The 55,742-nt window shown below is 63.5% G+C and carries 56 protein-coding genes (1 of these 56 running past the window's edge); 19 read left to right on the top strand and 37 right to left on the bottom strand.

Translation table 11 applies throughout. From position 1 onward, the window contains the following. Positions 1–181, top strand: the 3' portion of a protein-coding gene (locus FJ527_RS10960; RefSeq protein ID WP_015315816.1) for an MFS transporter. It extends 1,037 nt beyond the left edge of the window; only the last 181 of its 1,218 coding nucleotides appear in the window; its start codon lies beyond the left edge, outside the window; its stop codon occupies positions 179–181. 4 nt (positions 182–185) lie between these two features. On the opposite strand, the gene FJ527_RS10955 is transcribed toward FJ527_RS10960, so the two are convergent. The 14 genes from FJ527_RS10955 to FJ527_RS10890 all read right to left on the bottom strand — a co-directional run bounded on the left by FJ527_RS10955 (position 186) and on the right by FJ527_RS10890 (position 15,357). Next, positions 186–1,031 (bottom strand): EamA family transporter, encoded by an 846-nt coding sequence (locus tag FJ527_RS10955; protein WP_140823104.1) that lies wholly within the window; start codon positions 1,029–1,031, stop codon positions 186–188. Positions 1,032–1,038: 7 nt separating this feature from the next. Next, positions 1,039–1,947, bottom strand: coding sequence for an endonuclease/exonuclease/phosphatase family protein (locus tag FJ527_RS10950; RefSeq protein WP_140823103.1), 909 nt, complete (start codon positions 1,945–1,947; stop codon positions 1,039–1,041). A gap of 116 nt (positions 1,948–2,063) precedes the next feature. Further along, positions 2,064–3,617 carry a sodium:proton antiporter gene (locus FJ527_RS10945; RefSeq protein WP_140823102.1) on the bottom strand — a complete coding sequence of 518 codons (1,554 nt, stop codon included), beginning with the start codon at positions 3,615–3,617 and terminating at the stop codon, positions 2,064–2,066. 160 nt (positions 3,618–3,777) lie between these two features. Then, positions 3,778–4,842, bottom strand: coding sequence for an ABC transporter ATP-binding protein (locus FJ527_RS10940; protein ID WP_015315812.1), 1,065 nt, complete (start codon positions 4,840–4,842; stop codon positions 3,778–3,780). Between the two features lie 30 nt (positions 4,843–4,872). Beyond that, positions 4,873–5,664 (bottom strand): ABC transporter permease, encoded by a 792-nt coding sequence (locus FJ527_RS10935; protein ID WP_015315811.1) that lies wholly within the window; start codon positions 5,662–5,664, stop codon positions 4,873–4,875. Continuing rightward, positions 5,661–6,497 carry an ABC transporter permease subunit gene (locus tag FJ527_RS10930; RefSeq protein ID WP_181165828.1) on the bottom strand — a complete coding sequence of 279 codons (837 nt, stop codon included), beginning with the start codon at positions 6,495–6,497 and terminating at the stop codon, positions 5,661–5,663. The genes FJ527_RS10935 and FJ527_RS10930 overlap by 4 nt, the downstream gene beginning before the upstream one ends. Positions 6,498–6,642: 145 nt before the next feature. After that, positions 6,643–7,749: an ABC transporter substrate-binding protein gene (locus tag FJ527_RS10925; protein WP_015315809.1), complete on the bottom strand. Its 1,107-nt coding sequence runs from the start codon at positions 7,747–7,749 to the stop codon at positions 6,643–6,645. Between the two features lie 243 nt (positions 7,750–7,992). After that, positions 7,993–9,165 carry an iron-containing alcohol dehydrogenase gene (locus FJ527_RS10920; protein WP_023770536.1) on the bottom strand — a complete coding sequence of 391 codons (1,173 nt, stop codon included), beginning with the start codon at positions 9,163–9,165 and terminating at the stop codon, positions 7,993–7,995. Between the two features lie 14 nt (positions 9,166–9,179). Beyond that, positions 9,180–10,577 carry an aldehyde dehydrogenase family protein gene (locus FJ527_RS10915; RefSeq protein WP_140618740.1) on the bottom strand — a complete coding sequence of 466 codons (1,398 nt, stop codon included), beginning with the start codon at positions 10,575–10,577 and terminating at the stop codon, positions 9,180–9,182. Further along, complete coding sequence (locus FJ527_RS10910) at positions 10,578–10,997, bottom strand: type II toxin-antitoxin system VapC family toxin (protein ID WP_140793300.1); 420 nt, start codon at positions 10,995–10,997, stop codon at positions 10,578–10,580. Continuing rightward, entirely contained in the window at positions 10,994–11,425 is a 432-nt protein-coding gene (locus FJ527_RS10905; RefSeq protein WP_140793298.1) for a hypothetical protein, read from the bottom strand. Before FJ527_RS10905 ends, FJ527_RS10910 begins: the two co-directional genes overlap by 4 nt. Positions 11,426–11,508: 83 nt before the next feature. Beyond that, positions 11,509–12,879 (bottom strand): glutamine synthetase family protein, encoded by a 1,371-nt coding sequence (locus FJ527_RS10900; RefSeq protein ID WP_140823101.1) that lies wholly within the window; start codon positions 12,877–12,879, stop codon positions 11,509–11,511. 95 nt (positions 12,880–12,974) lie between these two features. Then, positions 12,975–14,516, bottom strand: a complete 1,542-nt coding sequence (locus FJ527_RS10895) for an amino acid permease (protein ID WP_140618746.1) — start codon at positions 14,514–14,516, stop codon at positions 12,975–12,977. A 22-nt stretch (positions 14,517–14,538) separates the two neighbouring features. After that, positions 14,539–15,357 (bottom strand): N-formylglutamate amidohydrolase, encoded by an 819-nt coding sequence (locus FJ527_RS10890; RefSeq protein WP_140823100.1) that lies wholly within the window; start codon positions 15,355–15,357, stop codon positions 14,539–14,541. Positions 15,358–15,502: 145 nt separating this feature from the next. On the opposite strand from FJ527_RS10890, the gene FJ527_RS10885 reads away from it, so the two are divergent. The 3 genes from FJ527_RS10885 to FJ527_RS10875 all read left to right on the top strand — a co-directional run bounded on the left by FJ527_RS10885 (position 15,503) and on the right by FJ527_RS10875 (position 20,819). Beyond that, on the top strand, positions 15,503–16,330 hold the full coding sequence (locus FJ527_RS10885) for a MurR/RpiR family transcriptional regulator (RefSeq protein WP_140823099.1): 828 nt from the start codon (positions 15,503–15,505) through the stop codon (positions 16,328–16,330). Between the two features lie 200 nt (positions 16,331–16,530). Beyond that, positions 16,531–17,691: an efflux RND transporter periplasmic adaptor subunit gene (locus FJ527_RS10880; RefSeq protein WP_140823098.1), complete on the top strand. Its 1,161-nt coding sequence runs from the start codon at positions 16,531–16,533 to the stop codon at positions 17,689–17,691. Further along, positions 17,688–20,819, top strand: a complete 3,132-nt coding sequence (locus FJ527_RS10875; protein WP_140823097.1) for an efflux RND transporter permease subunit — start codon at positions 17,688–17,690, stop codon at positions 20,817–20,819. The genes FJ527_RS10880 and FJ527_RS10875 overlap by 4 nt, the downstream gene beginning before the upstream one ends. Before the next feature lie 6 nt (positions 20,820–20,825). On the opposite strand, the gene FJ527_RS10870 is transcribed toward FJ527_RS10875, so the two are convergent. The 6 genes from FJ527_RS10870 to FJ527_RS10845 all read right to left on the bottom strand — a co-directional run bounded on the left by FJ527_RS10870 (position 20,826) and on the right by FJ527_RS10845 (position 26,724). Then, a complete protein-coding gene (locus FJ527_RS10870; protein ID WP_140823096.1) occupies positions 20,826–21,233 on the bottom strand; it encodes a GtrA family protein in 408 nt (135 codons plus the stop codon). After that, complete coding sequence (locus FJ527_RS10865) at positions 21,230–22,048, bottom strand: ChbG/HpnK family deacetylase (RefSeq protein WP_140823095.1); 819 nt, start codon at positions 22,046–22,048, stop codon at positions 21,230–21,232. The genes FJ527_RS10870 and FJ527_RS10865 overlap by 4 nt, the downstream gene beginning before the upstream one ends. Next, the gene (locus FJ527_RS10860; protein ID WP_140823094.1) at positions 22,045–23,031 is read right to left on the bottom strand and encodes a glycosyltransferase family 2 protein; all 987 of its coding nucleotides are present in this window, start codon (positions 23,029–23,031) and stop codon (positions 22,045–22,047) included. The genes FJ527_RS10865 and FJ527_RS10860 overlap by 4 nt, the downstream gene beginning before the upstream one ends. Beyond that, positions 23,024–24,190, bottom strand: a complete 1,167-nt coding sequence (locus tag FJ527_RS10855) for a glycosyltransferase family 87 protein (RefSeq protein WP_015315795.1) — start codon at positions 24,188–24,190, stop codon at positions 23,024–23,026. The genes FJ527_RS10860 and FJ527_RS10855 overlap by 8 nt, the downstream gene beginning before the upstream one ends. A gap of 209 nt (positions 24,191–24,399) precedes the next feature. Beyond that, positions 24,400–25,437, bottom strand: a complete 1,038-nt coding sequence (locus FJ527_RS10850; protein ID WP_140823093.1) for a zinc-binding dehydrogenase — start codon at positions 25,435–25,437, stop codon at positions 24,400–24,402. Positions 25,438–25,482: 45 nt separating this feature from the next. Beyond that, positions 25,483–26,724 (bottom strand): acyl-CoA dehydrogenase family protein, encoded by a 1,242-nt coding sequence (locus tag FJ527_RS10845; RefSeq protein WP_140823092.1) that lies wholly within the window; start codon positions 26,722–26,724, stop codon positions 25,483–25,485. A gap of 113 nt (positions 26,725–26,837) precedes the next feature. Here FJ527_RS10845 and FJ527_RS10840 point away from each other — a divergent pair, with 113 nt between their 5' ends. From FJ527_RS10840 to FJ527_RS10815, 6 genes are all read left to right on the top strand, one after another. Next, positions 26,838–27,653 carry an SDR family oxidoreductase gene (locus FJ527_RS10840; protein WP_140823091.1) on the top strand — a complete coding sequence of 272 codons (816 nt, stop codon included), beginning with the start codon at positions 26,838–26,840 and terminating at the stop codon, positions 27,651–27,653. Between the two features lie 39 nt (positions 27,654–27,692). Next, positions 27,693–28,178, top strand: a complete 486-nt coding sequence (locus FJ527_RS10835; protein WP_023770549.1) for a MaoC family dehydratase — start codon at positions 27,693–27,695, stop codon at positions 28,176–28,178. Continuing rightward, a complete protein-coding gene (locus FJ527_RS10830; protein WP_140823090.1) occupies positions 28,175–29,209 on the top strand; it encodes a phosphotransferase in 1,035 nt (344 codons plus the stop codon). Before FJ527_RS10835 ends, FJ527_RS10830 begins: the two co-directional genes overlap by 4 nt. A 3-nt stretch (positions 29,210–29,212) precedes the next feature. Then, on the top strand, positions 29,213–29,989 hold the full coding sequence (locus FJ527_RS10825) for an SDR family oxidoreductase (RefSeq protein WP_015315789.1): 777 nt from the start codon (positions 29,213–29,215) through the stop codon (positions 29,987–29,989). Positions 29,990–30,080: 91 nt separating this feature from the next. Continuing rightward, on the top strand, positions 30,081–30,725 hold the full coding sequence (locus tag FJ527_RS10820; RefSeq protein ID WP_015315788.1) for a TetR/AcrR family transcriptional regulator: 645 nt from the start codon (positions 30,081–30,083) through the stop codon (positions 30,723–30,725). Between the two features lie 187 nt (positions 30,726–30,912). Then, positions 30,913–31,161, top strand: coding sequence for a DUF680 domain-containing protein (locus FJ527_RS10815; RefSeq protein WP_140823089.1), 249 nt, complete (start codon positions 30,913–30,915; stop codon positions 31,159–31,161). A 49-nt stretch (positions 31,162–31,210) separates the two neighbouring features. On the opposite strand, the gene FJ527_RS10810 is transcribed toward FJ527_RS10815, so the two are convergent. The 8 genes from FJ527_RS10810 to FJ527_RS10775 all read right to left on the bottom strand — a co-directional run bounded on the left by FJ527_RS10810 (position 31,211) and on the right by FJ527_RS10775 (position 38,957). Next, a complete protein-coding gene (locus tag FJ527_RS10810) occupies positions 31,211–32,260 on the bottom strand; it encodes a Gfo/Idh/MocA family oxidoreductase (RefSeq protein WP_140661747.1) in 1,050 nt (349 codons plus the stop codon). Then, the gene (locus FJ527_RS10805) at positions 32,260–33,045 is read right to left on the bottom strand and encodes a ThuA domain-containing protein (protein ID WP_140661746.1); all 786 of its coding nucleotides are present in this window, start codon (positions 33,043–33,045) and stop codon (positions 32,260–32,262) included. The genes FJ527_RS10810 and FJ527_RS10805 overlap by 1 nt, the downstream gene beginning before the upstream one ends. 77 nt (positions 33,046–33,122) lie before the next feature. Beyond that, positions 33,123–33,347, bottom strand: coding sequence for a hypothetical protein (locus tag FJ527_RS10800; RefSeq protein WP_041163323.1), 225 nt, complete (start codon positions 33,345–33,347; stop codon positions 33,123–33,125). Between the two features lie 59 nt (positions 33,348–33,406). Next, positions 33,407–33,988, bottom strand: coding sequence for a sarcosine oxidase subunit gamma (locus tag FJ527_RS10795; RefSeq protein ID WP_015315783.1), 582 nt, complete (start codon positions 33,986–33,988; stop codon positions 33,407–33,409). After that, on the bottom strand, positions 33,981–36,974 hold the full coding sequence (locus FJ527_RS10790) for a sarcosine oxidase subunit alpha (RefSeq protein ID WP_140823088.1): 2,994 nt from the start codon (positions 36,972–36,974) through the stop codon (positions 33,981–33,983). Before FJ527_RS10790 ends, FJ527_RS10795 begins: the two co-directional genes overlap by 8 nt. Further along, positions 36,971–37,267, bottom strand: a complete 297-nt coding sequence (locus tag FJ527_RS10785; RefSeq protein WP_015315781.1) for a sarcosine oxidase subunit delta — start codon at positions 37,265–37,267, stop codon at positions 36,971–36,973. The genes FJ527_RS10790 and FJ527_RS10785 overlap by 4 nt, the downstream gene beginning before the upstream one ends. An 11-nt stretch (positions 37,268–37,278) precedes the next feature. Further along, entirely contained in the window at positions 37,279–37,701 is a 423-nt protein-coding gene (locus tag FJ527_RS10780) for a hypothetical protein (protein WP_140619005.1), read from the bottom strand. A 2-nt stretch (positions 37,702–37,703) separates the two neighbouring features. Next, a complete protein-coding gene (locus FJ527_RS10775) occupies positions 37,704–38,957 on the bottom strand; it encodes a sarcosine oxidase subunit beta (RefSeq protein WP_140661744.1) in 1,254 nt (417 codons plus the stop codon). Positions 38,958–39,159: 202 nt separating this feature from the next. Here FJ527_RS10775 and FJ527_RS10770 point away from each other — a divergent pair, with 202 nt between their 5' ends. The 8 genes from FJ527_RS10770 to FJ527_RS10735 all read left to right on the top strand — a co-directional run bounded on the left by FJ527_RS10770 (position 39,160) and on the right by FJ527_RS10735 (position 45,240). Further along, complete coding sequence (locus tag FJ527_RS10770) at positions 39,160–39,528, top strand: DUF2568 domain-containing protein (protein ID WP_140618782.1); 369 nt, start codon at positions 39,160–39,162, stop codon at positions 39,526–39,528. Between the two features lie 102 nt (positions 39,529–39,630). Continuing rightward, the gene (locus tag FJ527_RS10765; RefSeq protein ID WP_140618784.1) at positions 39,631–40,389 is read left to right on the top strand and encodes an SDR family oxidoreductase; all 759 of its coding nucleotides are present in this window, start codon (positions 39,631–39,633) and stop codon (positions 40,387–40,389) included. Between the two features lie 128 nt (positions 40,390–40,517). Continuing rightward, on the top strand, positions 40,518–40,904 hold the full coding sequence (locus tag FJ527_RS10760) for an SET domain-containing protein-lysine N-methyltransferase (RefSeq protein ID WP_140713328.1): 387 nt from the start codon (positions 40,518–40,520) through the stop codon (positions 40,902–40,904). Positions 40,905–41,079: 175 nt separating this feature from the next. Next, positions 41,080–41,346, top strand: a complete 267-nt coding sequence (gene rpsU, locus FJ527_RS10755; protein WP_010911429.1) for a 30S ribosomal protein S21 — start codon at positions 41,080–41,082, stop codon at positions 41,344–41,346. A 139-nt stretch (positions 41,347–41,485) separates the two neighbouring features. Next, positions 41,486–42,328 (top strand): tetratricopeptide repeat protein, encoded by an 843-nt coding sequence (locus FJ527_RS10750; protein WP_127275461.1) that lies wholly within the window; start codon positions 41,486–41,488, stop codon positions 42,326–42,328. A 207-nt stretch (positions 42,329–42,535) separates the two neighbouring features. Then, on the top strand, positions 42,536–43,012 hold the full coding sequence (locus FJ527_RS10745) for a DUF992 domain-containing protein (protein WP_023770564.1): 477 nt from the start codon (positions 42,536–42,538) through the stop codon (positions 43,010–43,012). 91 nt (positions 43,013–43,103) lie between these two features. Beyond that, positions 43,104–43,586: a DUF992 domain-containing protein gene (locus FJ527_RS10740; RefSeq protein ID WP_140618787.1), complete on the top strand. Its 483-nt coding sequence runs from the start codon at positions 43,104–43,106 to the stop codon at positions 43,584–43,586. A gap of 217 nt (positions 43,587–43,803) precedes the next feature. Further along, complete coding sequence (locus FJ527_RS10735) at positions 43,804–45,240, top strand: MFS transporter (protein ID WP_140713326.1); 1,437 nt, start codon at positions 43,804–43,806, stop codon at positions 45,238–45,240. A 24-nt stretch (positions 45,241–45,264) separates the two neighbouring features. On the opposite strand, the gene FJ527_RS10730 is transcribed toward FJ527_RS10735, so the two are convergent. The 8 genes from FJ527_RS10730 to FJ527_RS10695 all read right to left on the bottom strand — a co-directional run bounded on the left by FJ527_RS10730 (position 45,265) and on the right by FJ527_RS10695 (position 54,534). After that, positions 45,265–45,954: a response regulator transcription factor gene (locus tag FJ527_RS10730; protein WP_140713324.1), complete on the bottom strand. Its 690-nt coding sequence runs from the start codon at positions 45,952–45,954 to the stop codon at positions 45,265–45,267. Then, on the bottom strand, positions 45,951–48,686 hold the full coding sequence (locus tag FJ527_RS10725; protein WP_140713322.1) for a sensor histidine kinase KdpD: 2,736 nt from the start codon (positions 48,684–48,686) through the stop codon (positions 45,951–45,953). The genes FJ527_RS10730 and FJ527_RS10725 overlap by 4 nt, the downstream gene beginning before the upstream one ends. A gap of 57 nt (positions 48,687–48,743) precedes the next feature. Beyond that, positions 48,744–49,307 carry a potassium-transporting ATPase subunit KdpC gene (gene kdpC / locus FJ527_RS10720; RefSeq protein ID WP_140713320.1) on the bottom strand — a complete coding sequence of 188 codons (564 nt, stop codon included), beginning with the start codon at positions 49,305–49,307 and terminating at the stop codon, positions 48,744–48,746. Between the two features lie 11 nt (positions 49,308–49,318). Continuing rightward, positions 49,319–51,412 (bottom strand): potassium-transporting ATPase subunit KdpB, encoded by a 2,094-nt coding sequence (kdpB, locus tag FJ527_RS10715; RefSeq protein WP_140713318.1) that lies wholly within the window; start codon positions 51,410–51,412, stop codon positions 49,319–49,321. Continuing rightward, entirely contained in the window at positions 51,409–51,624 is a 216-nt protein-coding gene (locus FJ527_RS10710; protein WP_140713316.1) for a hypothetical protein, read from the bottom strand. Before FJ527_RS10710 ends, kdpB begins: the two co-directional genes overlap by 4 nt. Before the next feature lie 7 nt (positions 51,625–51,631). Continuing rightward, on the bottom strand, positions 51,632–53,335 hold the full coding sequence (kdpA, locus tag FJ527_RS10705; protein WP_140713314.1) for a potassium-transporting ATPase subunit KdpA: 1,704 nt from the start codon (positions 53,333–53,335) through the stop codon (positions 51,632–51,634). A gap of 20 nt (positions 53,336–53,355) precedes the next feature. After that, on the bottom strand, positions 53,356–53,445 hold the full coding sequence (kdpF, locus tag FJ527_RS10700; RefSeq protein ID WP_015315765.1) for a K(+)-transporting ATPase subunit F: 90 nt from the start codon (positions 53,443–53,445) through the stop codon (positions 53,356–53,358). A 369-nt stretch (positions 53,446–53,814) separates the two neighbouring features. After that, positions 53,815–54,534, bottom strand: a complete 720-nt coding sequence (locus tag FJ527_RS10695) for a Crp/Fnr family transcriptional regulator (protein ID WP_140713312.1) — start codon at positions 54,532–54,534, stop codon at positions 53,815–53,817. 219 nt (positions 54,535–54,753) lie between these two features. Here FJ527_RS10695 and FJ527_RS10690 point away from each other — a divergent pair, with 219 nt between their 5' ends. Continuing rightward, on the top strand, positions 54,754–54,990 hold the full coding sequence (locus tag FJ527_RS10690) for a hypothetical protein (protein ID WP_140713310.1): 237 nt from the start codon (positions 54,754–54,756) through the stop codon (positions 54,988–54,990). A 107-nt stretch (positions 54,991–55,097) separates the two neighbouring features. On the opposite strand, the gene FJ527_RS10685 is transcribed toward FJ527_RS10690, so the two are convergent. Further along, positions 55,098–55,400, bottom strand: coding sequence for a DUF982 domain-containing protein (locus FJ527_RS10685; RefSeq protein ID WP_140713308.1), 303 nt, complete (start codon positions 55,398–55,400; stop codon positions 55,098–55,100). Between the last annotated feature and the right edge of the window lie 342 nt (positions 55,401–55,742).

Genomic DNA, 55,742 nt, shown 5'->3' with positions numbered 1-55,742 from the left:
CCAGGCCGGCAATCTCGCCGCTTCCTATGGCGGTCCATATCAGGCCGGGATCGCGGAAGCCCCCGGCGGCAGCTATGGCTATGCGCTGGCGCTTTTTGCGGGCGTGGTTGCCGTCTGCATCATCGTCGTCATCCGCTTCAGTCCGGAGCGGCGCGGCCAGGTAATGACGGTGCTCGGCTGAGAGGTCAACCCATCCTCAACGCGATGACGCCTGCAACAATGCTGAGCGCGGCGGCGCCGCGCCAGCCTGTCATCTTCTCGCCGAGGGCGTAGACCGAGATCATCATGGCAAACAGGATCGAGGTCTCGCGCAGCGACGCCACCGAGGCGATCGGCGCCTTGGTCATCGCCCACATGACGATCCAGTAGGCGGCGCCGGAAAGCACCCCGGTGAACAGTCCCGCCTTCCAGTCGCGCGCCAGAACGGGAAGCGCCTTGGGCCCTCGGAAAATGAGGCACAGCAGCAGCGCGCCAAATGCATCGCAGATGAACAGCCAGGCGGCATAGCTCTGCGCCGTTGTCGCCAGCCGCGCGCCGCTGCCGTCGGACAGCGTGTAGCTGGCGATGAAGATCGACGTGCCCAGCGCATAGCCGACCGCGCGCAGGTTCAGCTTCTCCAGATGCGCGCCACCGCGAAACGACATCACCAGCGTGCCTGTCGACAACAGCAGGATGCCAAGGATGGCAAGCGGCGCCGGCACTTCGGCGACGACGAACATGCCACCAATCGCGGCCAGCAGGGGTGCCGTGCCACGCGCCAGCGGATAGGTCTGGGCGAAATCGCCGGCCTGGTAGGCGCCGATCAGGAAGGTGCGATAACCAATGTGGAAGATCACCGATGCGATGATGTAGGGCCAGACCTCCGCCTTCGGCACCTCGACGAAGGGCAGCACGACGAGGGCAGCAGTGCCCATGCCGAGCGTCATCAGCGTGATCGACAGGAAGCGGTCGAGATGCACCTTGACCAGTGCGTTCCAGATCGCGTGCATGGCGGCCGCGGCAAGCACCGCGAAGAAGACGAAAAGCGTCATGGGGAGCTCATCGACCTCCCAAGCCGAAGGGCGTCTCGAGATCGATGTCGACCCGGACCGGGAAGTGGTCGGAAGCCACCTCGCCCATGTCTGATCCAACCGAACGCACACGCCCGGCCAACATGCCGCCGACGAAGCAATGGTCAAGCCGGCGCTTTGCCAGCCTGCCGTCGATGATCTTCTCATGCGTATGGAAATCCGCCACCGGCTCGCTGGCGACAGAAGCGGCATCGACGAAGCCGTCGAGATAGGCAGCACCCCGATGATAGGGCGTGCTGCCGACAATGCGGCGATATTCGGCGCTGCCGGGTTCCATGTTGAAATCGCCCATCCAGATCGTCGCCAGCGGATTTTCCGGCTCGACTTCCCCATGTGTCCAGTTACGCGAAGGTTCGTCGTCCGCGCCGCTCCACGGTCCGCCTTCCGATGGTGCCCGGCGGTGCTCGGCCGTGAGATAGTCAATCTGCTCCAGCCGCTCTTCCGCCGCGATGTGCGCGAGATGCAGCGACAGCACCCTGACCGGCCCGGCCGGCGTGCGGATCATGCATTCGAGGGCGGCGTTGCGGGTGTTGAGCGGCCGCAGCGTGCGGCGCATCGGCAGCGCGTGCAGTCGCGACCAGACGATCGGCAGCTTCGACAAAACCATGGTGCCGAACTGTCGGCGGCGATTGACCAGGCGGCCGTCACGCAGCTCGCTGCCATCCATGTCGAAGGCTGGGCCGTAGACCCAGTGGTACCCAGGCAGCAATTGGGAAAGCCGCTCCGGCTGGTCGTCGAAATCGCTGCGCTGCCAGTGCCGCTCGACCTCCTGCAAGGCGATGATGTCGGCGCCGGCGACAAGGCGTGCCGCACGCGAAAGATCGTAGCGCCCGTCGCTGCCGAATCCGTACTGGATGTTGTAGCTGACCAGCTTCATTGCTTATCCGGCTCACTTTTCGGTGTTGGCAGTAACGGTTCGGCCGATCGCTTGCAATGTGCAGGAGGACGGACGGGGCTTGGGCCAGCAGGGCAGCGGCCGAGAGGCGGTATCTGCTAGTCGGTGGTCAGCGGCTGGAACCGGCCTGCCGGCGATGCCGCAAGTTCCGTCCAGTCGATCTCTTCCTCCAGACGGTGATAGGCTTCGTCGCCGATGGTGCCGTTGCGGCGTAGCTCCTCCAGGGCATCGCGCTGGCTTTTGATGGCATAGAGACGCAGCCTGTCATATTCGGTCGCGGCCTGGGCGTCCTCGGGATTTTTGGCGATCTTGCGCTGCGCGGCATATTGCTCACGCACCGCGGCTGCGGCGCTCGAGGTCTTGCCGCTCAATACATCGAGGGCAGCCTGCATGACCACGACGCGCGCCTTCGCGACCTCCCGGTCGACCGTTTCGTCGGGATCCAGTTTCAGGATGCGCAGCAGCGGCTTCAGGCTCATTCCTTGCAGCACCAGGGTGCCGAGCACGACCGTGAAGGCGGCGAGCACGATCGGGTCGCGAGCAGGAAATTCGACCGGCAAGGCGAATGCCGCGGCAAGCGTTACCAGTCCGCGCATGCCGCACCAGCCGATGAGCACGCCGCCGCGAAAGGACGGCGTATCCGGCTGATGCTCGGCGCCGCCAAAGCGGGCAAACCACCTGATGATTGCACCGCAGCCCAGCACCCAGATCAGGCGCGAGACGATGACGACCGCCAGCACTGCCGCGGCAAAGATGAACGCGTCGAGCTCTCCCGTACCGGCGAGCCGTCCGACGATCGACCGAGCCTGCAGACCCATCAGCACGAAGGCCAGCACGTTGAGCACGAACACCGCCGTCTCCCAGACCGAATAGGAACTGACACGCTTTCTCGCCGACATTCGGCGTGGCGCGGTCCGCGCGATGGTCATGGCGTAGACGACGATGGTGATGATCGCCGACAGACCCAACCTGTCCGCCAGGATCCAGACACCGAACGTACCGGCGAACTGCACCACGGTACCGCTGGCGGCGTCCTCGATGCGGCTCAGCGTGGCAAGCGACAGCCGGCCGAGTACATAGCCGGCCACCAGGCTTCCAACGGTCGACAAGGCGACCATGGGCGCGGCGCTACTCAACAGGAACGGACCGAGGGCGGCGGCGACAGCGATACGGTAGATCAGCAGCGCGGTTGCATCGTTGAGCAGGCTCTCGCCTTGCAGGATGGTGGTGATGCGGTGCGGCACCTTGAATTGTCCGAGCACGGCCGACGCCGCGACGGCATCGGGCGGCGCTACGATGGCGCCAAGGGCGACGGCCGCGGCGATCGGCAGGCCTGCCATCTTCCAGCCGAGCAGCGCAACCGCTGCGGTGGTGAAAACGACCGCCCCCAAGGCCAACAGGGCGAGCGGCAGCCGGTTGCGATTGAGGTCGCGCAACGAGGTGTCATAGGCGGCGTCGAGCAGCACCGGCGCGATGAACAAGGCCAGCGCCAGTTCGGGGTCGATGTCGATGGTCGGCATGCCGGGCAGGAAGGCGATGCCCGCGCCCGCCAGCGCCAGCAGCGACGGATAGGGAACTTGCAGCCGCCGCGACAGCGCCGTCAGCGCGACTGCAATCAACAGGAGGATAAGCGTCAGTTCGAAAAGAGCCATGCTCTATCGTAGCCGCCGAACGACGCGATTGGCAGTGCCAAAGTCATGGCCGTGAAACAACAGGGACACCTCTGGCACGGACTGTGTCGTCCGCCGACAGCATGAGAAATCCCGACGGCTGGAGCGCCCGGTTGGGAGCGCCTTCCGACAGCGGGACTACCTAATGCAGCACCAGCATATCGCTCGACGAGAACGAAATCTCGGCCTTCTCCCCGACTGCGGGCGGCGGGGTGGCGGAGTTGTTGAACGTGTCGAGCGACACCGTGTTGCCGCCGATGCCGACACGGACCCGGATAACCGAGCCGAGGAAGTGCACTTCGGAAATCTCTCCGGTCAGGCTGGAGTCGCGGCCGGGCTGGCGGCCGAGCGAAATCGCCTCGGGCCGCAGCGCCAGAGACAGCGTGTCGCCGGACTTCGAGCCGTTGAGCTTGCCCTTGAGCGAGACTTCCTGCGTATTGACCTGCACCTTGCCGGAGGCGGCGTCGGTGACCTTGCCTTCGAGCACGTTCAGCGTGCCGACGAAATTGGCGACGAACTTGGTCGCCGGCCGGTTGTAGATCTCGAACGGCGTCGCGACCTGCTCGGCCTTGCCGCCATACATGACGGCGATGCGGTCGGAGATCGACAGCGCCTCTTCCTGGTCATGGGTCACGAAGATGGTGGTGATGCCGAGCTTCTTCTGGATCGAGCGGATTTCTTCGCGCAGCGACACGCGCACCTTGGCGTCCAGCGCCGACAGCGGCTCGTCGAGCAGCAGGAGCTTTGGTTTCGGCGCGATAGCACGCGCCAGCGCGATGCGCTGCTGCTGGCCTCCGGAGAGTTGATAGGGATAGCGGTCCGCCATCTGCGGCAGCCTGATCATGTCGAGCATCTCGGCGACGCGCTTGTCGGCGTCGGCCTTCGGCATACCGGCAACCTTCAACCCGAAAGCGATGTTCTGCGCCACCGTCAGGTTCGGGAACAGCGCATAGGCCTGGAACACCATGCCGACATTGCGCTGGTTGGGCTTCAGCCGCGTGATGTCCTTGCCGGCGACGACGATCTTGCCGGCCGACGGCTCCTCGAAGCCGGCGACCATGCGCAGCACCGTCGTCTTGCCGCATCCGGATGGCCCCAGGAACGAGACGAACTCGCCCGGCTCGACGTCGAGGCTGAAATCCTGCACCACGGTGTTGGACCCGTAGGACTTTCGCACATGCTGGATGGACAGGAATGGCTCGGCCATGGCTTTTTCTCTCAGGTCAGTGCTTTTCGATCAATTCGGGCGGTTCGCCGATTTCGGCGCGAAGCGGGACAGGATCTGGATGAGCGACATGCAGCCCCAGGTAATGGCGAAGGCGATGATGGCAAGGGCTGCCGGTTCATAGGCGCGGTTGGCGCCGACGTTTTGCAGATACGGGCCAAAGGCCGGACGGTTGAGGAGGCTCGCCATGGTGAACTCGCCGATGACGATGGCGAAGGTCAGGAAGGCGCCCGACAGCACGGCGATCAGGACATTGGGCAGGATCACCCGGCCAATGATCGTGCCCCAGCCGGCGCCCAGGATCTGCGCTGCTTCGGTCAATGTCCGCACATCGATGGTGCGCAGCCCCGTATCGACGGCGCGATACATGTAGGGCAGAGCCAGCGTCGCATAGCCGATCACCAGCAGCGCATTGGCGCCCATATTGCTGCCCAGGAACGGCAGCGGGGAATTCGAGCCGTACATCCTGATATAGCCGAACACGATGACGATGGCCGGAATGACCAGCGGCAACAGCGTGATGAATTCGACGATCGGCCTGAGCTGCGGCAGGCGCAGCCGGATCCAGTATGCCGCCGGCACCACGATCAGCACGCCGAGGATGATGGTGAAGACGGCCGCTACCACCGAATACAGGAAGGTCGACTGGAAGCGAGCGTCGCCCAGCACGATCTGGTAGGCGTCGAAGGAATGGACGCCGCGGCGCATGCGCAAAGAGAACTCGACAGTCGCCATCAGCGGAATGAAGAAATAGGCCGCGCCGACAATGAAGACGACCCAGGCCCAGAATTTGCCCGACTTCATTTGAGCCACCTTTCGGACCGGGTCCGGAACCAGATGTAGAAGACGTTGGCCAAGCCCGTGATGACGATCATGCCGAAGGCGATGGCATAGCCGAGCTGCGGGTTGTGCAGCACGTCGCCATTGATCTGCGAATAGAGCTTGATGGGAACGATGTTGAGTGCCGGGCCGGCAAACGCATAAGCCGTGGCGATGGCGCCGAAGGAATTGGCGAACAACAGGATAACGGTGCCGAGGAAGCTCGGCCACAAGACCGGGATGACCACCATGCGCCAATACTGCGACTGGGTGGCCCCGAGTGTGGCGGCGGCCTCGCCCCATTCCTTCTTCAAGCCGTCGATGGCCGGCACGATGATGACCACCATCAGCGGAATCTGGAAGAACAGATAGACCGCGATCAGGCCCGATGTCGTGAGGAAATTGAAGCCCATCGCGTAGATGTTCACATTGAGAACGTCGCGCAGAAGCGTTGTGACGATGCCGACGCGGCCGAGGGTCGCCAGGAAGGCGAAGGCCAGCGGCAAGCCGGCGAAATTCGAGGCGACGCCCGAAAAAGTCAGGGTCGCCGAGCGGGTCCAGTTGGGAAGCCCGCCGCGCACGATGGCGATGGCAATCGCGAGCCCGGCAAAGGCACCGATGACCGCCGACCAGAAACTGATCTTGATCGAAACCCAGTAGGAAGCGCTGATCGAGGGATCGCTGACCAGCTGCAGTATATTATCCAGCGTCAGCTGACCGTCGCCATTCTGGAAAGCGCCCAGGACGAGATAGATCGTCGGCAGGATCAGGAACATCAGGACAAAGATGAAGAAAGGCGCCACGCCAATCCACTGCATCGGAAAGCGGAAAGTGGTCGCCTCGTTCGGCGGCGCGGGCTTGGTGGTAACGGACTGATTTGAAAGCGTAAGATCGGTCATGCGCCGGCTACCGTCTTCGAGGGGAAGCCGGGCGGCCTCGCGGCCGCCCGGTGGATTTCAAGCCTTACTTGACGTTGGCGCCGACAACGGCGTCCCAGTTCTTGCTGATGGTCTCCTTCGCCTTGCCCTGCTCGTCGAGCGTCGGGAAGGCAGCCGAGGCGTAGGATTCCGCCGGCGGCAGCTTGGCCAGAACGTCCGCGGGGATCTTGCCGTTCTTGGCAAGATCGTTGAAGCGGATCGGGTGGCAATAGCCCTTCAGCCAGCCGATCTGGCCTTCGTCGGAATAGAGATATTCCATCCACAGCTTGGCTGCATTCGGGTGCGGCGCGAACGCGCTGATCGCCTGCACATAAACACCTGCGACAACGCCGGTCTTCGGCACGATGACGTCGACGGGCGGGTTGCCCTTCAGCGTGTCGCGACCGGCGAGCGCGTTGTAGTCCCAGTTGATCAGGATCGGGGTCTGGCCCTGGGCAAGCGTTGCCGGCTTGCCGACGACCGGCACGAAATTGCCGGCGGCGTTGAGCTTCTTGAAGAAGTCGAGGCCGGCGGTGCCAGCGGCTTCACCAGCAGCCGCGCCACCGGAAAGGCCTGCGGCGTAGACGGCCTGGATGGCCTGGTTCGAAGCGCGCGGATCGCCGGCGACGGCGACCGCGTTGGCGAATTCGGGCTTGAGGAGATCGGCCCAGTCCTTCGGCGACTCCTTGATCAGGTCCTTGTTCACCATGAACGAGAGAACGCCATAATAGTCTCCGTACCAGGCGCCATCGGCATCCTTGGCGCTGTCCGGGATCGAGTCCCAGGTCGACACCTTGTATGGCATCAACAGGCCATCGGCCTTGGCGGTCGGGCCGAAGGACAGGCCGACGTCGATGACATCAGGAGCCTGCGGACCCTTGTTGTCCTTGTTGGCCTTGATCGCCTCGACTTCGTCGCCGGAGCCGGCGTCGGGGTTGAGTTCGTTGACGGTGATTTCCGGATACTTCGCCTTGAAACCGGCTATGACGTCGCCGTAGCCGCACCAGTCATGCGGCAAGGCGATCGTGGTGAGCTGGCCTTCGGCCTTGGCGGCCTTGATGAGATCGTCCATCGAAGCGGCGGACGAAATCACCGACGACACCATCAGGGTCGCGGCCGAAAGGGAAAGCACTTTCCCCGTGAATTTGAACATGTGTTCTCTCCATTGAACTGACGCCGTTGGACGTCTGCGATGCGGTATCGTTTTCGTGTGACAGCCAGATGAAAGCTTTGTGAAACCGGCGCCTCGCAGCGTGAAAAGTTAACTCTTTTTAACGGACTGTAGCAATTAGCCATCACTTAATTTTCCGGCTAATCATTAATCCGCCCCTATATCGCCCCTTCCCCTCTCCTTTCCCCTCGTTTCCCGATCAACTTCCGCATCCAGGAACCGGCCTCAGACCGTCCCGGCGATGGCGTTTTCGAGCAGTGTCAGCGCCGCCTTCTTGGTCAGCTTGACCGGGTTGCCGCCGGCCGTCGGATCGACCACCGCCATGTCGGCGATCAGGCCCTTGCGCTTCTTGTCCATGTCGAGCCCCTTGATCAGGCCCGGCAGCGCGTGCGGCACCTTCAACTCCTTGCGCAGCTTGATAACAGCCTTGGCGAAGCCGTCGAAACCGCCCTTGATGCCGCAATAGGCGGCGAGCCGGGCGATACGCTCCTCGATGGAGTCGCGATTGAAGGCCAGCACATATGGCATGAACACGGCATTGGTCATGCCATGATGGGTGTCGTAGAGCGCGCCGATCGGATGCGACAGCGAGTGGATGGCACCCAGCCCCTTCTGGAAGGCCGCGGCGCCCATGGCGGCCGCGCTCATCATATGGGCGCGGGCGACGAGGTCTTTGCCATTGGCATAAGCCTTCGGCAGGTTCTCGAACACCAGGCGTATGCCTTCGACGGCAATGCCGTCGGCCATCGGATGGTAGCCCGGCGCGCAATAGGCTTCGAGGCAATGGGCAAGCGCGTCCATGCCGGTGCCGGCGGTGATGAAGGAAGGCATGCCGACCGAAAGCTCCGGATCGGCGATGACGATCGCCGGCAACAACTTCGGATGGAAGATGACCTTCTTGGTATGCGTCTCCTCGTTGGTGATGACGCCGGCGCGACCGACCTCCGAGCCGGTGCCGGCGGTGGTCGGCACCGCGATGATCGGCGCTATGGCGTCGGAGTTGGCGCGCGTCCACCAGTCGCCGACATCCTCGAAGTCCCAGACCGGCCTGACTTGGCCGGCCTGGAAGGCGATCAGCTTGCCCAGGTCGAGCGCCGAGCCGCCGCCGAAGGCGATGACGCCGTCATGCTTGCCCTTCTTGAACACCGCGATGCCAGCGGTGAGGTTGGACTCGACCGGGTTCGGCTTCACCTCGGAGAACACGCCATAGGGCACCTTGGCCTCGTCGAGAATCCTGAGCGTCGAGGCGACGACCGGCAGTTTCGCCAATCCCGGATCGGTGACGAAAAGCGGCCGCTTGATGCCGGTGGCCGCGAGCACCTCCGGCAGTTCCTTGATGCGCCCGGCGCCGAAGCGAACGGTGGTGGGGTAGTTCCATTTGGAGATGAGCTTGGACATTTTTGTCTTTCGAATTAGATGGCTTCACGCAGATGGAAGGATTTCGGCCGGGTCAGATTGTCATAGCCCAGCGCCGACAGGGCAACGCCCTTGCCGGTGTCCTTGACGCCGGTCCAGACCAGCGCGGGATCGAGATAGTCGCAGCGGTTCATGAACACCGTGCCGGTCTCGACGCGGTCGCCGATCGCCACCGCATGCTCGGTGTCGCGCGTCCAGATCGAGGCCGTCAGCCCGTAGGGGCTGTCGTTCATCAAAGCGATCGCCTCCTCGTCATTGCGCACCTTCATGATGCCGACGATCGGGCCAAAGCTTTCCTCACGCATGACGCTCATCTGATGGTCGACTTGCGTCAACACCTCCGGCGCCAGGTAAGGCGAGCCGGCCTTGTCGTTAGCCACCTTCATGTTGATGTGCGCCTTGGCACCCTTGCGCAGCGCTTCGGCCTTCTGCTCGCGGATCAGGTCGGCAAAGCGCGCCTGCGCCATCGGTCCCATCGTCGTCGCCTGCTCCAGCGGATTGCCGACGACATAATTCCTGGTCTCGGCGATGAAGCCTTCGACGAACTCGTCATAGACTTTTTCGTGCACATAGACGCGTTCGATGCCGCAGCAGCACTGGCCGGAATTGAAGAAGGCGCCGTCGACCAGATTGGCCACGGCATGGTCCATCTTGGCGTCGGGCAGCACATAGGCCGGATCCTTGCCACCGAGTTCGAGTCCAAGCGTCATGAAGGTGCCTGCCGCCGCCTTTTCGATAGCACGGCCGCCAGCGACCGAGCCGGTGAAATTGACATGGTCGATCTTGCCGGAACCCAGCAGTTTTTCCGTCTGTGCATGGTTGAGCACGACATTCTGGAACACGCCCTTTGGCAGGCCGGCCTTGTCGAAAGCCTGTTGAAAGCGCTCGCCGACCAGCAACGTCTGCGCGGCATGTTTCAGGATGACGGCGTTGCCGGCCATCAGCGCCGGCACGATGGTGTTGACCGCTGTCAGATAGGGATAGTTCCATGGCGCGATCACCATGACCACCCCAAGCGGATCCTTCTTCACATAGCGCCGGAAGCCGTCCTTCGGGTTGGAGGCCGGCACGGACTTGAGCGCCGCTTCCGCGATCTCGACCATGTAGTTGGTACGCTCCTTGACGCCGCCGAACTCGCCGCCATAACGAACGGGACGCCCCATCTGCCAGGCGATCTCCGGCACGATCTCGTCGGTCATCGCGACCAGTGCTTCCAGCATCGCCAGCATGTACTTGCCGCGCTCGACGATCGGCGTCTGCGCCCACTTCTCCTGCGCCGCCTTGGCACGCTCGACCGCGGCGTTGATCGCCTGGTCGGTAGCGACCGGCCGCTCCGCATAGATCGAGCCGTCGATGGGGGATTTGAGTTCTACGGTTTCCAAAAGGTGCTCCATTTAGCAGGCTAATGTACGCAGATGGCCGTTGCGGCTGTAGCGAAGGATGGGCTCGTCTCGCGTCACAAGAACCATGTCCAAGGCCCTTGCAGTGGCAATCAGTATTCGATCCATAGGATCGCCATGGGGCGAACCCGGCAAGTTGGAGGACGCGATCAGAATAGCCGGCGAAATCGCGCTGAGTTTTGCGGACATGCGCTCAATGAATCGCTCTACGAAATCGAGCGGCGCTATGGGCAAGTTGAGCCGGCCCTTGGCCACACCGATGCCGATCTCCCATGCTGACATCGGCGAGAGATAGAGGCGGCCATCATAGGCCGCGTCGGAAATCTTCTGACTTGCCTGAGGGTCGATTTTGCTGTCGTTTGCAATGAAGATCATCGCGCACGTGTCCAGCAGCAGGCTCGGCTCTTCACTCATTTGCGCATCACGTGTTTACCATGCTGCGCCTGAGTTTCACCGCCCAGATAACCCCGATCCCAAGGCTCATCATCGAACGGTTTGGTGACATCAAACCCGGCCTCGATTGCTATCAAGCCCTTCATGAAACCAAATCCAGGGTGACGGTGCGTACGCACAGCGGGTGCGGCGTCACCGGTCGGCATCTTGCGAACGCGGCGAAAGACAAGCTTGCCAGTGCCTACGTTGACGGATTCGGTCTCGAAGCCGGCCTCGAGCCACTCCCTGGTCATGGGATTGTTGCTCGGATTGTTGCTCCACCACGCGGGGTATCGCTTCGATGCCGGCAAGGGCAGACTAAGCACGCTCTCGATCTCATCGAACGACATAGGCACACGGTCGGCATTCTGGGCGACCAGAAATTCCTTCAGCGGCGCATATTTGGACATTGCGAACTCCCCAACAATTGCAGTTTGCAGCCTTCATATGAGCTACATTAACTACATTGTCAACAATAAAGCTGCATAAAGCTTTAGTACCGCTCGAACCCTCTGTGCAGTTCCCAATCCGTGATACGCCGATCGTATTCGAACTGCTCCCACTTCGCTGTGTGGACATAGTGCTCGAGCACATCCTCGCCGAGCGCCTGTTTCAGCATCTTCGATTTCGCCAGCGTCTCGGTCGCATCGCGCAGCGTCTTTGGAATTTCCGGCAAACGAGAAGCCTGATAGGCGTCGCCGACGAAAGGCTTCTGCAATTCCAGCTTCTCGTCGATACCGGCGAGGCCGGCCGCGATCAGCGCCGCGAAGGCGAGATAGGGATTGAGGTCGGCGCCGCCGATGCGGCATTCCATGCGGATGCCCTTGGTGCCCTCGCCGCACAGGCGGAAGCCGGCGGTGCGGTTGTCTTCGCTCCACATGATCTTGGTCGGGGCGAAAGTGCCGGCCTGGAAGCGCTTGTAGGAATTGATGTAGGGCGCCAGGAACCAGGTGAATTCCCTGGCGTATTTCAACTGCCCGGCCGCCCATTGCTGGCCGAGCGTCGACAAGGTCCAGTCGGCTTGTCTGTCGAAGAACAGCGGCGTCTTGCCGTCCGCGCTCCACAGCGAATTGTGGATGTGGCTCGAATTGCCGGCGAGACCGTAATTATACTTGGACATGAAGGAAATCGCCTTGCCTTCGGACTCGGCAATCTCCTTGGCGCCGTTCTTCAGGATGACGTGGCGGTCGGCCATGTCGAGCGCCTCGGCGTAGCGCACATTGATCTCTTCCTGGCCCGGACCCCACTCGCCCTTGGAATTCTCGATCGGAATGCCGGCGGCTTCCATCTCGTTGCGAAGCCGGCGCATGACGCCTTCTTCCTTGGTGGTGATGCCGATCTGGTAGTCGCCAATATAGGGCGAGGCTGTATCGAGCCCCTGCCAATGCTTCTTGCGGGCGGAATCGTAGGTCTCGTTGAACAGATAGAATTCGAGCTCGGAAGCGAAATAGCCGATATAGCCGCGCTCGCTCAGCCGCTTGACCTGCTTCTTCAGGATGGCGCGCGGCGAATGCGGCAGGTCGTCATGTGTGTGGTGGTCGAGCACGTCGCAAATGACGAGCGCCGTCTTTTCCAGCCAGGGAATGCGCCGCAGCGTCGCCAGGTCAGGCTTCATGACGAAGTCGCCATAGCCCTTCGACCAGCTTGCCGCCTTGTAGCCCGGCACCGGCTCCATATCGATGTCGGCCGCCAGCAGGTAGTTGCAGCCATGCGTCTCGTCATGCGCGGAATCGACGAAGTATTGCGCCAGGAACCGCTTTCCCGCCAACCGGCCCTGCATGTCGACAATGCATGCCAGCACCGTGTCGATCTCGCCGCTGGAGACCGCTTTCTTCAACTGATCGAACGAGAAACTTCCGGCCATTCCTTTGGCACTCCAGTGCTTGGCGTTTCGGGCTTGTCACATGAACGAGAACAAAAAACCGTGGCGAGCGAACCCGCCACGGCTTGATTGGTTGTTTAGGCGGATTCGCCGACGGCCTTTTCGGCCGCTGCGATGGTCGCCCTGCGCTTGGCGATTGCCGTCTCGCCGATGGGCGGCCCCTGGAAGCGGCGGTTCTCAACGGCGAACCACAAAACGACGAGCAGAACGATCAATCCGATCGCATAGTTGATCAAGATGTCGAAGGGCGGTTGGATGCCGGCATACATCAACACCAGAACACCAAGCACGGTGATGACCGCGAACGGCTTTGACCAGATGCCGAGCCGGAATGGTCCGAACTCGGTCCAGCTCTTTCCTTCCGCAAGAAGTCCGGCCGCGATCGGCATGGCGTAGGAGACATAGAGGAAGAGTGCGCAGCCGGCTGCCAGCGCCGCGAAAGCCGGCGAATAGAGCGTGGCGGCAATCGACAGAACGACGCCGAGCCAGATGGCCGGGACGGGCGTGCGCCAGGTCGGCGAAACCTGCTTCCATAAAGATGACCCTGGCAGACCTCCGTCACGCGAAAAGGCAAAGATCATGCGCGAGGTCGAAGTGAGCCCTGCTAGCGCGCACAGATAGTTCGACAGCACGATGGCGATGCCGAGCAGAGCCTTGAGCCAGGTTGGCGCCGGCAGATTGTTGAACAGGTTGAACCAGGCATTGCCGCCGTCCTTGGCGGTCGCCACGAGATCGGGGCTGGCAAGGACGAAGGAGACCGCCATGACGAAACCGAAGACGAGAGACCAGAGGACCGCGTGGATCATGCCTCTGGGCACAGCGACGCGGGCATTGTGCGTTTCCTCGGCGGTATGCGCGGAGGCGTCAAAGCCGGTGATCGTGTAAAGCGGGTAGAGAAGGCCAATCAGGAAGGCCACGAGTGCGGTGCGGGCCGTCGGAACATAGCCACCACCGAGATCGCCGGTCGTGTTGACGAAAGTCGTCAGCCGCGCGAGATCGAAGCCATGCGCGCCCCAGATCAGGAAGGTCAGCGTCAGCACGACCGCGACAACGAGGATGAGGTAGCCGGAAAAATCGGTCAACATCGTCGTCGTCTTGATGCCGAGATGATTGAACAGACCTTGGGTAACTGTAATCAAGACGACTGCCGCCGTCTGTTGCCAGAAGCCCCAGGCCGATGTGTCCCAGCCGAAGATCGGGCCAGCAACGAGCCCCTGAAACAGCAGGTAGACGCCGACATTCACCGAAGCGACGACGAAGATCAGGCCGAGCAAGTTGATCCAGGCCGTGGCCCAGCCCCAGCCGCGTCCGCCCAGGATCGAGGACCAGTGATAGAGGCCGCCGGCTGTCGGATAGGCCGATCCAATCTGGCCGAGAGACGCCGCGACCACGAGCGCAAAGACGCCGCCGATGACCCAGCCGATGGTCGCCTCGAAACCGCTGCCGGTCGCCATGGCCAGCGGGAAAGACGTAATGCCGCCCGCCAGAATGCAGATGATCGAGAAGGAAATGGCGAAGTTGGAGAAGCCGCTCATGCGGCGCGCTAGTTCCTGGGCGTAGCCCATACTGTGGAGGATTTTTGTGTCCTCCGACTTGTCAGAGTGATCAGGTGTTGTCATGTCAGAGTTCCCCTGTTGGTTCTTAGCTGGCCGATTGAACTGACTTTCCGACTGCGCTTCGTCGAGAGCCCTTGGCCTCCTCTGGCTCCAGATCCGAAAAAATGCCCGTGAGCATATCCGCCCATTTCCGCTGCCCGGTTTCGCCGGAGATTTCATCGTTGCGGATTTCGATCATCGCGCAGGGTAGCCCGCGCGAGCGCGCATGCCGTTCCAGCGTGAAATAGACGCGGTCGGCCGGCGAATAGGGTTCGTTGATGCCGACGGTGATGCCTGAGAGCCGTTGCAGCGCCGATATCAGCGGCGACGCCAGCCGGCGATCATCGTCATGGATGATGCCGATATGCCAGGGCCGATTGCGGCCTTTATAGACCGGCGTGAAGGAATGAACGGAAACCAGGCGGGTCTCCTGGCCGCGCGCCAACCGGTCCTCGACGATGCGCTCGATGGCGCCATGGAACGGTTGCCATGACAGGGCGACCCGCGCCGCGCGCTGTTTTTCCGACAAGCCGGTATTGCCCGGTATGGCAGTGGTTTCGCTGACCGGCGGCACCAGGTCCGGCGCATCGAGCGGCCGGTTGCAGTCGATGACGAGACGCGAAATGCGGGTTTCGACCAGCGTCGCATCGAGCGCCTGCGCCATCCGCAGCGCAACCGGCAAAGCACCGGGATCCCAAGCGATGTGGCGGGACAGGTCGTCGACGGCAAGGCCGAGCGTGCCGAATTCAGCCGGAAGGAAATTGGAAGCGTGATCGCAGGTCAGCACGAAGGGGCTCGATCCGCCGGGGTTCGTCACCCTCACGGTATCAGACGATGCAAGGCTGGCGGGCCGCGCTGTCTCCATAGTCCTGCCGTCCCCTGGGAGCGCTGTATCGTATGTTACGTATTTTGTTTCATTGCGTCCCGGTGGATGATTTCATACAGTTTGTTTGGCTTTGTCAAATGCGATCTGGGGAAAAGACCGTCGGCGGGCCAAGGGTAGGGAAAAGATGATTTCCAACATTGCCGAATTGATTGCCGACCGTATCGGCGCGATGCCCGCCGGCGAACGGCGCGCAGCGCAGACGCTGATCGCGAGCTATCCGATGATCGGCCTGAAGACAGTCGCCGAATTCTCATCCGCGGCCGGCGTTTCCTCGCCGACGATCCTGCGTTTCGTCGCCCGGCTGGGCTTCCAGAATTACCCCGAGTTCCAGTCGAGCCTGCAGGATGAACTGGCGGCGCAATTGCAATCGCCGGCGATACGAACGCTCAATCCGCCCTCGCCTATTGGCGGCACGGTGTCGCCCATGCTGGAAGCAACGCTCGACAATATGCGCGAGACCTTCAGGCATCTGTCCGACAAGCAGCTTGCCGACATTGCCACCAGGCTTGCCGAGCGGCGTGGCAAGACATTCCTGATCGGCGGCCGCTTTACCGACCCCTTGGCGCGCTACATGGCCGCCCATCTCGCCGTCATCCAGCCCGATGTCTTTCACCTCGCCGGCCAGGAGAGCATGTGGCGTGACCGGCTGATCGACATGGGCAAGCGCGACGTGCTGGTGATCTTCGACATCAGGCGCTACCAGGACAGCCTCGTCCGATTCGCCGAGAAGGCGCATCAGCGCGGCGTTCAGATCGTACTGTTCACCGACCAGTGGCTGTCGCCGATCGCCCGCTTTGCTCGCCATGTCATCGCCGGACGAACCGCCGTGCCTTCCGCATGGGATTCCTCGGCGGCGCTTTTCGTCGTCGCCGAAACGCTGATCGGCGCCGTCACCAGGCGACTCGAGGCCGACGGCGCCCGGCGCATCCGCGAGATGGAAGGCCTGCGATAGGCAGAATCCTCCGGATCATTGCATCGGCTTCGCGGCCGTCTCGGTTTCACGTTACCGAGATTTAATGTGCACGATTGCGTGATAATTGCCATAAACCGCTGATATCGGGGTGTGGCGTGGCCGGATTTTTGCCGCCCGCCCGCATCGTCGCTGTGCCGTTCCTTCGGGAATGGCCGACGATTTCTGAAACCGGAGTGTCGATGCGGACCTGGAAGCAAATTGTCGTTGCGCTTGTGATCGTGGTCGCCGCCGCGGCCGCCTGGGCACGCTTCTATCCAGGCGCGCCGGAAGTGCTGGCGCGCTGGGGGATGGATTGGGCGTACGCGGCAACGCCTCCCGCCAGAAGCGGTGCGGACGGCGCGAAACAGGCTGGCAATCGCAATGGAGTCCGGCAGGTCAACGTCGTCGCCTTGCCTGCCGGTACGGCCACCATAAACGACCGCCTGCAGGCGATCGGCACCGGCCGTGCCAACGCCTCGGTGACCGTCAATCCCTACAGTTCCGGCCGTCTTGCCGAGTTGCTGGTCGAATCCGGCACTCATGTCGACAAGGGACAGATCATCGCAACGCTCGATTCCGAGACGGAGATCATCGCACAGGACCGCGCCAAGCTTGCCTTGCAGGATGCTCAGTCCAAGCTCGACCGCGTCAAGTCGCTGCGTGCCTCCAACGCGGCGACACCGGTCGCGGTCGCCGATGCCGAAGTGGTTCTGGCCGGCGCCAAGCTGGCGCTTCAGGATGCCGAGCTTGCACTGCAGCGCCGCTCGATCCTGGCGCCGATCACCGGCACGGTCGGCATCCTGCCGATCTCGGCCGGCAATTACGTCACCAACCAGTCGGCGATAGCCACGCTTGACGACCGGTCCTCTATCCTGGTCGATTTCCAGGTGCCCGAGCGCTTCGCCGCCGCCGTCAAGGTCGGCGCGCAATTGACGGCGACGCCGATCGCCAATCCGAGCAACGCATACACCGGCACGGTTTCGGCGATCGACAATCATATCGACGAAAAGAGCCGCACACTTCTGGTCAAGGCCACCATCGCCAATCCGGCCGATTCGCTGCGCGCCGGCATGTCGTTCTCCATCACCATGAAATTCCCCGGCGAGACCTATCCGGCCGTCAGCCCGCTGGCGATCCTCTGGGGTTCGGACGGCGCCTATGTCTGGCAAGTCGAGGACGGCAAGGCCAGGCGCGTGCCGGTGCGCATCATCCAGCGCAACACCGAGACCGTATTGATCGACGCGGAGATCGACAGCGGCGACATGGTGGTCACCGAAGGCACCCAAAGTGTCAGCGAAGGCGGCGAGGTTCGCATCGCGGGCCAGGAGCAGCGCGCCACCAACGCCGCGGAAGGCTCATGACCGGCTCCGTCAACGCCGCCAGCGATACCGGCTTCACCGCACTGTTCATCCGCAGGCCGGTCATGGCGTTCGTGCTGAACACCCTTATAGCCGTTGCCGGCCTCGCTGCCTTCTACGGTGTCGAGATCCGCGAATTGCCCGACGTCGACCGCGCCGTCGTCACGGTCTCCACGACCTTCGAAGGCGCGGCCGCCGAAACCGTCGACCGCGAACTGACCGACACGATCGAGGGCGCCGTCGCCCGCGTCTCCGGCGTCAAGTCGATCTCATCTTCCTCCTCCTTCGGCTCGAGCCGCGTCACCATCGAGTTCAACGACGGTGTCGATCTCAATGTCGCCGCCTCGGATGTGCGTGATGCCGTCGGCCGGGTCGCCAACCAGATGCCCGATACCGCCGATCCGCCGCGCATCGTCAAGGCCGATGCCAATTCCGACGCGGTGATGCGGCTGGCGGTGACTTCGGACACCATGTCGATCCAGGACATGACGGTGGTGGTCCAGGACCAGATCGAGGACGAACTGGCCGCCGTGCCCGGCGTCGCCGACGTCCAGGTTTATGGCGACCGCGACAAGATCTTTCGCATCGATGTCGACCAGAACAAGCTCGCCAGCCTCGGCTTCACGGTCGCCGACCTCCGGGCGGCGCTTGCCTCCGTCGCCTTCGATTCCCCGGCCGGGTCGATCACAACGACCAACCAGGACCTGATCGTCCGCACCACGGCCGACGTGACGACGCCCGAGGAATTCGAAAACATCATCATCGGCGGCACGACGCGCATCCGCGATGTAGCGACCGTCACGCTCGGCCCCGATGTTGGCCAGACGACGCTGCGTTCGGACGGCAAGACCGGAATCGGCCTCGGCATTATCCGCCAGGCGGAATCGAACACGCTGGACATTTCGACGGGTGTCCAGGCCGCCGTCGCCAAGCTGCAGGAGAACCTGCCCAAGGGCATGTCGATCAAGATCACCAGCGACGACGCTGTCTTCGTCAAGGGTGCGGTGCACGAGGTCGAGATCGCGCTTGGGCTGTCGGTTACCATGGTGCTGATCGTCATCTACATCTTCCTGCTCGACTGGCGCGCCACGCTCATCCCCGGCCTGTCGATGCCGGTCGCCATGATCGGCACCATCGCCGCCATCTATCTGGCCGGCTTCTCCGTCAACATCCTGACGCTGCTCGCTTTGGTGCTGGCGACGGGCCTTGTCGTCGACGACGCCATCGTCGTCTTGGAAAACATCGTGCGACGCCGCAACGAAGGCATGGGGCCGCGTGCGGCGGCCGTGCTCGGCGCGCAGGAAGTGTTCTTCGCCGTCGTCGCCACGACACTGACGCTTGTCGCCGTCTTCGTGCCGATCTCGTTCCTGCCCGGCCAGACCGGCGGCCTGTTCCGCGAATTCGGCTTCGTGCTTGCGATGTCGGTGCTTCTGTCCTGCGTGGTCGCGCTGACGCTTTGCCCGATGCTTGCTTCGCGCATGCTGACCAGCGCGCCGCTTCACCACGAAGGCGGCCAAGGCGTCGGCGCTCGCATCGGCGGCGTCTTGAATGCCGGCTACAAGCGCGCGCTGCACGCTTGCCTCGACGCGCCCTGGATCGTGGTTCTGGTCGCGGTGCTGTTTGCCGGCGTCGCCTTCGCGCTGTTCGGCACCATCCGCCAGGAACTGACGCCGACCGAGGACCGCGCCGCCGTGCTGTTGCGCATCAACGCCCCGCAAGGCGTCAGCCTCGACTACACGACGCAGCAGATGCAGAAGATCGAGCGGCTGATCCAGCCGATGCGCGATTCCGGCGAGATCCGCTCGACCTTCGAAAACGCCGGCCAGAACGGCTCCTACAATTCGGGCTTCATGGTGATGACGCTGGCGCCGTGGGACGAGCGCAGCCGCAGCCAGCAGGAGATCATGGCCGAGATCAGTCAGTTGACCAGGCAGGTGCCCAGCGTGCGGATCTTCCCGGTCCAACCCAACAGTCTCGGCATCCGCGGCGCCGGCAACGGCCTGCAATTCGCTCTGGTTGGCAACGACCGCAAGGCGCTTGGCGATGCAGCGATCAAGATCATCGCCGAAATGCAGAAGGATGAGCGCTTTCAGACGCCGCGCCTGTCGATCGACCCGACGCAGCCGCAACTGGCCGTAGCTATAGATCGTGAGCGCGCCTCCGATCTCGGCATCGACATCACGGGGCTCGCCAACACCATGCAAGCCATGCTCGACGGCAACGACGTCGTCGATGTCTACATCGCCGACCGCAGCTACGGCGTGAAACTGGTCTCGACCACCAATCCGATCAACGATCCGACCGACCTGGAAAATGTCTTTCTCAAGACGGCGGATGGCCGCTTCGTGCCGATGTCGACCATCGCCACCCTGACCGAGCGCGCCGTACCACCGTCGCTGTCGCGCGAACAGCAGCAGCCTTCGGTGGCGATCACCTCGAACCTCTCTGGCAATTTCGCGCTTGGCGATGCGCTGACACGCGCCGAGCAGATCGCCACGCCGCTCCTGCCGCCCGGAAGCCGCATCCTGCCCCTGGCCGAGGCTGCGACTTTGGGTGAAACCAACAGCGCCATGGTCACCATCTTCGGCTTCGCCCTGGTCATCATCCTCCTGGTGCTGGCCGCCCAGTTCGAGAGTTTCGTCAGCGCCGTCATCATCATGGCGACGGTGCCGCTCGGCCTTGCCTGCGCCATTTTCGCGCTGCTGCTTTCAGGCACCAGCCTCAACGCCTACAGCCAGATCGGCCTGGTGCTGCTGGTCGGCGTCATGGCCAAGAACGGCATCCTGATCGTCGAATTCGCCAACCAGCTACGAGATCGGGGCCTGGGCGTGCGCGAAGCGATCGAGCAGGCTTCCACCATCCGCCTGCGGCCGGTGATGATGACGATGATCTGCACCATACTTGGCGGTGTGCCGCTCGTGCTGGCCGCCGGCGCGGGCGCCGAGGCACGCGTGGCGCTCGGCTGGGTCATTGTCGGCGGGCTTGGCCTGGCCACCATCTCGACACTGTTCCTGACCCCGGTCGCTTATCTCCTGCTTGGCCGCTTCGTCACGCCGAAGACCCATGAGGAAGCACGGCTGAAGCGCGAACTCGAGGAAGCCGCCTACACCAACGTGGAACCGGCGGAATAGAGATACCTATTTCAGCAGCCGGCCCTCGATCGACCAACGCGCGGCAAGGAAGTTCAGCACGGCCGCCACGATGACCCCGCCGATCTTTGCCGGCCACACACCGCCGATGCCGGCGAAGAGTGCGATCGACAGGCTGGACACGCCGAGCGAAATCAACGCCCCAGCCGAGATGAAGCGCAGGAAGGCATCATGCAGCCGAATGGCGTGATTGCGTTCGAACGACCAGAAGCCATTCGCCACGAAAGAGAAGACGACGGCAATCGACCAAGAGATGACATTGGCGGACAGCGGCGGGGCGTGCAGCTTGAGCAGCAGGAAAAAACCGGCAAGGTCGATGGCCGTATTTGCCAGTCCGACCAGCGCAAAACGGACGATCTTGCTGCCGGTCGAACGCCGTGGCTGAACGCCATTCATTCCCGGCCGTCCAAGATCTCGACACCGGCTCGGGCCAGGCTCGCGCCGAACGCATCCGAAGCCAGAACGCCGAATTCCACTTCGCGCACGCCTTGCATCGGGTCACGCGCGCACAGCGTTTGGTCGACATGGCCGGGGTGGCACATGAACAGCCCACGGTCCGACAGCGCTTCGACGGCAGCCTCCAGCAAGGAGGCGAACTTTTCGGGTTGCCGCCAGTCATAGATGCCGGCGAGCGGCTTCAAAACGGCAAAGCCGGCACGCTGCATCGATTGGTTGAAGCCGGCGGCCACGGCAGCGATTGCCGCGATTTTCGGTGCGGCGGCGGCATCGCTCAGCGCCGGAGCGCCTCGCAGCACCGGCCTGCCGGCAGTGTCGGGAAAACGTGTCCGCAGCCAGCCGCGCACGACAGGCAGGAAATGCACGTGCTGATGACCGTCGATGAAGTCGGGTTCGCGGCCCAGCGCCTCGACGAAACGGCTATATTGCGCGTCGAGTTCGGCATGGACGTCGCGCTCGTCGACCCGCCCGCGCAGGACTGGCAGGGCCAGCGAACGAAGCGGCGGCAACCGGCCCCCGGGCGCCAGGCTCGATTTGCCTGTGACCGCTGGCTGGTCCGTAAGGGTCAGGTGCAGCCCGATCGCCGCGCGGCCGCGCAGCGGCTTTATGCGCGCCGCCGCCTCGGCCCATTCCGGAAAACCGGTCATGCAGCTGGTGCCGGTCAGGCGTCCGCGGTCGAGCAGGTCGAGAATGCCGGCGCAAACCCCTGGTGCCAGCCCGTAGTCGTCGGCGATCAGGCGAATGCGCCGCGTCATCCGCGGGACGCGCCCGGCGGCTTGTCGGGGGCGGTCTCGCTGAGCACCACATCGCGCACCAGATAGACCGGCCGGTCCTTGCTCTCCGACAGCGTGACCCAGACATATTCGCCGATCAGGCCGAGCAAGGTGAGGTTGAGACCGCCGAGCAGCACGACGGCGACCATCAAGCTGGGGTAACCAGGCACGGCAACGCCGTAGAACATCACCTCGAAGAACACTTTGGCGCCGTAAACGACGCCCGCCAGCGCCGCCAGCATCCCGCTCAAGCTGATGATGCGCAGCGGAATGACGGAAAACGATGTAAACCCTTCCAGCGAAAAGGCGATCAGGTTGAGCCGGCTCCATTTCGACGTGCCGATGGCGCGGTTTTCCGGCGAATAGGATATGGCTTTCTGACGGAAACCGGCCCAGGCGAACAGGCCCTTGTTGAAGCGCCGCTTGTCGCGCAGGCTGGTCAGCGCGCGCACCACGGGACCGCGCATGACGCGGAAATCACCGGCGTTCTCCGGAATGTCGAAACGCTGGCTGCTGTTGATCAGGCTGTAGAAAAGTCGCGCCAGCTGGCTGCGCCGCCAGCTCGCCTCGCGGCGGTCGTTCTGCGCGTATACGACGTCGATGTCTGGGCTTTCCACCAGCTCGGCGATCATCTTCAAGCTGATATCCATGGAATGCTGCAGATCCGAATCCATGATCAGCACCATGTCGCCCCGCGACTGGTCGAGGCCGGCGAGCACCGCGACCTCCTTGCCAAAATTGCGGCTGAGGCGAACGATCTCCCACGATCCCGACAGGGCTTGCGAAAATCGCCTGGCGCCATCGTCGAGGCTGCCGTCGTCGACCAGGATCTTGTGGACGGCCATGCCGAAACGGCTTGATACCGCTTCCTCGAGCCTGTCGAGCAGGGCGGCAAAGGCCGGCGCCGATTGCGCCTCGTTGAAGAAGGGCGCCACGATGTCGAGTTTTTGACGCGGATCAGCCATGTGCAACGGGTCCGACGCTCACGATCTTTTCGCGCGCCTTGGCCCAGAACCACCAGATCAGCGAACAGGCGATGAAGGTGACCGCGATCGGCCGGAACCAAGGGTAGAAGAAATCATGCATGTGGCGCTCGACGCTGGTCAAACCTGTGAGGAACAATACCGTCGACAGCACCGAGGCCAGGACGCCGCCACGCTCCTCCCGCCACAGTGTGGCGATAGCCAGGCCGGCGGGCACGGCGATCATGGCATAGGTATTTGGCTCGACACGCGGATTGAAGACGCACATGTAGAAGGCAGCCGCCAGGAAGATCGCCAGTGCGGCTATTCCAGGCTGGAGCTTGCGGTCGAACCAGAGGACGGTCGACAGCGTAAGCAATGCCCCGACGATGCGCACGATCGTGGCGGCGAACTCAGGCATGGGCAGCCCGGCCGAGGTGAAAGGCGCCGTGAAGTCGGTAGGGACAAAGTGGCCGGACTTGTCGACGGCCATGGAGGTCAACATGCGGGCGAAATCGCCGTACTGCTGGTTGAGGTAGCCGGCAGGCGCGAACGCGTACGGTATGGCCAGTACCAACAGCACTGCCAGCACGAGCACGGGTATCAGCCGCAGGCGCAGGGCTCCCACCAGCAAAAGCATGATGATCGCGGTCGGTTTGGCGATGATGGCGACCGAAGCCCAGAAGAAGGTTTCGGCGCGCCGCCCTTCGAGCGCCGACAGGGTCAGGAGCCAGCAGGCCGCGGTCAAAAGGATCGTCGCCTGGCCGTTGCGGATCGCACCCAGCGCCATCGGCAGGGCAAGGAAGAGGCCGAAGGAAAGCAGCCATGGCAATTCCTCACCGCCGATTTTGCGCACTTGCCGCATCGCCGCGAAGGTGAGCGCTGCGAAGCCCACCACATGCCACACCACGCCGCCCAGATAGGGTCCGAGCTTCAGCACCGGCAGGTAGAGCGCGGCGAAGGCTGGCGCATACAGGTACCCCATCTCGGATTGAAGATTGTACAGCGGCCGCCCGGTCAGGAACGCTTCGCTGCCATATCCATAGGCCTGCGTCACCGTGCGCGTGCCGGGCGACCATAGCACCAGGCCGAGAACGATCAGGAATGCCCCGATCCACATGCCCAGCCCCAAACGATCGAAAACCGGCTTGGAAATCGTCATCAATTCACCCCGCACGCCATGGGGGAAGGCGCCTCAGCCTTGGCGCCGTCCCGGCATTCGATGGCGGCGACATATCACGGACAAAGCGACGAGGCATAGGGGTCGAAAGACGCGGCGATCAATTTCGGGGATCGCCAAGGATGGCCGACCGAACTGGGAAAAGGTCCAGAAAGCCTGCGATCGCCCTTCCCGGGCCGCATAAGACGGCATCAGGGCCGAATGAACACCTTGCCGTTGGGCTTGGCCAGTTCCGCCGGCATTCGCGCCATTGCCTCGGCCAGCGGAATGACCGCCGTCACGTCGGTCGACCAGCGTCCGTCCGAAAAACGCTTCTGTGCCTCGAGGACTGCCGGACCTCGCCGATCCCTGGATTGCCGCATCCACTCGCTCAGCCAGAAGCCTTCGATGTGCTTGTGCTGGAAGATCAACTGGCCGGGCTCGCGGATGATCGTTGCCTCGGGATCGAGCCGGCCGTAGATGATCCAGCGCGCCCCTTTTGGCATCGCGTTGAAGATGGCTGACGCCAGCGGCCCGGTGACGGCATCGAGGAAGATGCGCGGCTGTTCGGCCTTCATCACCTCGCGCAGCGTGGCCTCGAAATCAGGCACCTTCTCGTTGAGGACATGCGCCGCGCCAAGTTGTTTCAGCAACGCGATCTGCTCGTCACGGCGCACCGTGACAACAGGCCGAAACCCTTCCTCCCTCGCCAGCCCGATGATCAGCTTGCACAGCTGGCTCGCACCGGCGGTCATGACGAAGGCCTTTTCGCCTTCCTGTTTGACGATGTCGAACATGGCGATCGCGGTCAGCGGATTGACGATCATCGCGGCGCCATCCTCGTCTCGAACCGTATCGAGAAGCGGTATGCAGGCCGCCGCCTCGGCGACGGCATATTCAGCCCACGACCCCCAATTGCTCAGACCGGTGGCGAAAGCGACGCGCTTGCCGACAAGGCTCTTGGGATGGGGCGCCTCGCCGATCGCGACGACCGTGCCGACACCCTCGAAGCCGGCCGGACGGCCCTTGGCGCGCGGCTGGCCGTACTGGCCCTTGATAAAGGCGACATCCGATGGATTGATCGAAGCGAGGCTGACCTTGATCAGCACTTGGCCCGGTCCCGGCGCAGGCACGGCGATGCTGCCCAGCTCGAGATACGGCTCCATCGCCTCGAGCGCACTGCCGCTCGGCGTCCTCGTATAGCCGTCACCGACCAAGAGCAGCGCCTTCATTTCGGAGGGGATCGTCATTGACGGTATTCCTTGTTTGTCAGCGGCAACGCTGCCGGGCAGCGTTCAGATCTTTTCATGCGTGTATTTCTTCAGCTCCATGCGTGCCACCTGCCGCCGATGCACTGCATCGGGCCCGTCGGCGAGGCGCAGCGTCCTGAGATGCGTCCACGAGCGTGCGAGAGGCGTATCCTGGCTGATGCCTTGCGCGCCGAACATCTGCACCGCCTCGTCGGTGACCTTGAGCGCCACGCGCGGCGCGATAACCTTGATCTGGCTGATCCAGGGGGCCGCGGCCCGCGCGTCGCCCTGATCGATCATCCATGCCGCCTTGAGGCAGAGCAGCCGGGCCATCTCGATCTCCATGCGACATTCGGCAATGATGTCGAAATTGGCGCCGAGTTTCGCCAGCTTCTGGCCGAAGGCCTCGCGGCGTATGGAACGCTGGCACAGCATCTCCAGCGCCATCTCGGCTTGGCCGATGGCGCGCATGCAGTGATGGATGCGGCCGGGGCCGAGCCGGCCCTGCGCGATTTCGAAGCCCCTACCCTCACCGAGGATCAGGTTCGACGTCGATATCCGCACATTGTCGAAGCGAAGATGCATGTGGCCATGCGGCGCGTCATCGTCGCCATAGACCTGCATCGCCCGGACCTTGGTCACGCCCTTCGCGCCCGAGGGAACCAGGATCATCGAATGGCGGCGGTGCTGTGGCTCTTCATCGCCGGCGGTCCGCACCATGACGATGTAAATGGCGCAGCGCGGGTCACCGGCACCCGACGCCCACCATTTCTCGCCGTTGAGCAGATAGTCGCCGCCCTGTCGCTCGCAGCGCATGGAAATGTTGGTGGCGTCGGAAGAGGCGACGTCCGGCTCCGTCATGAGATAGGCCGAGCGGATCTTTCCGTCCAGCAGCGGCTCGAGCCATTCCCGCTTGTGCTCGGCCGAGCCGTAGCGTTCCAGAACCTCCATGTTGCCGGTGTCGGGTGCCGAGCAGTTGAAGGTTTCGGCGCCCAGATGGGCCTTGCCCATCTCCTCGGCCAAATAGGCGTATTCGACGGTGGACAGGCCGTAGCCGCGCTCCGAGCCGGTCAGCCAGAAGTTCCACAGGCCGCGCTCCCGTGCGGTCTTCTTCAGCCCCTCAAGGATCTCCCCCTGGCGCTTGCTGTAGACCCAACGGTCGCCGGCCTTGCCGACCTCGCTCAGGAATTCCTTGTCGAGCGGCATGATCTCGTCGCGCACCATGGCCGCGACGCGGGCGTGGATCGGCTTCAACCGCTCGGTCATGCCGAGATTCATCTCCGTCATCGGTCGCTAACCCTTCATGCAGGCCGGGCATTTTGTCAGTGGCAAGGATGACCGTACTTCGGATAGCCTTGTCAACGCGAACTGTTTGCCCGCAGGCCGTGCGGAGGATTGTGATGAGCTATCTGGACGAGCTGTTTTCGGTCACCGGCAAGACCGCGCTGGTGACGGGAGCCGCGACCGGCATCGGCCGCATGGCGGCGACCGCGCTGATCAAGGCCGGCGCCAGCGTGATGATCGCCTCGCGCAAGGGCGAGGACTGCATCAAGGTGGCCAGTGAGTTGAACGGGCTTGGCGCTTCGGGCCAAGCGGAAGGCTTTGCCGGCGACGTCTCCAGCGAGGCCGGCATTGCCGCCTTGGTCGGCGAGGTCAAGGCGCGCACCGGCAAACTCGATATCCTCATCAACAATGCCGGCGTGTCCTGGGGTGCGCCGCTGGAGAGCTTCCCTTATTCGGCATGGGCCAAGGTGTTCGGCGTCAATGTCACCGCGGTTTTCCATCTGACGCGCGAATTGCTGCCGCTGCTCGATGCCGCCGCCAGCGACGAAGGTCCTGCCCGCGTGATCAATCTGGGCTCGGTGATGGGAACGCAGCCGCTGGCCGACGACGCCTATTCCTACACCGCCTCCAAGGCGGCCGTTCATCACCTGACACGCACGCTGGCGCTCGAATTCGCCGGCCGCCGCATCACCGTCAACGCCTTTGCCCCCGGTCCCTTCCAGAGCCGTATGACCGCATTTGCCACCGGCACGGACGAGCAGGCCAGGCATGTCGGCGGCCATGTCCCGATCGGCCGCATCGGCACACCGGATGACATTGCCGGCGCAACGCTCTATTTGTGCAGCCGTGCAGGCAGCTATGTCACCGGCGCCATCCTTCCGATCGACGGCGGGCAGTCGGTGCAGCATGGGTTGACCTTGTTCAAGGAATGACATTTTCCGGCCGCAGAAGCCGGAGGTGAACTGGAGGACATGAGCGTGGAACCAATCAGTCTCGATGTGCTTCTGGCCAGTGTCGGCAAGGAGGTCGGCGTTTCGCCCTGGCGGGTGGTCACGCAACGCATGATCGACCAGTTCGCCGACGCCACCGACGACCACCAGTTCATCCACTGCGATCCGGAGCGGGCCAAGCGCGAAACGCCGTTCGGCGGCACCATCGCGCATGGTTTCCTGTCGCTGTCGCTGCTGTCGGCGATGACGTTCGAGACCATGCCGCCGCTGGAAAACGGCAAGATGGGCGTCAATCACGGTTTCGATTCGCTGCGCTTTCTCGCCCCGGTGAAGACCGGCGCGCGCATCCGCACCCGTTTCGTGCTGGCCGACGTCAAGGTCAGGCCGTCGGGCTGGGTGCAGACGGCGCACGACGTGACCATCGAGATCGAAGGCTCCAAAAAACCGGCGCTCACCGCCCGTTGGCTGACGCTGACCTTGCTTGAACGCCAGCCCGAGACAGCATGAACGACGCCAACGCGCTCGACCAGGCGACGCTCGCGCCTTACCTCGACGCGCATATCCCGGGTTTTTCCGGACTCGCGGCCATCGAAAAATTCAAATCCGGCCAATCCAACCCGACCTATCTCCTGACGGCGGCAAGCGGCCGTTACGTGCTGCGCGCCAAGCCGCCAGGCCAACTCCTGAAATCGGCTCACCAGGTAGACCGCGAATTCCGTGTGATGAAGGCGCTTTCCGGCACCGCCGTACCAGTGCCCGAAATGCTGCACCTGTCGACCGAGGATTCGCCCATCGGCCGGATGTTTTACGTCATGGATTTCCTCGACGGCCGCATCTTCTGGGATCCGGCACTGCCGGAGACGCACGGCAACGAGGAACGCGCCGCGATCTACGACGCCATGAACGCCACGCTCGCCGCCCTGCACGATGTCGATGTCGAGGCCGTGGGTCTTGGCGATTTCGGACGCCCCGGCAATTACTTCGAGCGGCAGCTGGCACGCTGGACCAGCCAGTACCGTGCTTCCGAAACCGGTATCATTGCCGACATGGACCGGCTGATCGCCTGGCTGGAAACCCACCTGCCGGTCGATGACGGCCTGATATCGCTGGTGCATGGCGACTATCGGCTGGACAATCTGATCTTTGCGCCGGACCAGCCGAGGGTACTGGCGGTGCTCGATTGGGAATTGTCGACATCGGGCCACCCCTTCGCCGACATCGCCTATCAATGCATGCAATGGCGCCTGCCGCATGCCTCCGGCTTTCGCGGCCTTGGTGGCATCGATCGCCCGGCCCTCGGCCTGCCCTTGGAAGAAGACTATGTCGCTGCCTATTGCCGGCGGCGCGGCCTCGCCGGCATCGGCAACTGGACGTTCTTCCTCGCCTTCTCCTTCTTCCGCCTGGCGGCAATCTGCCAGGGTGTCTACAAGCGGGCGCTGGACGGCAATGCTTCCAATCCGGAAAAAGCCAGGACCTATGGCGAGGCGGTGAAGCTGCTGTCGCACCTCGCCGCCGAGCTGATCGACAAGGAAGACTAAGCAATGGGCCGCTTTGATGGAACCACGGTGCTGATCACGGGCGCGGCCGGCGGCCTCGGCCGTGGCGCCGCCAAGGGCTTTGCCGCGGAAGGCGCCCGGCTGGTTCTCTCGGACCTGGATGAAACGGCCCTGATGAGTTTCGCCGAGACGCTCGATACCGAGACCGCGATGCTGGCAGGCAACATTGCCGAGGAGGCACTGTCGGAAGCACTGGTGGCGCTGGCGTTGGAAAAATTTGGCCGCCTGGATGTCGCCGTCAACAATGCCGGCATCGTTCAGAGTTTCGTGCGCCTGCCGCAGGTTCCATCGGACGAAGCCCGCCGGGTGCTCGAGATCGACCTGCTCGGCGTCTTCTACGCCATGAAGCACCAGATCCCGCAAATGGAGCGGCAGTTCAAGGCGACCGGCAAGGGCGGCGCCATCGTCAACATTGCCTCGGCCGCCGGCCTTTCGGGCGCGCCGAAGCTTTCGGTCTATGCAGCCGCCAAGCATGGCGTGATCGGCCTGACCCGCTCGGCGGCGGTCGAATATGCCAGCAAGGGTCTGCGCATCAATGCCATCTGCCCCGCCCACACCAGAACGGGCATGATAGACGGTTTCGTGAGCGTCTCCGGCATTCCGGAGGCAGAGGCGTTGGCCGAGCTGACCCGTGGCATACCGATGAAGCGCGTGGCGGAAGTCGACGAGATCACCACGGCCATCCTGTTTGCCGCCGACCCGGCCAATTCCTTCATGACCGGCCATGCGCTGGCCATCGATGGCGGTGTCGGCGCGATCTGACGCCTGCCGCGTGGGAACCCGCGGCGCCCTTGTCCGTTTCCGTACAGCGTATATAATTTAGCCAGGCACCAACCAGACAAGGGCAACGGACTTGCCGCTGAGCGTCCAGAAACGCCGCGAGAAACAAAAGGCCGAACTGCGCTCGGAGCTTGTCGCGGCCGCGCACAAGCTCGTCCAGGAAGAAGGCTATGAAGGCTTGACCATCCGCAAGCTGGCCAAGCGGGTCGGCTATGCGCCGATGTCGGTCTATTCCTACTTCGCCGACAAGCAGGACATCCTGTTCGCCCTGGCCGAGGACGCGTTCGAAACGCTCGCCCGACGCATCGAGGAGCACCCGTCCGACGATCCGATCGAGGCCTTGCAGGCGGTCATGACCGAATATGCCGCCTTCGGGCTCGGCAACCCCAACGAATACCGCACCGTCTTCATGACCGAAAAGACCAAGCTGCCGGAAGGCAGGAGCTACGAGGACATGGAGGAAAGCAACCCCGCAATGAAGGCGCTGATCAGCAGGGTCGAGGCCTGTGTCGCCGCCGGCAAATTGCATGGCGATCCACGCGCCATCGCCACCATACTGTGGGCCGTCGGCCATGGCACGATCTCGCTTTTGATTACCTTCCCCTTCTACCCGTTCGGCGACCCGCAGGCTTTCGTGAAGCGGATGTGCGACTTCACCCTTGCCACGCTCAGCACGCAAGATGTGCCGCCATTGACCGAGACACCGGTCAACTGCTGAGCGCTATATCCTTTGTTCTCCCAGATTCCGCACCGCCCCTCCAAGCCTTCCGCGGCGACTTTCTTGGTTAACAAAAAACTACCGTACGCGTACGATTTTCTCTTGAACTTCGCGATCGACGGACGTATTTGTACGGAATAACGTACATGTACGAAAAAAATTCACCCGCCGAAACCGGAGACAGGCCATGAAAAAGACACTCCTCACCCTCGCCGCCGTGCTGGCACTTTCGGGCTCGGGCTTTGCCGCCAACGGCACCCACGCGGTCAAGCACGTTCCCGCCGCGACCTGCGTCGACACCAAGACCAATATGAAGCTCGATTGCGCTTCGACCGGCTCGGTCGACAAGAAGGCCTCCACGGAAGCCACGACCGACGGCAAGGGTCCCCGGCTCGGCATCACGGTGAACCCGTGGATCATGCCGAGCGCCTACTGAGATTTTTCGAAAGTAGGTTCTGGCCGGCTCAGCCGGCCGGATGGTGATTTCAGCCGATCGAGACCGGCAGTTTGGTCGCTGAACTTTCGAAGGCGGCGTCGATCAGCCTTTGCATGTCGGCGGCCCGCCGGAACGACGGATCGCCGTTCTGTCCCGTGTCCAGCGCATCGACAAAGCGCTGGGCGTTGTGCTTGACGCCTGGAGGCGTCAGCGTCCGCCAACGGTGCTGATCGACGTCGTCACCCAGGCAAGCGGACAGTTTCGAAACCTTACCGTCGGTCTCGACCTTGATCGCGCCCTTGGTACCGTGCAGGGCCAGCGACAAATCATTGCCGTGGCCTGTCGTGTAGCGGCTGGCCATGATCGTGGCCAGCGCGCCTGAACCGAGCCGCGCCGTTATCGCCAAGCTGTCATTGACGTCGAGCACATAGTCGCCGATGCGGTCGCCTTCCGCCTTCGGAAAGGTCACAAGATCGGCATGCAGGCTGACGATATCCTCGGCCGCCCCATAGGTCGCGAAGTCGAGGATATGGATGCCGACATCGCCCAAAACACCTGTCGAACCGTGCCGGCCCGACAGGCGCCACAGCCATTTGTCGTCGACCCGCCAATCGCCCCAGAACTTGCTGACCAGCCAGCTTTGCCGGTAGCTCGCCTCGACATGGCGCAACTCGCCGATCTCACCGGCCTGCACCATGCGCCGCGCCTCCTGGATCACCGGAGTGTTGCGATAGGTCAGGTTGACCATGTTGACGAGCCCGGCCGCCTCGGCGGCATCGCTCATCGCAAGCGCATCGGCGTGGTTCGGCGCCAGCGGCTTTTCGCAGAACACATGTTTCCCGGCGGCCAGCAGGGCCAGCGTCGTCGCCTTGTGAACCTGGTCGGGCGTGGCGTTGATGGCGGCATCGAACTCACCCCAAGCGATCGCCGCATCGAGGCTTTCAAAGAAAGTGCCTATTTTGTTGGCGGCTGCGAACGCCGCCGCGCGGCCCGGCAGGTGGTCCACGCAAGCGACGATGGCGCAGCCCGGGACCTGACCGAACTCCTCGATATGATGCGCCGCGATCCAACCGGTGCCGAGCAAAAGCAGGCGGTGCATCAGCTCAGTCCCTTGTCACCGTCCGCATGCAGGCGCAGGCCTTTCTGGACGATCTTCTCCTTGGCCTTGTCCGTCGACACGTTTGGCGCATTGGTGATGCCGGACCAGGCCGGGGCCGGGTTGTGCGCCCAATGCACGGCGTTGCGCAGCACCTGCTGAACGCCTTCATTGTGATAGATCGGATAGGTCTCATGGCCCGGCGAGAAGTAGAAGATTTTTCCCGCCCCGCGCTGATAGGTCAGCCCCGATCGGAACACCTCGCCGCCTTGGTACCAGGAGACAAATACCGTCTCCAGCGGCTCCGGCACGGCGAACGGCTCACCATACATTTCCGTCTCGCCGATCTCCAGGCATTCGCCGATGCCTTGCGCGATCGGGTGGCCGCGGTTGATCGCCCAGACACGCTCGCGCTCGCCCGCCTCGCGCCATTTCAGCGAACAGGGCGTGCCCATCAGCCGCTTGAAGATCTTCGAGTAGTGGCCTGAATGGAGCACGATCAACCCCATGCCTTCCCAGACCCGCTTCTGCACGCGCTCGACGATCTCGTCCTTGACCTCGCCGTGGGCGGCATGGCCCCACCATAAAAGCACGTCGGTGGCGGCCAGGCGCGTCTCGCTCAGGCCATGCTCGGGTTCCTGCAAGGTGGCGGTGGTCGCTTCGACGCCCTTGTCCTGGTTGAGTGCGGCGGCAATGGTGCCATGCATACCCAGCGGATAGAGGTCGCGCACGGCGGCATTGGTTTGTTCATGGACGTTTTCACCCCAGACAACGGCTCTAACAGGCATTTTTCCTCTCCAAAGCGCTTTGAATATCGCATCCACGGAGGTCTTGGGAAGAGGCCGTCCAGCCAAAAATTCTGAAATCAGGGTTTGCGGGTCTTGCGGCCGGGGACGGTCTTGGCCTTGCCAGGTTTCGCCGGTGCTCCAGGAATGGACGACCCGGTAATCGACACGGGATCGCTGGCCGGGAACGTGTCCTCGAGGCCTTCCTCAAGTTCCTCTTCGGCGTCAGCCTCGTAATGCCGCTCATGTTCGAGCGAACGGACCGCCGCGGTTTTCGGCGATTTCGGCGCGGACTTCGACGGCATCGGCATCTCTCCCTCGACTGTCGCCGCTCAACGGACGCGGGCGGCAAACGTTCCGGGGGTCAGCCGGCGGCGTCGCGGGCTCCCTCGGACAGGAAAGTAAAGACATAGTCCGAGAAGGAACGCCAGCACTCGACCCGGAAGGCCTCGTCGGCCGTGCGCAGCAGCACGATCTCGGCCTTGCCGAGAATGGTGCGCGAAGCGGCGCCCACCGGGAAGGCGTCGAGCGACAGGTCTTGCGGGCAGCCCGAATTGATCGCGGCTTCCGCCGCCGGACCGGCGACTAAAATCGCGATGTTGCGATGCGAGATGCCGACCGACGAATGCAAGGCGGAAACTCCTGCGCAATCGGCGAGTGGGTCCTTGCCGGCCTCGTCGATGACAAGCCACTCGTCCGGGCCAAGCCACAACGCCGTACGCCCGCCCTTCGACGCCGAGGTTTTCGGCTTCTTCGGCAAGGTCAGGCCGAGCGCCTTCGACAACGCGGCGACTGAAGCCTCCGGGGCGCGCAGCGAGATACGCTCGGCCGGCGGCAGCACTTCGACCTTGACACTCGTTGCGGAGACAGTGCGCCCGGCCAATGCCGGACGCCGCTCTGCTGATGATGAAGCCATCGTGGCCGTCTTTGCAGCAGCCTTAGCCATTGAGGCGCCCTCCCGTCTCGTCGAAGAACACCATGCCGGTAACCTCCACTTCGATGACCCCGTTCGGCATCGGTACATAGAGCGTGTCGCCCATCCGGTCACGGCCGCCGGCCACCAGCCCCAGCGCGATGGAACGGCCGCAATTTTGCGACCAATAGCTCGAGGTGACATGGCCGATCATCTTCATCGGGATCGCTTGCTTGGGATCCTCGACGATCTGCGCGCCTTCTTCCAGCACCACCTTTGGATCCTTGGTCTTCAGGCCGACCAGTTGCTTGCGCCCCTTGGCGACGAGATCAGGCCGCGTCAGGCCGCGAATGCCGACGAAATCGGCCTTCTTCTTGCCGACCGCCCAGTCCAGACCGGCATCGTTTGGCGTCACCGTACCGTCCGTATCCTGACCTACGATGATGTAGCCCTTCTCGGCGCGCAGCACGTGCATCGCCTCGGTACCATAGGCGGTGGCGGCATGCTTCTGGCCCTCGGCCCACAACGCTTCCCAGACCGCCTGGCCATGGTCGGCCGGCACATTGACCTCGAAACCGCGCTCGCCGGTGAACGACATGCGGAACAGCCTCGTCGGCACGCCGCAGATCTTGCCCTCGCGCACCGACATGTGCGGCAGCGCCTCGTCGGACATGTCGATGCCTTCGACCAGCGGCGCAATGATCTCGCGCGACTTCGGCCCCTGGACGGCAATGACCGCCCACTGCTCGGTGATCGAGGTCAGCCAGACATTAAGATGCGGGAACTCGGTCTGGAGGTAATCCTCTATGTGGTTCATGACGCGCGGCGCGCCGCCCGTCGTCGTCGTTACATGGAAGCGGTCCGGCGCCAGCCTGCCGACGACGCCGTCATCATAGATGAAGCCGTCCTCGCGCAGCATGATGCCATAGCGGCAGCGGCCGGGCTCCAGCTTCTCCCACGGATTGGTGTAGAGCAGTTCCATGAACTTCGCCGCGTCGGGGCCGACCACTTCGATCTTGCCCAGCGTCGACGCATCGAACAGGCCGGCCTGGTTGCGGACGGCGACGCATTCGCGGTCGACCGCCGCATGCATGTCCTCGCCTGCCTTGGGGAAGTACCAGGCGCGCTTCCACTGGCCGACATCCTCGAACACCGCGCCTTGCGCCTCGGCCCAGGGATGGATCGCGGTTCTGCGTGTCGGGTCGAACAGCGGCCCACGCGCGTGGCTGACGATCGCGCCGAAGGTGACAGGCGTGTAGGGCGCGCGGAACGTGGTCAGGCCGACTTCCGGGATCGGCTTGCCCAGGGTTTCGGCGGCAATCGTCAGTCCGTGCATGTTAGAGGTCTTGCCCTGGTCGGTCGCCATGCCATTGGTGGTGAAGCGCTTGACATGCTCGATCGAGCGCATGCCTTCATGCACCGCCTGGCGGATGTCCTTGGCGGTCACGTCGTTCTGGAAATCGACGAAGGCTTTCACCGTCGTGTCCGGCCCGGCGCCAGGGCCAGCACCCAGCATGCCGCGCGACCAGCTTTCCGAGGCTTCGACCTTCGGCTTGGTGCCCTTGGACGCCTTGCCGCCTGTTTCTTTCGCCGCCTTGGCGCCCGCCGCATAGGCCTCGTCCACGGTCGCCGTCAGGCCGTCGGTGCCGTTGCAGGCGCCGACCGACACGCAGTCCTGCGCGTAGGTGCCAGGCACGAAGCGCTTGGTCTCGTCGTTGAAGGCGACCTTGCCGCGCGATTGCGAGAACAGATGCACCGACGGCGTCCAGCCGGCGGACATCAGGATCGCATCGACGGGAATAGTGCGTTCGCCGCCGCCATTCTTCGGCTGCACCGTCATCGACGACACCCGTAGCTTGCCGCCGGCGCGGATCACGGCACGGCCGAAATTGATCTCGATGCCGAGGGCCCTGGCCTCATCGATCACCGGGCCGGTCGGGTTGTCACGCAAATCAACGATCGCCGCCACGTTGATGCCGGCCTTCTTCAGGTCGATCGCGGCGCCGTAAGCCGAATCATTGGCGGTGTAGACGCCGACATTCCGGCCGACCGCGACACCATAATGGTTGAGGAAGGTGCGCGCCGCACCCGCCAGCATGATGCCAGGCCGGTCATTGTTGGCAAACACCATGTGGCGCTCGATGGCGCCGGAGGCCAGCACCACGCGCTTGGCGCGGACCTGCCAGAGCCGTTCGCGCGGCAGATCGTGGCCGGGGACCTTCAGGTGATCGCTGACGCGCTCGACCAGACCGACGAAATTCTGCGCGTAATAGCCGAACGCCGTGGTGCGCGGCAGCACCCGGACATTGTCCATCGCGCTCAGTCTGGCGATCGCCGCTTGTGCCCAGGCAAAGCCGTCCTGGCCGTCGATCTTCGCACCAGATTCGAAGCGCAGGCTGCCGCCGAACTCGGCCTGCTCGTCGGCCAGGATGACGCGCACGCCGGTCTCCGCCGCGGCAAGTGCCGCCGCGATGCCGGCCGCGCCGCCACCCAGCACCAGCACGTCGCAATGGGCGTAGCGCGAGGAATAATGGTCGGGATCGGGTTTGTCGGGCGAAACACCGAGGCCGGCGGCTTCGCGGATCTTGGGTTCGTAAAGGCTCTTCCAGGCCGCCTTCGGCCACATGAAGGTCTTGTAGTAGAAGCCGGCCGAGAACAGCGGCGAGGCCAGGTCGTTGACCGCGCTGACATCGAAGGACAGCGACGGCCAGCGGTTCTGCGAATTGGCGGCGAGCCCGTCATAGAGCTCCTGCACGGTGGCGCGCACGTTCGGCGTCTTGCGCGCGTCGTCGCGCACGATCTGCACCAGCGCGTTCGGCTCCTCCGCGCCGGCCGACAGGATGCCGCGCGGGCGGTGGTACTTGAACGATCGGCCGACCAGATGCACGCCATTGGCGAGCAGCGCCGATGCCAGAGTGTCCCCCTCGATGCCCGCGTAGGACTGGCCGTCGAAGCTGAACCGCGCGGTCTTGGCCTGACTAAGGCGTCCGGCGCCGGGAATGCGCAACGCGCCGCTCATTTCGCTACTCCGGGCAGCTTGGAGGGTTTCGGTTCGCCGGCCTTGTAGGTCATGACGAACTTGTCAGTCACGGTGTCACGCACCGCGTTGAAGAAGCGCGCGCAGCCATGCATGTGGCGCCAGCGCTCATAGATAATGCCCTTTGGATTGGAGCGGATGAAGAAGAACTTCTCGAAGTCGTCGTCGCTCTCGCCTGATATGTTGGCCGAGCGTGCGATGTGCGCCTCGCCGGCGTTGCGGAATTCGAGTTCCGGGCGCTCTTCCTCGCAATAGGGGCAGCGGATGAGAAGCATCGTGTTTGTTCCTACAATTCGCCGTGGCCGACGCGCGCGCCAGCCGGTTGATCGCAAAGCTTCTGGCCCATGGTCATGAAGGGAGCGACGAGCCGCAGCCGCTCCTCGACGCTCGTCGCCGCGCTGAACAGATCGCGGTTGGCCATGTTGCCGAGCGTCAGCTGCATCGGATCTGTCGTAACGATGACGCCACGCGGCTGGAAATCCTCGTCTTCATCCAGCCCATGCGGCCTGCCTTCGAAGAACATCACCACTTTCTGGCCGACACTCCAGACGCAGGCGAGCATTCCCTCGTCGACAGAAAACGGCCAGCCGGTCTCGTTTCCCGCACGGCTGATCGGCTGCAGCCGCACTTCCTGCGCCGTCGGAACATGGAACATGCCCTGTTCCCCCGCCAGCATCAGCGGCACCGCGACTGCCACCTCGGCCATCATCATCAGTGCGCCACCGCCGCGGCCGCCGCCTCGTCGATGAGGCGGCCTGTGCGGAAGCGCTCGATGGTGAAGGGCGCGTTGATCGGGTGCGGATCGTCCTTGGCGATGGTGTGGGCAAAGACATGCCCGGACCCCGGCGTCGCCTTGAAGCCGCCCGTGCCCCAGCCGCAATTGACGTAGAGGCCGGGCACCGGCGTCTTGGCCAGGATCGGCGAGCGGTCGGGTGTGACGTCGACGATGCCGCCCCACGACCGCAGCATCTTCATGCGCGTGAAGATCGGGAACATTTCGCAGATGGCGTCGAGCGTATGCTGAAGAATGTGCAGCCCACCGGTCTGCGAATAGGAGACATACTGGTCGGTGCCGGCGCCGATCACCAGTTCGCCCTTGTCGGACTGCGAGATATAGGCGTGCACCGTGTTCGACATCACAACGCAAGGCACGACCGGCTTGATCGGCTCCGACACCAGCGCCTGCAGCGGATAGCTTTCCAGCGGCATGCGCACGCCGGCCATGTTCATGATGACGGAGGAGTGTCCGGCGGCGACGACGCCAACCTTCTTGGCGCCGATGAAGCCGCGCGTCGTGTCGACGCCCGTCACCGCGCCATTGGCGGCCCGCTTGACGCCGGTCACCTCGCAGTTCTGGATGATGTGCACGCCGCGCGCCGAGGCGCCGCGCGCATAACCCCAGGCGACCGCGTCATGGCGCGCCGTGCCGCCACGACGCTGCAGCGCCGCACCGACCACCGGATAGCGTGCGTCCTTGGAGGTGTTGAGCGGCGGGCAGAATGCTTTCGCCTGCTCGGGTGTCAGCCATTCATTGTCGATGCCGTTGAGCCGGTTGGCGTGCACATGGCGCTTCAGCACCTGGATGTCGTGCACATTGTGCGCCAGCATCATGACGCCACGCGCCGAATACATGACGTTGTAGTTGAGCTCCTGGGAGAGCCCGTCCCAGAGCTTCAGCGCATGGTCATAAATCCCGGCGCTCTCGTCATAGAGATAGTTGGAACGGATGATGGTGGTGTTGCGGCCGGTATTGCCGCCGCCCAGCCAGCCCTTTTCCAGCACCGCGACATTGGTGATGCCGTGCACGGTCGCGAGGTAATAGGCGGTTGCCAGCCCATGGCCGCCGGCGCCGACGATGATAACGTCGTATTCCTTCTTCGGCTCCGGCGAGGACCATTGTTCCTCCCAGCCCTTGTGGCCGCGCATGGCCTCGCGGGCGATGGCGAATACCGAATATTTCTTCACGTTCCAGCCTCGCAAATGGCAGCCGGGCGTTCATCATCAAGCCCCGGCGCGCGAGGTGTATCACTAGCGAAACAGCGCTGCCACCCTTGCGCTGTTTGCGACGGCGCTTGCCGTTTTGCGCCGCGCTGAAAAAGAGCTATCCGGCTGGCCCCGATGATTGCCTTCAGTCACACTTCTCGGCGCTGGGATTCGGAGAATGATAATGGGCAACGCATGGTGGAATCTCACATTGCGCTTCCTGCTGGAGCTTGCCGCCTTGCTCGGCCTCGGCATGGCAGGCTGGAGCCTTTCGGACGAAGCGTGGCGTTGGGTCCTCGCCATTGCCTTGCCGCTCGCCGCAGCCGCGGCATGGGGTATCTTCGCGGTCCTCAACGATCCAAGCCGGTCGGGCCGGGCACCGGTGCCTGTACCGGGCGCTGTCAGGCTGGCGCTGGAATTCATCGTCCTGTTCGGCGGCGCCGCGGGTTTCCATTTGGCGGGCCATACCATTACGGCCATCATCATGGCCTTGCTGATCGTCATCAGCTACGCGTTCTCGCTGGATCGTCTGGCATGGCTGCTGCGGCGGTAGTGGCGCGAATCTCTGCAGCTTTCGGGTGGCTGCTGTTCTGCCGATTTGCGACCAAGCATCCGATCGCCGGCGAAGCTGGCGCGAAGGACAAGGATGCCAAACATGCTCGCACTCGCCAACAAGATCGCCATCGTCACCGGTGCCAGTTCCGGCATCGGCCGCGCCACGGCAAAGCTGTTCGCCGAGGAAGGCGCCAGGCTCGTCATTTCCGCTCGCCGCCAAACGGAGCTTGATGCACTCGCAGTCGAAATCGAGGACGCCGGCGGCACGGCCGTCGCTCTCGCGGGAGATGTCACCGACGAGACCTATGCGAAAGCCCTCGTCGAGTTGGCGGTCGGCAGCTTCGGCGGCCTCGACATCGCGTTGAACAATGCCGGCTCCGTCGGACTGATGGGCTCCGTCCCCGACATGTCGGCACAGACATGGCACGGGACGATGGATACCAACCTGACCAGCGCCTTTCTCGGCGCGAAGTATCAGATACCGGCCATGCTGGAGCGCGGCGGCGGCTCGCTGATCTTCACATCGAGCTTTGTCGGTTACACCGCCGGCATGCCCGGCATGGCCGCCTACGCTGCCGCGAAGGCAGGCCTGATCGGTTTGACGCAGGTGCTGGCCGCCGAATATGGACCGAAGGGACTGCGCGTCAACGCGCTGCTGCCGGGTGGCACCGACACACCGGGTGCGACGACGACCACACCCGAGGCCCGCGCCTTCGTCGAGGGCCTCCATGCCCTGAAACGCATGGCCCAGCCGCAAGAGATCGCCCGCTCGGCGCTTTACCTTGCCTCTGACGCCTCGAGCTTCACCACGGGTACCGCGTTGTTTGCCGATGGCGGTGTGTCGATCAACCGGACGTGAAGGATTTTTGCGGAGAACAGGCCTGTTCGTCGTTGTGACGCAGGCCGCCGCTCTTGCTTTTTCGGCTCGATTTGGCGATTCCGTTTCCTCTCGAAACGGGTCTTCTTGCCAAGACGGGTTGTGAAACCATGATGCTGGTCCGAACCTATGTCGCCCAGAGCGCAATCGAAGGCGTCGGCATGTTCGCCGCCGAACCAATCCGGAAGGGCGCCTCGATCTGGCGCCTGGATCCGGATTTCGACCGGCTGATTCCGATGGACAAATATGAGGCCGCAGCCCAGCCCCTGAAGGAATTGCTCGACCGCTATGCCTATCCGAGCCCGGATAAGCCCGGTTTCATGGTCTACGAGGTCGACAATGGCCGCTTCATGAACCATTCGGCGACCCCGAACACCGACTTTTCGCAATATGGCGGTGCGACCGCGACCCGGGATATCGCCATCGGCGAGGAGATCACCTGCGACTACGGTGAGTTCTTCGAGGATTTCGAGCGGCTGCACTTGGCGACGGCGTAACGGGCACACTATCTCCAGGCGACGTGGCAATTTGGCTGTCGTCTCTCATTTCGACTGTGGACAGCGAGGCTTGATTCTGCTATCAGCCGCCACAATTCGTGGTGTGGAGCGCCGCGGAGGCTTGCGGCTATGGCTGCTTGCCTGTTGATATCAAACCCGAAAGACAGGATTGCCCGTGCAGGTACTCGTCCGCGACAATAACGTTGATCAGGCGCTTCGCGCGCTGAAGAAGAAGATGCAGCGCGAAGGCATTTTCCGCGAAATGAAGATGCGCGGCCACTACGAGAAGCCTTCCGAGAAGCGCGCCCGTGAAAAGGCCGAAGCCGTTCGCCGCGCCCGCAAGCTGGCCCGCAAGCGCGCACAGCGCGAAGGCCTGCTGCCGATGACCCCGCGTCCGGTCGCTGCTGGCGGTGCCGCCGGTGCAGCGCGTCCGCCGCGCTGATTATCGCCAATATTTCGTCCTTTTCGAAGGATACCAGGGTGGCGCGATGCGGAATCGCCGCCACCCTTTTATTTTGATGTGACCCGGCCCGGAGGGGGAACCGGACCTGAACGACGGCGCAAGTGAGGACAGGGCAGACATGAACGCAACAAGCGTGGAGCGCGGGACCGCATTGCGTGGTTTCGCCCTGACAGCGGCCCTGCTTTCCGGACTGGTGCTTGCCGGCTGCCAGACATCGGGCCCGGCCGGTGAATTCAACAACATCGACAAGGCGCAAGGGTCGAGCGAGAACATCTCCTCGCTGTCGGCGGTCATCCAGCGCAATCCCCAGGATCCGGAAGGCTATAATGTCCGCGGCTCGGCCTATGGCCGCGGCGGCCAGTACCAGGCGGCGCTCAAGGATTTCAACCAGGCCATCCAGCTCAATCCGAATTTCTACCAGGCCTATTCGAACCGGGCCCTCATCCAGCGTTTCCTCGGCAACCAGGAAGCAGCCCTTGCCGACTACAATCGCTCGATCCAGATCAACGGCAATTATGACGCCGCCTATATCGGCCGCGGCAATCTCTACCGTAAGGCGGGCCGCACCCAGGATGCGTTCAACGACTTCCAGAAGGCGATCCAGCTCGACACGACGGACGCCCGCGCCTATCACAATCGCGGCCTGATCTATCAGAGCCAGGGCCAGCACAAATTCGCCATTGAGGATTTCTCGACCGCCATCTCGCTGGCCCCCGACGCCGCCGAACCCTACAACGGCCGTGGCCTCTCCTATCTGGCGACCGGCGACGAGGATAACGCCTTCTCCGATTTCAACATGGCCATCAAGCTCGACGGCCAGAACGCCGAGGCCTGGGCCAACCAGGCGCTGATCTACGAACGGCGCGGCGACAAGGCAAAGGCGGCGAAGGCCTATCGCGAGGCTGTGCGCCTCAACCCCAGCTACCAGCCGGCCAAGGATGGCCTCGCCCGCGTCAGCTGACGTCGGCTCATCAGGCCCACGGCAAGGTGCGCACTGCATCGTGCGTATCCGAAAGGACACGCGGCGTTGAAGATCGCCGCCAATCCGGCAACCCTGTATTAACCCCGCGACAAGCCGTTAACCCTCGCCTTGTTCGCGCCAAGTTTTCGGCGGAACGGTCGCGGCGCTCGAGACGTTACTGAAGACTGATTGCGAAAGGACCCTCCCATGATCAAGAAACTCGTCTGCGCCGCCGCCCTTGCAACGACTATGTTCGCTGCCGCCCCGGCCAGCGCCGGCAGGTTGCAGCTCGGCACGCTCGACTGCACCATCGATGGCGGCACCGGCTATCTCGTGACCTCCAACAAGGGCGTGTCCTGTGTGTTCCGGCCCTATCATCACGGGCCGTCTGAAATTTACACCGGCGTCATCTCGAAACTCGGCGTCGATCTCGGCAAGACGCACCAGGGCCAGTTGGTCTGGGCGGTGTTTGCCGCGACCCGCGACCGTGACGCGGGCGACCTTGCCGGCAGCTACTACGGCGTCAACGCCGAGGCGAGCGTCGTCACCGGTGGCGGCGCCAACTTGCTGGTCGGTGGCTTCGACAGCGCCTTCATGCTGGAGCCACTCAGCGTCCAGGCGCAGACCGGCGTCAACCTGGCGGTCGCCGTCACCTCGCTGGAGCTGATCCACTCGCTCAAGTGATTGCACGGAGCCACGCGCTCCACGACCCCTCACCCTGCGGCGCGGAACCAGATAGTATGGTTCCGCGCCGTTTGATTTTGAGGGGACCGCCATGTTCAGGACAGCCATCGCCGCTGCCGCGACCACGATCATGCTTGCGGGCGCCGCACGAGCGCAGGACCAAGGTATCGAACTCGGTGCGCTTGAATGCGCCATTTCAGGCGGCACCGGCTTCATCTTCGGCTCGAGCAAGGATTTGAGCTGCACCTTCACCCCGGCCGACAGGAGCTTCGCGCCGGAAGCCTATTTCGGCGCCGTCAACAAATACGGACTCGATATTGGCACGACCAAGCAGGCGGTGATGCGCTGGCTGGTGCTGACGCCGCTGAAGAACATCTACGCGCCGGGTGCATTGGCCGGTGACTATATCGGCGCCAGCGCCGAAGTGACCGCCGCCGTCGGCGCCGGCGCCAATCTCCTGGTCGGCGGCTCCTCGCAGGCCTTTACCCTGCAGCCGCTCAGCCTGCAGACGCAGACCGGCATCAATCTCGCCATCGGCGTCAGCCAATTCCAGTTGCGCAGCACCGAGAATTGACTGGACCATAAGGGCGGCTTCCGCAGCGAAATTGAGAGGCTTCGCGAACGTCTGCAAAAAAGCCGCTTGAACTCAACCATACTTGAGGTTTTAGAAGCCTGCCCTTGGGTAGGCAGCGCCTGGTACGGCGCTGTCGATCCTTATGGTCCTGCCGGAAGCCCGCACTGGCCTCTGGCGCCATGCGCTACAAGCGAGATAGGCAAAGGCAGGGGTGAACATGACTGAAATCACCAGCAACAAGGTCGACTGGCGCGCATTGTGGGCAAGCGGCGATCTCGCCCGCTTCTGCTTCATCAGCCTCGGCATCCTGCTGCACGCCACCAATGAGACGATGGTGGCGACGGTCATGCCGGCCATGGTCGGCGAACTGGCCGGCGTACAGCTCGTCGGCTGGTCCCTGGCGATCTACGAACTCGGCGCCATCGTCGCCGGTGCCGCCGCCGGACGCCTGGTGAGTTATGTTCCGCTGCGCACCAACATGGTGGTCGCGGCCCTGCTTTATGCCGCCGGCGCGCTGATCTGCGCCACCTCGCCCTCAATGCAATTGTTCCTTGCCGGCCGCTTGATCGAGGGCCTCGGCGGCGGCGCGCTGGTGTCGCTGGCCTTCGTATCGGTCGAGCGGCTGTTTTCGCGTGCCATCTGGCCGCAGCTTTTCGGTATCATGTCGGCTATCTGGGGCGTTGCTGCTTTCAGCGGCCCGTTGCTTGGCGCTGTTATGACCGAATTGCTGTCCTGGCGCTGGGCCTTCGGCGTCTTCACACTCGGCGGCACCGCCATGGCGCTGGCAAGCTTCCTCGTACTCAACACGCCGGAGGCGAAGAAACCCAGCACGAGTGCCGGCAAGGCACCGCCCTTCCCTTTCGTGGCGCTTGGCTGCCTTGCCGTCGCCGTGGTGCTGATCGCCTCGGCCGGCGTCGACATCGCCCTGTTGCGTTCCTCGCTGCTGATCGTGCTAGGCCTGACGGGCCTCGCGCTGTTTTTCTACGTCGATGCGCTGAAGCCGCGCTCCAGGCTGTTCCCGGCGCGGCTGTTCTCCTGGCGCACGCCGGTCGGCGCCGGCATGACGATGGTCGCCGCCTTTTCCATCGCGACCTGCTCCTTCGGCGTCTACGGGCCGCTGCTCTTGACCAGCCTGCACGACATTCCGCTGCTGACCACCGGCTACATCATTGCCGCCGAATCGATCGCCTGGTCGATCCTGTCGATCCTCGTCGCCAACGCGCCGCCGCGACGCGAAAGGCTGATCATCGTCTGCGGCGCGCTGATGATCGCGGCGGGCATCGCCGGCTTCGCCTACACGATACCGCTGGGCTCGATCCCGCTGATCCTGGTCTGCGCCCTGCTGCAGGGCGGCGGCTTCGGCATTGCCTGGCCGTTCCTGACCCGCGTCATCGTCGCCTCCGCACCGGACGACGAGCAGACCATCGCCTCGGCGGCGGTGCCGACCATGCAGCGCATCGGCTATGCCGTGGGCGCCGCTATTGCCGGCATCGTCGCCAATGCCAGCGGCTTTTCGCAAGGCCTGAATCACGACGCGGCGGCCAATGTCGCGAGCTGGCTGTTCCTTGCCTTCGTGCCGTTCGGCATTCTGGGCTGTCTCGCCGCCTTGCGGATATCGGCGGCGGCAAATCGGCCTCTGGAGGCGATCGGCTGACGCAGGTTTATCGGACAGGCTATTTCACTCGACACGCAGGCGATAGCCGACACCGGTCTCGGTGGTGATGTAGCGCGGCTGGTCGGGGGTTTTTTCGATCTTCTGCCTGAGCTGGCGGACATAGACCCTGAGGTACTGCACGTCTGTCGAGTCGTCCCAGATCTGCTTCAGGATGAAGTGGTGGGTCAGCACCTTGCCGGCATGCTGCACCAGGATGCGCAGTATGTCGTACTCTTTCGGCGAGAGCTTTACCTCCCTGTCCTCCACCTTGACGACGCGCTTGACCAGATCGACGCTGAGGTCACCGCTCTGGAATATCGGCTTCTCACCCTGTTGCTGGAACTTGTGGCGCAGCGCCACCCGGATGCGTGCCACCAGTTCGTTCATGCCGAACGGCTTGGTGACATAGTCGTCGGCGCCGAGTTCGAGCGCGCTGACGATGCCGGCCTCGTCGGTACGGCTGGAGAGGATGACGACGGGAACGTCGACGCCCTCCTCCCGCCATTTGCGCAGGAGTTCATGGCCCCCCATGCCGGGCAGGCCGAGATCGAGCAGCACGAGATCCGGCGTCTCCTGTTCCATCAGCTCGATCGCCGCCTTGGCGTTCGGCGCCTCGCTGACCGCGTAACCCTGGCTGCCAAGGCCGACCCGCAGCAGCTTGCGGATCGGCGGCTCGTCGTCGACGACCAGTATCCTGACATTCGAATTGGTCATCGAGGCTGATCCATGCCGGGCTCGTCGCCGCGGTTGCCGATATCGCGCGCTTGCGCCGGCACCGGCATCCTGATGGTGAAGGCGCCACCGGGGCGGTCGGTCCGGTTGGCGGCCGCGATCGTGCCGCCCATCGCCTCGACGAAGCCACGGCAGATCGACAGGCCGAGCCCGGTGCCGGCGCGTACCTGATCGCCCTTGCGCACCCGGTAGAAGGTATCGAAGACACGTTCCAGGTCCTGCGCCGGAATGCCCGGTCCCTCGTCCATGATCCGCACGATGACGGAGCCATTGTCGGCCCAGGCCTGGACGCGGATCGTCGAGGCGGGCGGCGAATATTTCGAGCCATTGTCGAGAAGGTTGAACAGGACCTGTTCGAACAGCACGGGATCGAGCCGCAGCATCGGCAGGTCGGGCGGAATATCGACCTCGATCTTGTGCTCGCTGGTGATCTTGCGGGCACGGTCGAGCGCCGTGCCGACGATATCGCCGACATAATGGAGGGCGTAGTTCGGCTCCATCGCCCCGGATTCGATCTTGGTCATGTCGAGCAGGTTGGCGATGAAGCGGTTCAGCCGCTCCGATTCGTCGATCACGGTCGACAGGAGCTCGGCCCTGTCCTGCTCGGGGAGGTCGGGCGCGAATTCCTTGAGCGTGCCGGCCGCGCCCATGATGGCGGCGAGCGGCGTTTTCAGGTCATGCGAAATCGAGGTCAGCAGCGCCGAGCGCAGCCGGTCGGCTTCGGCCGCGAGCTTGGCGCGGTCGACATCGGCGACGAGCTGGATGCGTTCGATCGCCACCGCCGCCTGATCGGCCAGCGCGTCGAGCAGCCGCTGCTGCTCGGGCGTCAGAAGCGGGCCCTGCTTGTCATTGTCGAGGCCGATGACGCCGATTGCGGTGCGTCCCGTGCGCAAGGGAAGATAGAGGCGTTTGGCGCCAGGAAGCGTGTCGGCGCCGCGTCCGGCGGCACGGTTGTGCTCCCAGGCCCAGCGTGCGGCGGCAATGTCGGCCTCGGCCAGCGTGTCGTCGGGCGGATAGCCTGCCTTGACGGTGATCGTGCCGTCTTCCGGCAGCAGCAGCACCACGCGCACCTTCAGCATCGAGGCGATCTGGAAGGCGGTGGCCCAGAGCACGTCGTCGAGCGTGCCGGCGCCTGCGAGCTTCTTGGAGAACAGATAGATGTCCTCGGTTGCCCGCGCCCGCGAGCGGGCGGCGGCGGCCTGACGCTGCACGCGCGCCGTCAGGTTGCTGGCGATGACGGCAACGGCGACGAAGACGGCAATCGCGACGATGCTCTCGGGATCGCGGATCGTCAGCGTGTAGCGTGGCTCGAGGAAAAAATAGTTGAAGGCAAGGACACTGAGGAAACAGGCGTAAAGCGCCGGCCAGAGACCACCAGCCACCGCCGACGTCAGCACGGAGAGCAGGAAGACGATCGCCAGATTGCGAACGTCGAGGAACTGGTCGAGAACGGTGCTGACGGCCAATGATCCGGCAACGTAAGCCGTGGCGAGCAAATACGGCTTGGCCTGGAAATGCCTTTCCTCGGCTGCCGCGTTCACTCTCCTGGAAGACGTTTCGGTGTCCCGCTCCGTTCCGGAGATGACATGGACGCTGATGTCGCCGGCATTGCGGATCAGATCATAGGTGAGCGACCCTTCGATCAGTTCGCGCCAGCGCGACCGGGTCGGCCTGCCGACCACGATGTGGGTGAAATTGTTGGCCGTCGCATGGCGAACGATGTCCTGCGCGACGCTCTGGCCCGGGATGGTCGTCACCTCGGCACCGAGCTGCTCGGCAAGGCGCAGCAGTGTGGCGAGCCTGTCCTTGTCATCCTCGGACATGCCGGCGGAGCGAGGCGTGTCGACATGAAGCGCCGTCCAGGGTGCACGAAGCCTGTCGGCCAGCCTGCGTGCGTAGCGAATGCGGGCTGCCCCGCCCGAACGGGCATCGACGCAGACAAGAACCCGCTCCCCCGCCGCCCACGGACCCTGGATGGCGTGGGACTGCATGTGGTTGAGCAGTTGCTCGTCGACGCGCTGGGCGGTACGGCGCAGCGCCAGTTCCCGCAACGCCGTCAGATTGCCAGGCGAAAAATAGTTCTCGACGGCACGCTGCGCGGTGTTGGGGAAATAGACCTTGCCCTCCTCCAGCCGCTTGATCAGGTCGTCGGGTGTCAGATCGATGATCTCGACATCATCCGCCTGGTCGATGATGGAGTCTGGAACCGTCTCGCGCACCCTGACCCGGGTAATCTGGGCGACGACGTCGTTCAGGCTTTCGACATGTTGGATGTTCAGCGTCGTATAGACATCTATGCCCCGCGCCAGGATTTCCTGGACATCGAGATAGCGCTTGGGGTGGCGGCTGCCGGGCGCGTTGGTGTGGGCGAGTTCGTCGACCAGGACCAGCACCGGACGCCGGGCAAGGATGGCATCGATATCCATCTCGTCAAGGACGCGCCCCTTGTAGTCGACCCTGCGGCGGGCAATGACTTCATACCCCTCGACCAGGGCCTGTGTTTCCTTGCGGCCATGCGTCTCGACCACGCCGATCACCACGTCGGCACCGTCGGCCACCCTGGCACGACCCGACATCAGCATCTCGTAAGTCTTGCCGACACCAGGTGCCGCGCCCAGGAATATGCGCAGACGGCCGCGCCCTTCCCGCACGGCATGCTCTAGCAGCGCGTCGGGAGATGGTCTGTTTTCGACGTAGCTTCTGTCGTCCGGCATCGGGTCCGATCATGAATGGCGCCGGGGACCGTGTCGATCCCCGGCGCCAGACATCACCTACTTCGCGGCATCCAGCGCCAGGTTGAGGGCCAGCACATTAACCGCCGGCTCGCCGAGCACGCCCAATTCCCGGTCCTCGACCTGGCCGTCGACGAGCGCCTTGACCTTGGCCTCGTCGATGCGCCTTGCCTTGGCCACGCGCGGAACCTGGAAATAAGCGGCCTCGGGACTGATCTGCGGATCAAGGCCACTGCCGGACGTCGTCACCAGGTCCATCGGCACCGGCTGGTCCGGGTTCTCAGACTTCAGCTTTTCCGCGTCGCCCTTGATGCGCTCGATCAGCTTCGGGTTGGTCGGACCGAGGTTGGAGCCGCCGGAGGCGCTGGCATCGTAGCCGTTGCCGGCAGCCGACGGCCGTCCGTGGAAATACGTGTCGCTGGCGAAAGCCTGGCCGATCAGTTCGGAGCCGATCACCTTGCCGCCCCTCTCGATCAGGCTGCCATTGGCCTGGCGCGGGAACAGCGCCTGGGCGATGCCGGTCATGCCGATGGGATAGACGAGCCCGGTCAGCACGGTGAAGAAAACGATCATGATGATCGCGGGTCTGATCTGCTTGAGCATCGGAATGATCCTTATGCAAGGCCAAGGGCGGTGACGGCCATGTCGATTGTCTTGATGCCGACGAACGGCACGACGATGCCGCCGAGACCGTAGACGAGAAGGTTGCGGCTGAGCAGCGCACCCGCGCCGATCGCCCGGTACTTCACACCGCGCAGCGACAGCGGGATCAGCGCGATGATGATCAGCGCGTTGAAGATGATGGCCGACAGGATGGCGCTCTGCGGTGTCGCCAGATGCATGATGTTGAGCGCTTGCAGCGGACCTGTGGTCTGGCCGGGCGCGACGTAGAAGACGGCGAACATGGCCGGGATGATGGCGAAATACTTGGCCACGTCATTGGCGATCGAGAAGGTAGTCAGCGAGCCGCGGGTCATCAACAGCGCCTTGCCGATTTCGACGATCTCGATAAGCTTGGTCGGATCGCTGTCGAGGTCGACCATATTGCCGGCCTCGCGAGCAGCGACCGTGCCGGTGTTCATGGCGACGCCGACATCGGCTTGCGCAAGGGCTGGCGCATCGTTGGTGCCGTCGCCGCACATGGCGACCAGTTTGCCCTTGGCCTGCTCGTCGCGGATCAGCTTCAGCTTGTCCTCCGGTGTCGCCTGGGCAAGGAAGTCGTCGACGCCGGCTTCGGCCGCGATGGCGGCTGCCGTCATCGGGTTGTCGCCGGTGATCATGACCGTGCGGATGCCCATCTTGCGCAGCTCGGCGAAACGCTCGCGGATGCCGCCTTTGACGATGTCCTTGAGGTGCACGATACCCAGCAGGCGCCCGTCCCGCTCGACCGCCAGCGGCGTGCCGCCGGATTTCGCGACGTCGTCGGCGATCGCCTGCAAATCCCTGATCGTGTCGCTGTTCGGGCGCGTCGCGCGGCTGGCCGATGTCGTCTGGCTGACATGGGCGAGCACGGAATCGACCGCGCCCTTGCGTACCGACGAACCGTCGATGTCGACGCCGCTCATGCGGGTCTGCGCGGTGAAGGGCACGAAAGCAGCATGCAATGTCGCCATGTCGCGGGCACGGATGGCATACTTCTCCTTGGCCAGCACCACGATCGAGCGGCCTTCCGGCGTCTCGTCGGCGAGCGAGGCAAGCTGTGCCGCGTCCGCCAGTTCCTGCTCGCTGACGCCCTTGACCGGGCGGAATTCCGTCGCCTGGCGATTGCCGAGCGTGATGGTGCCGGTCTTGTCGAGGAGCAGCGTGTCGACGTCGCCGGCGGCTTCGACGGCGCGACCCGACATGGCCAGCACATTGAAGCGCACCAGCCGGTCCATGCCGGCAATGCCGATGGCCGACAGCAGCGCGCCGATCGTGGTCGGGATAAGCGTCACGAACAGCGCGACGAGCACGGTCACCGAAATATAGCCACCCGAGTAGTGGGCAAAGCTCGGGATGGTCGCTGTGGCCAGCACGAAGATCAGCGTCATGCCGACGAGCAGGATGTTGAGCGCGATCTCGTTGGGCGTCTTCTGGCGCTCGGCGCCTTCGACCAGCGAGATCATGCGGTCGAGGAATGTGTGGCCCGCGGCGGCGGTGATGCGCACGCGGATCCAGTCCGACAGCACCTGCGTGCCGCCGGTGACGGCCGATCGGTCGCCGCCGGATTCGCGGATCACCGGCGCGGATTCGCCTGTTATCGCCGCCTCGTTGACCGAGGCGACGCCTTCCACCACCTCGCCATCGGACGGGATGATGTCGCCGGCCTCGACGAGAACGATATCGCCGACCTTCAGGCTGGTGCCGGGTACCAGCTTGAACCTGGTGCGGTGCTCGCCGGTCAAAAGCTTGGCCTGGGTTTCGGTGCGAGCCTTGCGCAGCGAATCCGCCTGCGCCTTGCCGCGCCCTTCGGCGACGGCTTCGGCGAAATTGGCGAACAGCACCGTGAACCACAGCCAGATGATGATCTGCAGCGTGAACAGCAAATCACCGCCGCCGGTGACGAGGTCCTTGACGAACAGCACCGATGTCAGCGCCGAGACGACGGCGACGACGAACATCACCGGGTTGCGGGCCAGCGTGCGCGGATCGAGTTTGCGGAAGGCGCCGCCGATGGCGGGCCACAGGATGCCGGCATCCATGATGCTGGCTGACTTTGACTGGCTCATTTTGAAGCTCCGGCTTCAGTGTTGGTGTGCGGCGGCGATTGGTCGGATACCGAAAAAAGATGAGGAAGCCCGTAGGCCAGCAGCCAAAGCGCGATCATGGCGGCGGCAAGCCCAAGAAACGTCGACATGGTCGGGAAGGGAGGCGGCAGCCCCTCCTTCCCCGGATTGGCCCGATGCCTGATACTGCGGCGCTTGTTGCTGAACCAGGACATGTCTGCCTCAGAATGTCTGTCCATGGATCATCGCCAGGTGCTCGACGACAGGTCCGACGGCGAGCGCCGGGAAGAAGGTCAGGCCGCCGACGATGACGATGACGCCGACCAGCAGCCCGACAAACAGCGGGCCGTCGGTCGGGAAGGTGCCGGCTGAGGCGGGGACGGTCTTCTTCGCCGCCAGCGCGCCGGCGATGGCAAGCGCCGGGATGATGACCAGGAAGCGGCCCATCAGCATGCCGATGCCGAGCGTGATGTTGTACCAGGGCGTGTTGCCGCTGAGGCCGCCGAAAGCCGAACCGTTGTTGGCCGCCGCCGAGGTGTAGGCGTAGAGAATCTCGGAGAAGCCGTGCGGCCCGCCATTGGCGATCGACGCCACCGCGCTCGGCAGCACCACCGCGATCGCCGTGAAGATCAGCATCGCCAGCGGCAGGCACAGGATCGCCAGCATCGCCATCTTGACCTCCTTCGCCTCGATCTTCTTGCCGAGATATTCGGGCGTGCGGCCGACCATCAGGCCGGCAACGAAGACGGCGATCAGGATGAACATCAGCATGCCGTAGAAGCCGGCGCCGACGCCGCCCACGATGACCTCGCCGAGTTGCATGTTGATGAGCGGAACCATGCCGCCGAGCGCGGTGAAGCTATCGTGCATGGCGTTGACCGCGCCGCAGGAAGCGGCCGTCGTGATGACGGCGAACAAAGCCGAGAGCGCGATGCCGAAGCGGGTCTCCTTGCCTTCCATGTTGCCGCCGTCGATGCCCAGCGCATGCACCAGCGGATTGCCCGCGGCTTCCGCCCAATAGCAGACAGCGACGCCAACGATGAACAGCACGCCCATCGAGGCGAGGATCGCCCAGCCCTGGCGCTGATTGCCGACCATGCGGCCGAAGACGTTGGTCAATGCGGCGCCGACGACGAAGATCGACAGCATCTGGATCAGGTTGGAGATGGCGTCGGGATTTTCGAATGGATGTGCGGCATTGGCATTGAAGAAACCGCCGCCATTGGTGCCGAGCATCTTGATGGCGACCTGCGAGGCCACCGGCCCCAGCGCGATAGTCTGCTTGACGCCCTCAAGCGTCGTGGCGTCCACGTAAGGCCCCAACGTCTGCGGCATGCCGAGCCAGACATAGACCAGGGTGAGCACGACGCAGAGCGGCAAGAGCACATAGAGCGTGGCGCGCGTCATATCGACCCAGAAATTGCCGATCGATCTTCCGGAAGCGCGGGCGAAGCCGCGGATCAGCGCGATTGCAATGGCGATGCCGGTGGCGGCCGAAACGAAATTCTGGACCGTCAGCCCGGCCATCTGCACGAGGTAGGACATCGTGCTTTCGCCGCCGTAGTTCTGCCAGTTGGTGTTGGTCGTGAAGCTTACGGCGGTGTTGAAGGCGAGCGCTGGGTCGACCGCGCTCATGCCGGCCGGATTGTAGGGCAGACTGCCTTGCAGGCGTTGCAGGACATAGAGCAGCAGGAAGCCCGCCAGGTTGAACATCAGGAGAGCCACCGCATAGGTGGTCCAGTGCTGTTCTTCCCGCTCGCTGGTTCCGCAAATGCGGTAGAGCCCGCGCTCGAGCGGGCCGAGGACCGGTGAAAGCGGTGTGCGATCGCCATTGAAGACGCGGTGCATGTAGAAGCCAAGCGGCTTCACAAGCAAAACGAGGATCCCGCAAAAGACCAAGATCTGTATCCATCCGTTCAGTGTCATGGCTGTGGCTTTCCGTGCCTTCAGAAGCGTTCTGGACGAATGAGCGCGTAGGTGAGGTAGGCGAGCAGGAACAAGGTCACGCCACCGCCGAGGATGTAATCGACAAGCATGATTCGATCCTTCAGCTTAAATTCTGTCGCAAGCTTTGACGTAGACGATGGACAGGCCGAAGAACAAAACCCCGATCCCAAGAACAATAATGTCCATTGTGCTTTTCCTTGCTTCCAGTTTCTACTGTTCGCCTGCCAAAGACAGGTCGGCAATACCGTGAGACGGCGCACTGCACTGGGCGGCGTCCGAGGGCTTTTGCTCGACGTGAATATGACCCGATCGCCATAAAGGTTCGAGACGGGGCGGATGGGAAAGAAATAGGAATTCTATAAAGGTTTCCGGCGCGGCTCGCCGTCGAAGAGCAGCTCGTCGACGCGGATTGCCGGGAAGGATATGCCGCCGCGCTTTGCGGCCTTGCTGGGAACGCTCTACCGCGGCTCCCGCGTCAGGCTGAGATAGGTCGGATCGAACTCGGCGATTTCCTGGAGCCTGTGCCAATCCAGGATGGTCACCGTGTGATTTGCCCAAGTGACGACGCCGACTTTGCGCAAGGCGCCGATGACGCGGTTCATGTGTACGACGGAAAGACCGAGCACATCGGCCAGCTCGGCCTGTGAGAGCGGCAGGTGAAAGCTCATGCCGTTGGTGCGCTGCACCACCTGCAGCCGTACGAAAAGCTCACAGAGGAGATGGGCCAGGTGTGAGGTCTTGGAGCGGCGGCCCATCGCCACGATCCACTCGCGATGGATGGCGCCGTCGACCAGCGTGTCCAGCCACAGCAGCCGCGTCAGATGCGGCGCTTCCTCGGTGAGGGCGCGAAGCCGGCTGTGATCGGCGAACATCACATGACAGGGCGACATGGCAACGATGCCGTGATCCATCGTCTTCAGGAGGAAGGCATGGAGATCGACGAAATCGCCAGGCACCTGCAGCGAGGTGAACTGCCGGCCGCCATTCTCGAGCACCTTGTAGCGCGCTGCCAAACCGTCGAGGATCAGGGTCGAATAGGTGGGCCGCGCGCCCGATGCGACGATATCCTGCCCGACCGCGAAATGCCGCTCGAAAGTCATGGCCTCAGCCAGCAGCGCCTTTTCGGCATCGGAAAGCGCGTCGTGCTGGGCGAGATTCAGATACAGGGATTCCAGCACCGCTATCTCCAGCGAAAGGGCTCAGAGCCGATCGCCAACTGTCGAAAGCAAGGGGCGGCTACCGAAGCACTAGGTCGTCGGGCGCCGGCGGGCATTAACATTTGTTAGAAGGCGCTTATTCGCCAACGAAGATCATCTCTGATGGAACAACGGCTTAGCCCGCGAATTGTCGATCAAGTCTCTTTTGGGACATTCATCAGCTCGGGATCCGGCCGCATCATGCCCAGATACTTTCTCGACCTTTACAATGGCGATGGCCTGACGGTGGACGACCATGGTCAGGTGTTCGACACGCGCGAGCGTCTGCGGCAAGAGGCAATTCTCATCCTGCCCGACATCATTCGCGACGAGATGATCGAAAACGACCGAACGGCCATTACCGTGAAGGTGCGCGACGAGAGCGGGCGCCAGATCTTCGAGGCATCGCTCGTCATCTCATCGAGCTGGTGCGATTGACCGCGGCCCCTCCGCAAGATGGAATGGAAAGCTCGGCTCGGAGGGCCAAGCCGGGCTTTCGGGGGAGCGGCCGTACGAACTGGCCATCGCAATGACAGCTCGAACGATCAGGCGGCGTAGCCGCCATGGCCTCGTGCGACGGCGCGCGCCACGATGACCTGCTCGATCTCGGGCCAGAGAATACCGGTGGCTTCCGCGAATTCAACAAGCGCATGGCGCGCCTCGTCCCTCGTGATGCAGCCTTCCAGGGCCAGGCTGCACGCCTCGACGGCATTGCGATAAAGCGGACCACGTCGGGAGGTCGTCCAGTTGGTCAGGAAATCGTGCATTTCGGCCAGCGAGGCGATTTCGCGCTTGAAGCCGAGACCGACGGTCAGTGCGACGGGCGGATGAAACAACTTGTCATACATGAAGCGGGCTCCTGATTGGACGCGGGTTCTCGGAGAAAATCCTGGCGGGGATCTATGATGAGACGCCGGGTAACGCATCGCGAGCCGGGAGGTTCCGGAGCAAACAGGACCGTTTGCGGAACGCACGCCTGAGTGCGCCGGAAATCTTGCATCCTGATCCACCGGCCATGGCTGCTACTCCGTCGGACCGGCGAGAAGACGGATTAAGGTTCGATAGTCGAGATGCTAGTATGCTAGACTGCACCCAGAAGCGCCCGGCGAAAAGTGCCCTTCCCGAGAGATGGGTGACAGTTCATTCCGGATAGATGGGTTACACTTTCGGCCCTTTGCAAGGAGAGCAAG

Source organism: Mesorhizobium sp. B2-4-18 (assembly GCF_006441385.1).
Classification (GTDB): Bacteria; Pseudomonadota; Alphaproteobacteria; order Rhizobiales; family Rhizobiaceae; genus Mesorhizobium; species Mesorhizobium australicum.
Note: the sequence above shows the minus strand (reverse complement) of the source record. Positions and strands in the feature narration are given on the sequence as shown.

Excerpts from the sequence above, each read along its gene's own strand:
- FJ527_RS10955 (WP_140823104.1), bottom strand. The coding sequence starts at position 1,031 with ATGACGCTTTTCGTCTTCTTCGCGGTGCTTGCCGCGGCCGCCATGCAC.
- FJ527_RS10950 (WP_140823103.1), bottom strand. The coding sequence starts at position 1,947 with ATGAAGCTGGTCAGCTACAACATCCAGTACGGATTCGGCAGCGACGGG.
- FJ527_RS10945 (WP_140823102.1), bottom strand. The coding sequence starts at position 3,617 with ATGGCTCTTTTCGAACTGACGCTTATCCTCCTGTTGATTGCAGTCGCG.
- FJ527_RS10940 (WP_015315812.1), bottom strand. The coding sequence starts at position 4,842 with ATGGCCGAGCCATTCCTGTCCATCCAGCATGTGCGAAAGTCCTACGGG.
- FJ527_RS10935 (WP_015315811.1), bottom strand. The coding sequence starts at position 5,664 with ATGAAGTCGGGCAAATTCTGGGCCTGGGTCGTCTTCATTGTCGGCGCG.
- FJ527_RS10930 (WP_181165828.1), bottom strand. The coding sequence starts at position 6,497 with ATGCAGTGGATTGGCGTGGCGCCTTTCTTCATCTTTGTCCTGATGTTC.
- FJ527_RS10925 (WP_015315809.1), bottom strand. The coding sequence starts at position 7,749 with ATGTTCAAATTCACGGGGAAAGTGCTTTCCCTTTCGGCCGCGACCCTG.
- FJ527_RS10920 (WP_023770536.1), bottom strand. The coding sequence starts at position 9,165 with ATGTCCAAGCTCATCTCCAAATGGAACTACCCCACCACCGTTCGCTTC.
- FJ527_RS10915 (WP_140618740.1), bottom strand. The coding sequence starts at position 10,577 with ATGGAGCACCTTTTGGAAACCGTAGAACTCAAATCCCCCATCGACGGC.
- FJ527_RS10910 (WP_140793300.1), bottom strand. The coding sequence starts at position 10,997 with ATGAGTGAAGAGCCGAGCCTGCTGCTGGACACGTGCGCGATGATCTTC.
- FJ527_RS10905 (WP_140793298.1), bottom strand. The coding sequence starts at position 11,425 with ATGTCCAAATATGCGCCGCTGAAGGAATTTCTGGTCGCCCAGAATGCC.
- FJ527_RS10900 (WP_140823101.1), bottom strand. The coding sequence starts at position 12,879 with ATGGCCGGAAGTTTCTCGTTCGATCAGTTGAAGAAAGCGGTCTCCAGC.
- FJ527_RS10895 (WP_140618746.1), bottom strand. The coding sequence starts at position 14,516 with ATGACAACACCTGATCACTCTGACAAGTCGGAGGACACAAAAATCCTC.
- FJ527_RS10890 (WP_140823100.1), bottom strand. The coding sequence starts at position 15,357 with ATGGAGACAGCGCGGCCCGCCAGCCTTGCATCGTCTGATACCGTGAGG.
- FJ527_RS10885 (WP_140823099.1), top strand. The coding sequence starts at position 15,503 with ATGATTTCCAACATTGCCGAATTGATTGCCGACCGTATCGGCGCGATG.
- FJ527_RS10880 (WP_140823098.1), top strand. The coding sequence starts at position 16,531 with ATGCGGACCTGGAAGCAAATTGTCGTTGCGCTTGTGATCGTGGTCGCC.
- FJ527_RS10875 (WP_140823097.1), top strand. The coding sequence starts at position 17,688 with ATGACCGGCTCCGTCAACGCCGCCAGCGATACCGGCTTCACCGCACTG.
- FJ527_RS10870 (WP_140823096.1), bottom strand. The coding sequence starts at position 21,233 with ATGAATGGCGTTCAGCCACGGCGTTCGACCGGCAGCAAGATCGTCCGT.
- FJ527_RS10865 (WP_140823095.1), bottom strand. The coding sequence starts at position 22,048 with ATGACGCGGCGCATTCGCCTGATCGCCGACGACTACGGGCTGGCACCA.
- FJ527_RS10860 (WP_140823094.1), bottom strand. The coding sequence starts at position 23,031 with ATGGCTGATCCGCGTCAAAAACTCGACATCGTGGCGCCCTTCTTCAAC.
- FJ527_RS10855 (WP_015315795.1), bottom strand. The coding sequence starts at position 24,190 with ATGACGATTTCCAAGCCGGTTTTCGATCGTTTGGGGCTGGGCATGTGG.
- FJ527_RS10850 (WP_140823093.1), bottom strand. The coding sequence starts at position 25,437 with ATGACGATCCCCTCCGAAATGAAGGCGCTGCTCTTGGTCGGTGACGGC.
- FJ527_RS10845 (WP_140823092.1), bottom strand. The coding sequence starts at position 26,724 with ATGACGGAGATGAATCTCGGCATGACCGAGCGGTTGAAGCCGATCCAC.
- FJ527_RS10840 (WP_140823091.1), top strand. The coding sequence starts at position 26,838 with ATGAGCTATCTGGACGAGCTGTTTTCGGTCACCGGCAAGACCGCGCTG.
- FJ527_RS10835 (WP_023770549.1), top strand. The coding sequence starts at position 27,693 with ATGAGCGTGGAACCAATCAGTCTCGATGTGCTTCTGGCCAGTGTCGGC.
- FJ527_RS10830 (WP_140823090.1), top strand. The coding sequence starts at position 28,175 with ATGAACGACGCCAACGCGCTCGACCAGGCGACGCTCGCGCCTTACCTC.
- FJ527_RS10825 (WP_015315789.1), top strand. The coding sequence starts at position 29,213 with ATGGGCCGCTTTGATGGAACCACGGTGCTGATCACGGGCGCGGCCGGC.
- FJ527_RS10815 (WP_140823089.1), top strand. The coding sequence starts at position 30,913 with ATGAAAAAGACACTCCTCACCCTCGCCGCCGTGCTGGCACTTTCGGGC.
- FJ527_RS10810 (WP_140661747.1), bottom strand. The coding sequence starts at position 32,260 with ATGCACCGCCTGCTTTTGCTCGGCACCGGTTGGATCGCGGCGCATCAT.
- FJ527_RS10805 (WP_140661746.1), bottom strand. The coding sequence starts at position 33,045 with ATGCCTGTTAGAGCCGTTGTCTGGGGTGAAAACGTCCATGAACAAACC.
- FJ527_RS10800 (WP_041163323.1), bottom strand. The coding sequence starts at position 33,347 with ATGCCGTCGAAGTCCGCGCCGAAATCGCCGAAAACCGCGGCGGTCCGT.
- FJ527_RS10795 (WP_015315783.1), bottom strand. The coding sequence starts at position 33,988 with ATGGCTAAGGCTGCTGCAAAGACGGCCACGATGGCTTCATCATCAGCA.
- FJ527_RS10790 (WP_140823088.1), bottom strand. The coding sequence starts at position 36,974 with ATGAGCGGCGCGTTGCGCATTCCCGGCGCCGGACGCCTTAGTCAGGCC.
- FJ527_RS10785 (WP_015315781.1), bottom strand. The coding sequence starts at position 37,267 with ATGCTTCTCATCCGCTGCCCCTATTGCGAGGAAGAGCGCCCGGAACTC.
- FJ527_RS10780 (WP_140619005.1), bottom strand. The coding sequence starts at position 37,701 with ATGATGGCCGAGGTGGCAGTCGCGGTGCCGCTGATGCTGGCGGGGGAA.
- FJ527_RS10770 (WP_140618782.1), top strand. The coding sequence starts at position 39,160 with ATGGGCAACGCATGGTGGAATCTCACATTGCGCTTCCTGCTGGAGCTT.
- FJ527_RS10765 (WP_140618784.1), top strand. The coding sequence starts at position 39,631 with ATGCTCGCACTCGCCAACAAGATCGCCATCGTCACCGGTGCCAGTTCC.
- FJ527_RS10760 (WP_140713328.1), top strand. The coding sequence starts at position 40,518 with ATGATGCTGGTCCGAACCTATGTCGCCCAGAGCGCAATCGAAGGCGTC.
- FJ527_RS10750 (WP_127275461.1), top strand. The coding sequence starts at position 41,486 with ATGAACGCAACAAGCGTGGAGCGCGGGACCGCATTGCGTGGTTTCGCC.
- FJ527_RS10745 (WP_023770564.1), top strand. The coding sequence starts at position 42,536 with ATGATCAAGAAACTCGTCTGCGCCGCCGCCCTTGCAACGACTATGTTC.
- FJ527_RS10740 (WP_140618787.1), top strand. The coding sequence starts at position 43,104 with ATGTTCAGGACAGCCATCGCCGCTGCCGCGACCACGATCATGCTTGCG.
- FJ527_RS10735 (WP_140713326.1), top strand. The coding sequence starts at position 43,804 with ATGACTGAAATCACCAGCAACAAGGTCGACTGGCGCGCATTGTGGGCA.
- FJ527_RS10730 (WP_140713324.1), bottom strand. The coding sequence starts at position 45,954 with ATGACCAATTCGAATGTCAGGATACTGGTCGTCGACGACGAGCCGCCG.
- FJ527_RS10725 (WP_140713322.1), bottom strand. The coding sequence starts at position 48,686 with ATGCCGGACGACAGAAGCTACGTCGAAAACAGACCATCTCCCGACGCG.
- kdpC (WP_140713320.1), bottom strand. The coding sequence starts at position 49,307 with ATGCTCAAGCAGATCAGACCCGCGATCATCATGATCGTTTTCTTCACC.
- kdpB (WP_140713318.1), bottom strand. The coding sequence starts at position 51,412 with ATGAGCCAGTCAAAGTCAGCCAGCATCATGGATGCCGGCATCCTGTGG.
- FJ527_RS10710 (WP_140713316.1), bottom strand. The coding sequence starts at position 51,624 with ATGTCCTGGTTCAGCAACAAGCGCCGCAGTATCAGGCATCGGGCCAAT.
- kdpA (WP_140713314.1), bottom strand. The coding sequence starts at position 53,335 with ATGACACTGAACGGATGGATACAGATCTTGGTCTTTTGCGGGATCCTC.
- kdpF (WP_015315765.1), bottom strand. The coding sequence starts at position 53,445 with ATGCTTGTCGATTACATCCTCGGCGGTGGCGTGACCTTGTTCCTGCTC.
- FJ527_RS10690 (WP_140713310.1), top strand. The coding sequence starts at position 54,754 with ATGCCCAGATACTTTCTCGACCTTTACAATGGCGATGGCCTGACGGTG.
- FJ527_RS10685 (WP_140713308.1), bottom strand. The coding sequence starts at position 55,400 with ATGTATGACAAGTTGTTTCATCCGCCCGTCGCACTGACCGTCGGTCTC.